This window comes from Pseudomonadales bacterium (assembly GCA_041395665.1).
Taxonomy (GTDB): Bacteria; Pseudomonadota; Gammaproteobacteria; order Pseudomonadales; family UBA7239; genus UBA7239.
Genome location: JAWLAB010000002.1, coordinates 113,259 through 169,266, shown reverse-complemented (window position 1 = coordinate 169,266; position 56,008 = coordinate 113,259). Strand labels below are relative to the sequence as shown.

Annotated in this window: 64 protein-coding genes and 2 pseudogenes (2 of these 66 only partly in view); 18 read left to right on the top strand and 48 right to left on the bottom strand. The window is 50.0% G+C overall.

Annotation, left to right across the window (positions count from 1 at the left end; translation table 11 throughout):
* From parC to R3E63_03295, 7 genes are all read left to right on the top strand, one after another.
* Window positions 1-819: the 3' end of a DNA topoisomerase IV subunit A gene (parC, locus tag R3E63_03325; GenBank protein ID MEZ5538992.1), read on the top strand. The gene continues 1,434 nt to the left of window position 1, outside the view; only the last 819 of its 2,253 coding nucleotides appear in the window; the start codon falls outside the window, past its left edge; its stop codon occupies window positions 817-819.
* Between the two features lie 132 nt (window positions 820-951).
* Entirely contained in the window at window positions 952-1,725 is a 774-nt protein-coding gene (locus R3E63_03320; protein ID MEZ5538991.1) for a DUF3450 domain-containing protein, read from the top strand.
* 12 nt (window positions 1,726-1,737) lie between these two features.
* Window positions 1,738-3,126, top strand: coding sequence for a MotA/TolQ/ExbB proton channel family protein (locus tag R3E63_03315; protein MEZ5538990.1), 1,389 nt, complete (start codon window positions 1,738-1,740; stop codon window positions 3,124-3,126).
* Window positions 3,127-3,135: 9 nt separating this feature from the next.
* Entirely contained in the window at window positions 3,136-3,654 is a 519-nt protein-coding gene (locus tag R3E63_03310) for a MotA/TolQ/ExbB proton channel family protein (protein MEZ5538989.1), read from the top strand.
* Window positions 3,655-3,676: 22 nt separating this feature from the next.
* Window positions 3,677-4,084, top strand: coding sequence for a biopolymer transporter ExbD (locus R3E63_03305; protein ID MEZ5538988.1), 408 nt, complete (start codon window positions 3,677-3,679; stop codon window positions 4,082-4,084).
* A 7-nt stretch (window positions 4,085-4,091) separates the two neighbouring features.
* Entirely contained in the window at window positions 4,092-4,880 is a 789-nt protein-coding gene (locus R3E63_03300; protein MEZ5538987.1) for a TonB family protein, read from the top strand.
* Window positions 4,881-4,891: 11 nt separating this feature from the next.
* Complete coding sequence (locus R3E63_03295; GenBank protein MEZ5538986.1) at window positions 4,892-6,823, top strand: hypothetical protein; 1,932 nt, start codon at window positions 4,892-4,894, stop codon at window positions 6,821-6,823.
* A 6-nt stretch (window positions 6,824-6,829) separates the two neighbouring features.
* Here the strand turns inward: R3E63_03295 and R3E63_03290 are convergent, their stop codons facing one another.
* The 5 genes and pseudogenes from R3E63_03290 to R3E63_03270 form a co-directional block, all read right to left on the bottom strand.
* The gene (locus tag R3E63_03290; protein ID MEZ5538985.1) at window positions 6,830-7,285 is read right to left on the bottom strand and encodes a copper chaperone PCu(A)C; all 456 of its coding nucleotides are present in this window, start codon (window positions 7,283-7,285) and stop codon (window positions 6,830-6,832) included.
* A 7-nt stretch (window positions 7,286-7,292) separates the two neighbouring features.
* On the bottom strand, window positions 7,293-7,997 hold the full coding sequence (locus tag R3E63_03285; protein ID MEZ5538984.1) for an EAL domain-containing protein: 705 nt from the start codon (window positions 7,995-7,997) through the stop codon (window positions 7,293-7,295).
* A 108-nt stretch (window positions 7,998-8,105) separates the two neighbouring features.
* Window positions 8,106-8,531, bottom strand: a pseudogene (locus R3E63_03280) (GGDEF domain-containing protein).
* Window positions 8,532-8,560: 29 nt separating this feature from the next.
* Window positions 8,561-9,223, bottom strand: a complete 663-nt coding sequence (locus R3E63_03275) for a LapD/MoxY N-terminal periplasmic domain-containing protein (GenBank protein ID MEZ5538983.1) — start codon at window positions 9,221-9,223, stop codon at window positions 8,561-8,563.
* Between the two features lie 15 nt (window positions 9,224-9,238).
* The gene (locus R3E63_03270; protein MEZ5538982.1) at window positions 9,239-9,838 is read right to left on the bottom strand and encodes a hypothetical protein; all 600 of its coding nucleotides are present in this window, start codon (window positions 9,836-9,838) and stop codon (window positions 9,239-9,241) included.
* A gap of 211 nt (window positions 9,839-10,049) precedes the next feature.
* On the opposite strand from R3E63_03270, the gene R3E63_03265 reads away from it, so the two are divergent.
* From R3E63_03265 to R3E63_03255, 3 genes are all read left to right on the top strand, one after another.
* A complete protein-coding gene (locus R3E63_03265; protein ID MEZ5538981.1) occupies window positions 10,050-11,825 on the top strand; it encodes a protein-disulfide reductase DsbD in 1,776 nt (591 codons plus the stop codon).
* Between the two features lie 4 nt (window positions 11,826-11,829).
* The gene (locus tag R3E63_03260; protein MEZ5538980.1) at window positions 11,830-12,333 is read left to right on the top strand and encodes a sulfatase-like hydrolase/transferase; all 504 of its coding nucleotides are present in this window, start codon (window positions 11,830-11,832) and stop codon (window positions 12,331-12,333) included.
* Between the two features lie 74 nt (window positions 12,334-12,407).
* Window positions 12,408-13,163: a sulfatase-like hydrolase/transferase gene (locus R3E63_03255; GenBank protein MEZ5538979.1), complete on the top strand. Its 756-nt coding sequence runs from the start codon at window positions 12,408-12,410 to the stop codon at window positions 13,161-13,163.
* A gap of 6 nt (window positions 13,164-13,169) precedes the next feature.
* On the opposite strand, the gene R3E63_03250 is transcribed toward R3E63_03255, so the two are convergent.
* Complete coding sequence (locus tag R3E63_03250; protein ID MEZ5538978.1) at window positions 13,170-14,282, bottom strand: hypothetical protein; 1,113 nt, start codon at window positions 14,280-14,282, stop codon at window positions 13,170-13,172.
* Window positions 14,283-14,355: 73 nt separating this feature from the next.
* Between R3E63_03250 and R3E63_03245 the strand changes: the two genes are divergently transcribed.
* The gene (locus R3E63_03245) at window positions 14,356-16,281 is read left to right on the top strand and encodes an ABC transporter ATP-binding protein/permease (protein MEZ5538977.1); all 1,926 of its coding nucleotides are present in this window, start codon (window positions 14,356-14,358) and stop codon (window positions 16,279-16,281) included.
* Window positions 16,282-16,437: 156 nt separating this feature from the next.
* On the opposite strand, the gene R3E63_03240 is transcribed toward R3E63_03245, so the two are convergent.
* The 9 genes from R3E63_03240 to R3E63_03200 form a co-directional block, all read right to left on the bottom strand.
* Window positions 16,438-17,568: a glycoside hydrolase family 5 protein gene (locus tag R3E63_03240; protein ID MEZ5538976.1), complete on the bottom strand. Its 1,131-nt coding sequence runs from the start codon at window positions 17,566-17,568 to the stop codon at window positions 16,438-16,440.
* 72 nt (window positions 17,569-17,640) lie between these two features.
* A complete protein-coding gene (locus tag R3E63_03235) occupies window positions 17,641-18,078 on the bottom strand; it encodes a nitroreductase family deazaflavin-dependent oxidoreductase (protein ID MEZ5538975.1) in 438 nt (145 codons plus the stop codon).
* A gap of 35 nt (window positions 18,079-18,113) precedes the next feature.
* The gene (locus R3E63_03230) at window positions 18,114-19,787 is read right to left on the bottom strand and encodes an AMP-binding protein (GenBank protein ID MEZ5538974.1); all 1,674 of its coding nucleotides are present in this window, start codon (window positions 19,785-19,787) and stop codon (window positions 18,114-18,116) included.
* Complete coding sequence (locus R3E63_03225; protein MEZ5538973.1) at window positions 19,784-20,359, bottom strand: hypothetical protein; 576 nt, start codon at window positions 20,357-20,359, stop codon at window positions 19,784-19,786. The genes R3E63_03230 and R3E63_03225 overlap by 4 nt, the downstream gene beginning before the upstream one ends.
* 13 nt (window positions 20,360-20,372) lie before the next feature.
* Window positions 20,373-20,621, bottom strand: coding sequence for an acyl carrier protein (locus R3E63_03220; protein MEZ5538972.1), 249 nt, complete (start codon window positions 20,619-20,621; stop codon window positions 20,373-20,375).
* Window positions 20,622-20,650: 29 nt separating this feature from the next.
* The gene (locus tag R3E63_03215; GenBank protein ID MEZ5538971.1) at window positions 20,651-20,908 is read right to left on the bottom strand and encodes a phosphopantetheine-binding protein; all 258 of its coding nucleotides are present in this window, start codon (window positions 20,906-20,908) and stop codon (window positions 20,651-20,653) included.
* Window positions 20,896-21,717 carry a lysophospholipid acyltransferase family protein gene (locus R3E63_03210; GenBank protein MEZ5538970.1) on the bottom strand — a complete coding sequence of 274 codons (822 nt, stop codon included), beginning with the start codon at window positions 21,715-21,717 and terminating at the stop codon, window positions 20,896-20,898. Before R3E63_03210 ends, R3E63_03215 begins: the two co-directional genes overlap by 13 nt.
* The gene (locus tag R3E63_03205) at window positions 21,702-22,433 is read right to left on the bottom strand and encodes a beta-ketoacyl synthase chain length factor (GenBank protein MEZ5538969.1); all 732 of its coding nucleotides are present in this window, start codon (window positions 22,431-22,433) and stop codon (window positions 21,702-21,704) included. Before R3E63_03205 ends, R3E63_03210 begins: the two co-directional genes overlap by 16 nt.
* A complete protein-coding gene (locus R3E63_03200; GenBank protein ID MEZ5538968.1) occupies window positions 22,430-22,882 on the bottom strand; it encodes a hypothetical protein in 453 nt (150 codons plus the stop codon). Before R3E63_03200 ends, R3E63_03205 begins: the two co-directional genes overlap by 4 nt.
* Window positions 22,883-22,965: 83 nt before the next feature.
* On the opposite strand from R3E63_03200, the gene R3E63_03195 reads away from it, so the two are divergent.
* The 5 genes from R3E63_03195 to R3E63_03175 are packed head-to-tail and all read left to right on the top strand — an operon-like array spanning window position 22,966 to window position 26,741.
* The gene (locus R3E63_03195; GenBank protein ID MEZ5538967.1) at window positions 22,966-23,268 is read left to right on the top strand and encodes a hypothetical protein; all 303 of its coding nucleotides are present in this window, start codon (window positions 22,966-22,968) and stop codon (window positions 23,266-23,268) included.
* Complete coding sequence (locus R3E63_03190) at window positions 23,265-24,203, top strand: dialkylresorcinol condensing enzyme (GenBank protein MEZ5538966.1); 939 nt, start codon at window positions 23,265-23,267, stop codon at window positions 24,201-24,203. The genes R3E63_03195 and R3E63_03190 overlap by 4 nt, the downstream gene beginning before the upstream one ends.
* On the top strand, window positions 24,200-25,339 hold the full coding sequence (locus R3E63_03185; GenBank protein ID MEZ5538965.1) for a beta-ketoacyl-ACP synthase III: 1,140 nt from the start codon (window positions 24,200-24,202) through the stop codon (window positions 25,337-25,339). The genes R3E63_03190 and R3E63_03185 overlap by 4 nt, the downstream gene beginning before the upstream one ends.
* A 2-nt stretch (window positions 25,340-25,341) precedes the next feature.
* On the top strand, window positions 25,342-25,746 hold the full coding sequence (locus tag R3E63_03180) for a hypothetical protein (protein ID MEZ5538964.1): 405 nt from the start codon (window positions 25,342-25,344) through the stop codon (window positions 25,744-25,746).
* Entirely contained in the window at window positions 25,743-26,741 is a 999-nt protein-coding gene (locus R3E63_03175; GenBank protein ID MEZ5538963.1) for a BtrH N-terminal domain-containing protein, read from the top strand. The genes R3E63_03180 and R3E63_03175 overlap by 4 nt, the downstream gene beginning before the upstream one ends.
* Here R3E63_03175 and R3E63_03170 read toward each other — a convergent pair.
* The 26 genes and pseudogenes from R3E63_03170 to R3E63_03045 form a co-directional block, all read right to left on the bottom strand.
* Window positions 26,738-29,098, bottom strand: coding sequence for an MMPL family transporter (locus R3E63_03170; GenBank protein ID MEZ5538962.1), 2,361 nt, complete (start codon window positions 29,096-29,098; stop codon window positions 26,738-26,740). The genes R3E63_03175 and R3E63_03170 overlap by 4 nt on opposite strands.
* A complete protein-coding gene (locus R3E63_03165; protein ID MEZ5538961.1) occupies window positions 29,095-29,616 on the bottom strand; it encodes an outer membrane lipoprotein carrier protein LolA in 522 nt (173 codons plus the stop codon). The genes R3E63_03170 and R3E63_03165 overlap by 4 nt, the downstream gene beginning before the upstream one ends.
* Before the next feature lie 64 nt (window positions 29,617-29,680).
* Window positions 29,681-30,154: a thioesterase family protein gene (locus R3E63_03160; GenBank protein ID MEZ5538960.1), complete on the bottom strand. Its 474-nt coding sequence runs from the start codon at window positions 30,152-30,154 to the stop codon at window positions 29,681-29,683.
* A 13-nt stretch (window positions 30,155-30,167) separates the two neighbouring features.
* A complete protein-coding gene (locus tag R3E63_03155; protein ID MEZ5538959.1) occupies window positions 30,168-30,785 on the bottom strand; it encodes a DUF3261 domain-containing protein in 618 nt (205 codons plus the stop codon).
* Window positions 30,782-31,666, bottom strand: a complete 885-nt coding sequence (locus tag R3E63_03150) for a hypothetical protein (protein MEZ5538958.1) — start codon at window positions 31,664-31,666, stop codon at window positions 30,782-30,784. Before R3E63_03150 ends, R3E63_03155 begins: the two co-directional genes overlap by 4 nt.
* Window positions 31,663-32,829, bottom strand: a complete 1,167-nt coding sequence (locus tag R3E63_03145) for a beta-ketoacyl synthase N-terminal-like domain-containing protein (protein MEZ5538957.1) — start codon at window positions 32,827-32,829, stop codon at window positions 31,663-31,665. The genes R3E63_03150 and R3E63_03145 overlap by 4 nt, the downstream gene beginning before the upstream one ends.
* Window positions 32,830-32,842: 13 nt before the next feature.
* Window positions 32,843-33,121, bottom strand: a complete 279-nt coding sequence (locus tag R3E63_03140; GenBank protein MEZ5538956.1) for an acyl carrier protein — start codon at window positions 33,119-33,121, stop codon at window positions 32,843-32,845.
* On the bottom strand, window positions 33,118-34,272 hold the full coding sequence (locus tag R3E63_03135; GenBank protein MEZ5538955.1) for an ABC transporter permease: 1,155 nt from the start codon (window positions 34,270-34,272) through the stop codon (window positions 33,118-33,120). Before R3E63_03135 ends, R3E63_03140 begins: the two co-directional genes overlap by 4 nt.
* 1 nt (window position 34,273) lies before the next feature.
* Complete coding sequence (locus tag R3E63_03130) at window positions 34,274-35,026, bottom strand: ABC transporter ATP-binding protein (protein ID MEZ5538954.1); 753 nt, start codon at window positions 35,024-35,026, stop codon at window positions 34,274-34,276.
* Between the two features lie 5 nt (window positions 35,027-35,031).
* Entirely contained in the window at window positions 35,032-35,892 is an 861-nt protein-coding gene (locus tag R3E63_03125) for a class I SAM-dependent methyltransferase (GenBank protein ID MEZ5538953.1), read from the bottom strand.
* 21 nt (window positions 35,893-35,913) lie between these two features.
* Entirely contained in the window at window positions 35,914-36,660 is a 747-nt protein-coding gene (locus tag R3E63_03120; protein MEZ5538952.1) for a hypothetical protein, read from the bottom strand.
* Between the two features lie 39 nt (window positions 36,661-36,699).
* Window positions 36,700-36,969: a hypothetical protein gene (locus R3E63_03115; protein MEZ5538951.1), complete on the bottom strand. Its 270-nt coding sequence runs from the start codon at window positions 36,967-36,969 to the stop codon at window positions 36,700-36,702.
* Window positions 36,970-36,977: 8 nt separating this feature from the next.
* On the bottom strand, window positions 36,978-38,234 hold the full coding sequence (locus R3E63_03110; protein ID MEZ5538950.1) for a beta-ketoacyl-ACP synthase: 1,257 nt from the start codon (window positions 38,232-38,234) through the stop codon (window positions 36,978-36,980).
* 74 nt (window positions 38,235-38,308) lie between these two features.
* Window positions 38,309-38,857 carry a methyltransferase gene (locus tag R3E63_03105; protein MEZ5538949.1) on the bottom strand — a complete coding sequence of 183 codons (549 nt, stop codon included), beginning with the start codon at window positions 38,855-38,857 and terminating at the stop codon, window positions 38,309-38,311.
* A gap of 3 nt (window positions 38,858-38,860) precedes the next feature.
* Window positions 38,861-39,592, bottom strand: a complete 732-nt coding sequence (locus R3E63_03100; GenBank protein ID MEZ5538948.1) for a 3-ketoacyl-ACP reductase FabG2 — start codon at window positions 39,590-39,592, stop codon at window positions 38,861-38,863.
* Window positions 39,589-40,074, bottom strand: coding sequence for a hotdog family protein (locus R3E63_03095; protein MEZ5538947.1), 486 nt, complete (start codon window positions 40,072-40,074; stop codon window positions 39,589-39,591). The genes R3E63_03100 and R3E63_03095 overlap by 4 nt, the downstream gene beginning before the upstream one ends.
* Window positions 40,071-41,261 carry a beta-ketoacyl-[acyl-carrier-protein] synthase family protein gene (locus tag R3E63_03090; protein ID MEZ5538946.1) on the bottom strand — a complete coding sequence of 397 codons (1,191 nt, stop codon included), beginning with the start codon at window positions 41,259-41,261 and terminating at the stop codon, window positions 40,071-40,073. Before R3E63_03090 ends, R3E63_03095 begins: the two co-directional genes overlap by 4 nt.
* Window positions 41,258-42,493: an NAD(P)/FAD-dependent oxidoreductase gene (locus R3E63_03085; protein MEZ5538945.1), complete on the bottom strand. Its 1,236-nt coding sequence runs from the start codon at window positions 42,491-42,493 to the stop codon at window positions 41,258-41,260. Before R3E63_03085 ends, R3E63_03090 begins: the two co-directional genes overlap by 4 nt.
* Window positions 42,480-44,060 carry an aromatic amino acid ammonia-lyase gene (locus tag R3E63_03080; GenBank protein ID MEZ5538944.1) on the bottom strand — a complete coding sequence of 527 codons (1,581 nt, stop codon included), beginning with the start codon at window positions 44,058-44,060 and terminating at the stop codon, window positions 42,480-42,482. Before R3E63_03080 ends, R3E63_03085 begins: the two co-directional genes overlap by 14 nt.
* Window positions 44,053-45,012, bottom strand: coding sequence for a glycosyl transferase (locus R3E63_03075; protein ID MEZ5538943.1), 960 nt, complete (start codon window positions 45,010-45,012; stop codon window positions 44,053-44,055). The genes R3E63_03080 and R3E63_03075 overlap by 8 nt, the downstream gene beginning before the upstream one ends.
* A gap of 9 nt (window positions 45,013-45,021) precedes the next feature.
* Window positions 45,022-45,708: pseudogene (locus tag R3E63_03070) on the bottom strand (glycosyltransferase family 2 protein).
* A 109-nt stretch (window positions 45,709-45,817) separates the two neighbouring features.
* On the bottom strand, window positions 45,818-46,606 hold the full coding sequence (locus tag R3E63_03065) for a fatty acid desaturase (GenBank protein MEZ5538942.1): 789 nt from the start codon (window positions 46,604-46,606) through the stop codon (window positions 45,818-45,820).
* Window positions 46,607-46,697: 91 nt separating this feature from the next.
* Window positions 46,698-47,036, bottom strand: a complete 339-nt coding sequence (locus R3E63_03060; protein ID MEZ5538941.1) for a nucleotidyltransferase domain-containing protein — start codon at window positions 47,034-47,036, stop codon at window positions 46,698-46,700.
* Window positions 47,033-47,464: a nucleotidyltransferase substrate binding protein gene (locus tag R3E63_03055; protein MEZ5538940.1), complete on the bottom strand. Its 432-nt coding sequence runs from the start codon at window positions 47,462-47,464 to the stop codon at window positions 47,033-47,035. The genes R3E63_03060 and R3E63_03055 overlap by 4 nt, the downstream gene beginning before the upstream one ends.
* Window positions 47,465-47,514: 50 nt before the next feature.
* Window positions 47,515-47,805 carry a type II toxin-antitoxin system RelE/ParE family toxin gene (locus R3E63_03050; protein MEZ5538939.1) on the bottom strand — a complete coding sequence of 97 codons (291 nt, stop codon included), beginning with the start codon at window positions 47,803-47,805 and terminating at the stop codon, window positions 47,515-47,517.
* Window positions 47,795-48,043, bottom strand: coding sequence for a type II toxin-antitoxin system Phd/YefM family antitoxin (locus tag R3E63_03045; protein MEZ5538938.1), 249 nt, complete (start codon window positions 48,041-48,043; stop codon window positions 47,795-47,797). Before R3E63_03045 ends, R3E63_03050 begins: the two co-directional genes overlap by 11 nt.
* Before the next feature lie 274 nt (window positions 48,044-48,317).
* Here R3E63_03045 and R3E63_03040 point away from each other — a divergent pair, with 274 nt between their 5' ends.
* On the top strand, window positions 48,318-48,701 hold the full coding sequence (locus R3E63_03040; protein ID MEZ5538937.1) for a hypothetical protein: 384 nt from the start codon (window positions 48,318-48,320) through the stop codon (window positions 48,699-48,701).
* Between the two features lie 287 nt (window positions 48,702-48,988).
* Here R3E63_03040 and R3E63_03035 read toward each other — a convergent pair whose 3' ends face one another.
* From R3E63_03035 to R3E63_03025, 3 genes are read right to left on the bottom strand one after another with little or no spacing between them, the layout of a single operon-like run.
* Window positions 48,989-50,161, bottom strand: a complete 1,173-nt coding sequence (locus R3E63_03035) for a lipid-transfer protein (protein ID MEZ5538936.1) — start codon at window positions 50,159-50,161, stop codon at window positions 48,989-48,991.
* A 12-nt stretch (window positions 50,162-50,173) separates the two neighbouring features.
* Window positions 50,174-50,593, bottom strand: a complete 420-nt coding sequence (locus tag R3E63_03030; GenBank protein MEZ5538935.1) for an acyl dehydratase — start codon at window positions 50,591-50,593, stop codon at window positions 50,174-50,176.
* A 10-nt stretch (window positions 50,594-50,603) separates the two neighbouring features.
* The gene (locus R3E63_03025) at window positions 50,604-51,581 is read right to left on the bottom strand and encodes a MaoC family dehydratase N-terminal domain-containing protein (GenBank protein ID MEZ5538934.1); all 978 of its coding nucleotides are present in this window, start codon (window positions 51,579-51,581) and stop codon (window positions 50,604-50,606) included.
* A 172-nt stretch (window positions 51,582-51,753) separates the two neighbouring features.
* On the opposite strand from R3E63_03025, the gene R3E63_03020 reads away from it, so the two are divergent.
* Window positions 51,754-53,967 (top strand): thrombospondin type 3 repeat-containing protein, encoded by a 2,214-nt coding sequence (locus tag R3E63_03020; protein ID MEZ5538933.1) that lies wholly within the window; start codon window positions 51,754-51,756, stop codon window positions 53,965-53,967.
* 40 nt (window positions 53,968-54,007) lie between these two features.
* On the opposite strand, the gene R3E63_03015 is transcribed toward R3E63_03020, so the two are convergent.
* The 4 genes from R3E63_03015 to R3E63_03000 form a co-directional block, all read right to left on the bottom strand.
* Window positions 54,008-54,349 (bottom strand): zinc ribbon domain-containing protein YjdM, encoded by a 342-nt coding sequence (locus R3E63_03015; GenBank protein MEZ5538932.1) that lies wholly within the window; start codon window positions 54,347-54,349, stop codon window positions 54,008-54,010.
* Between the two features lie 3 nt (window positions 54,350-54,352).
* Entirely contained in the window at window positions 54,353-54,853 is a 501-nt protein-coding gene (locus R3E63_03010) for an SRPBCC family protein (protein MEZ5538931.1), read from the bottom strand.
* 23 nt (window positions 54,854-54,876) lie between these two features.
* Complete coding sequence (locus R3E63_03005; GenBank protein MEZ5538930.1) at window positions 54,877-55,173, bottom strand: cytochrome P450; 297 nt, start codon at window positions 55,171-55,173, stop codon at window positions 54,877-54,879.
* 124 nt (window positions 55,174-55,297) lie between these two features.
* Window positions 55,298-56,008, bottom strand: the 3' portion of a protein-coding gene (locus R3E63_03000; protein ID MEZ5538929.1) for a hypothetical protein. 117 nt of this gene lie beyond the right edge of the window; 711 of the gene's 828 nt are visible here — the last part of the coding sequence; the start codon falls outside the window, past its right edge — the gene reads right to left on this strand; the stop codon is at window positions 55,298-55,300.

Here is a 56,008-nt window from a genome sequence, read left to right as displayed (position 1 = left end):
GGCGATGCACGCCGTTCACCTTTGGTGGCGCGTACAGAAGCGCAAGCATTTTCTGAAGCGGATTTGTTGAGTGTGGACCCTGTCACCGTGGTGTTGTCAGAAAAAGGTTGGATTCGTGCTGCGAAAGGGCATGAAATTGATCCAGCGAGCTTGAGTTACAAATCGGGAGATAGTTTCTTGCAAGCGGCGCGCGGGAGAAGCAATCAACCTGTGTTGTTGTTGGATTCCACGGGGCGCAGTTATTCGATGGCGGCACATACGCTGCCGTCGGCGCGTGGGCAGGGTGAGCCGTTGACGGGTAAATTATCGCCACCGCTTGGCGCAACTTTCTTGTCAATGCTGATGGGTAATGACGACGAGCGCGTATTGCTTGCCAGTGATGCCGGTTATGGTTTTGTCGCAAAGCTTGCGGATTTACAGAGCAAAAACCGCACAGGCAAAGCGCTGCTCACGGTGCCGGAAAAAGCCAATGTCTTGCCGCCTTGTTTAGTGCGTGATGTGGCGAATGATTTGTTGATTGCGATTAGCAATGAAGGTCGTTTGTTGGTGTTTCCTTTGAACGAATTGCCGGAATTAGCAAAAGGTAAAGGCAATAAAATTATGAATATTCCTTCCGCGCGTTTAGAAGCGCGTGAGGAGTTTTTGCAATTTGTTGCGGTGGTGAGTAAAGGCCAGCAATTGATGGTGTATTCCGGCAAACGGCATACCGTGTTGAAAGGCAATGACTTCGACGAATATCGCGGTGAGCGCGGTCGTCGTGGTAATAAATTGCCGCGTGGTTTCCAGAGTGTTGATCGTATTGAAGTAACGGATCGTTGATTATTTGTGAGACATATCACAAATCATGGCGTAGGATAGGGATAAATAGCTGCTATCCCGCGCCATTTTTTTTCGCTAGAGTTGCTCTACAAAATTAAATTAATACCAATAAAAATCACTAGGGCTAAGATCATGCATGTTTCTCGTCCCCATTTGCTGGGTCAGGGTGTTGCGCGCCTGTTAGCGGCAGCAGCTCTCATCGTCGCTACTTCGGCACACAGCGCAACCCTGCAAGACAATGTCACCGCCATGCAAGACACCAACGCCGAAGCGGGGGCGGCGCAAAAAAATATTGCCAATTTGCAGGCGCAAACGCAGTCGATGGTGGAGGAGTACAAACGCCTCACTGCGACGGTGGATTACCAAGAACAGTATTCGCAAGAAATGCAGGATCGTTTAGCCTCTCAAAATAAAGAGTTGGCGAGCTTGCGCACGCAAATGGCGAGCCGCCAAACCATTCAGGATCGCATCGTGCCTTTGATGCGCAGCATGAGTGATGCACTCGAACAATTCGTGGCACTGGATTTGCCTTTTCATCAAGAAGAGCGTTTAGCGCGCACGAGCAAAGTCAAACAACAGCTTTCCAGTTCTACTTTGTCTTTGCAAGATAAATACCGCGTTTTATTGGAAGCGTTTCAACAAGAATTGGAATTTGGTCGCGGTATTGAAGCGTGGAAAGGAGAGCTGAAATTAGGCGACGAAAATCTCACGGTAGAGTTTTTGCGTTTAGGTCGCACGGAATTTTATTTTCAGTCGATGGACGGCGCGCGCAGTGGTTATTGGGATAGATCGCACAAGCAATGGTTGGAATTGCCGCAGGAATACAACGAAGACATCAAACACGGCTTGCGTATTGCGCGCAACCAACAAGCGCCGCAGTTGTTAGCACTGCCGATGAAGCGCTGAGGAGCTGATGCAATGAAAAAAAGAATAATTAGTATTCTCGCTTTGGTGTCACTGCTTTCGGCGGTATTGGTATCTTCCTCGTTTGCGCAAACAGCCGGTCAGCAGATCACCGATCTCGATCAATTGCTCGCCAAAGTACGCGCCGAACATGAAAAAGAACGCGCCTTGAATCGTCAGCGCGAAGCAGAATTTGTGCAAGCACGCAATGAACAGCAAGCCTTGTTGGAAAAAGCGCGCACCGCGTATTACTTGGCACAAGCAAAAAACAATCCAGCCAAAATGCAGATCGAAGCCAATGATGCAGAGATTGCTAAGTTACGCAAAGAATTGCAGCAAAGCGTGACCGATATGGGCGATGTGTTCAGTATTTATCGTCAATTTGCCGGCGACTATGCGGCGACATTGAATGATTCACAGGTGAGTGCGCAATTTCCAGAGCGCGCAGAAGAATTGAAAAAGTTAACAAACGCAGAAGCATTGCCCACCATCGATGACATGGAGCGTTTGTGGTTTTTAGTGCAACAGGAAATGACGGAGTCAGGCAAAGTTGCCGCTTATAAAGGAAAAATTGTTGCCGCCAATGGTCAAGCGCGCGAAGTGGATGTTGTGCGCGTGGGAACTTTTGCGGCATTCAGTGGCAAAGATTTCTTGCGCTATGTGCCGGAAACTAGCGAGTGGGTGGTGCCTAGCAAACAACCGAGCAGCCGCTTTTTAAACATGGCAGAAGAATTTGCAGGTAGCGCCGGTGAATTGGCTGCGGTGCCGGTTGATCCTACGCGCGGCAGCTTGTTGGGCATGATGGAACGCACGCCCGATATGCGTGAACGCATTGCGCAAGGTGGCGTGGTCGGTTATTTGACGATTGTGGTCGGCATTATTGGTTTGGTGGTTACGGTCTATCGCACACTGTATTTGTTGTGGGTGCGCCGCAGTGTGTTGCAACAAATTGAAAATGGCGATGCGCCATCTGAAAAAAATCCATTGGGTCGCATCATGTTGAGCGTGAGAAATATTCACGCCGATGATGAAGAAACCATGCAGTACAAATTGGATGAAGCCATTTTGAAAGAAGTGCCGCCGATGGAATACGGCCACAATATTATTAAATTGTTTGCGGCGATTGCGCCGATGCTTGGTCTGCTCGGCACAGTGACGGGCATGATTAAAACTTTCGAAGCGATCAGTTTGTTTGGTGGCGGTGATCCAAAATTAATGGCAGCAGGTATTTCAGAAGCCTTGGTGTGTACGGTGCTCGGTTTGTTGGTGGCGGTGCCTTTGTTGTTTGGTCACAACATCGTGACTGTTTTGGCGAAATCATTGATCCAACGCTTGGATGAACAGAGCGCAGGTATTTTGGCGCGCAGCATGGAAAAAACCAGTTTTGCGCGTCAAAAATCATAAGGCAGCAGCATGAGTTTTTACACGCTGACATCGCACCTCTCACGCGTTTTTAATTTGGGCGGCCCCATGATGTGGGCGCTCTTGGCCGTGTGTTTGGTGTTGTGGATGTTGCTGGTGGAGCGATTTATTTTCCTACGCTTTGCTTACCCTGCTTTGCGCAATCAACGCGTACAGGCATGGCAGGCGCGCAGTGATCGCGCTTCGTGGCGCGCAAAAGCCATTCGCCGCGAATCGGTGTGCGAAGTGCAATTGCAGTTGCAGGCGTGGCTATCAACGATACGCACTTTAATTGCTGTATGCCCACTGTTGGGTTTGATGGGAACAGTGATCGGCATGATCGGCGTGTTTGAAATCATTACGCTGACGGGCGGCAACAGTCAGGCGATTGCGGCGGGTGTTTATCGCGCCACGGTGCCTACGATGTCGGGTTTGGTTATCTCTTTAAGTGCGCAATATTTTTCAGCGCGGTTGCGTCATTTGGCGGCGCGCGAGCAAAAAATATTTGCTGATTTGTTGACCCATGACTAACAAGAATTGAGCGGAGTCTTTTATGCGTACACGCCGACACGATGTAGATGAAGCCGAAGTGTATATCGACATGACACCGATGCTCGATTTTGTGCTGAATATGTTGATCTTTTTTATTGTGACCACCACTTTCGTCAAAGCGACGGGCATCGTTGTGAATATTCCCAATGCACAAAGTGCCAGCACTGAGCAGAGCGCCAATATTTTTGTGGCGATCACAGCTAAAGGTGAAATTTGGATCGATAAACGCGAAGTGGATTTGCATTCCGTGCGCCCCATCATGGCGCGTATGCATGCAGAGAATCCAGAAGGTGCTGCGGTAGTGCAATCCGATAGTGCCGCTAACACAGGCACGCTGGTGCAAGTGATGGATCAGATTCGTTTAGCGGGCATAGAAAAAATTGCCGTTGCAGCGAACGCTCCGCAATAAGTTTCTGATGTCGCCGTTAGTGAAAAATATCAATCCCCCAATGCGTTATACGCTTGCTGTATTGGCGAGCATGGTGGCGACGGTATTGATATTTTTATTCATGTTTCGTTTGTTAAATGGTGATGCATTGAAAGTGAACACCAGTAATCTTGCGGTAGTCGTGGATATTTATCAGCCACCGCCAGAAAGCAAACCACCAGAACCACCACCCGAAGAGCAGGCGCCCACGCCGAGCAATCAACCGGTTGTAGAGCCAACCATGGCGCCCTTGGCCGTCAGTGCACCAGTGCCATCGCCAAAAATGAAAGCAGGTGGCCCGCCGATTCCTTCGTTCGCGCCTTCGTTCGATGATGTGGTTTTGGAAAGCGGCAGCGGCGGCGTATTTGGTAGCGGTTTTGGTGATGGCAACGGCGGTTCTACATGGACGGGGCCAAGCAATAACAATCGTGATTTGGCGAAAAAAATTGCAGCAGAAGATAAAAAAGGTGCAGAGGGTTACCGTGAAATTGTGCCGTTTGGAACACGGCAACCCAATATCCCGAAAGCGGCGTGGGACAGTAAAACAGACGGCTGGGTGTTGGTCACTTTTGCGGTGAATATGCAGGGCAAAGTAGAAAATGTACGCATTTTAGATAGCCAGCCGCCCGGCTTGTTTGATGCCAATGTTATCGCAGCGGTTGAAGGATGGATTTATGATCCCAACGATTTGCAAGGCAGGAGAGCAAAAGTGCAACTGACGCAACGCATTCAGTTGTTCTGGAAAGATTACCCCAATAACAACCATCAACTGCAATGAAGTGATTTGCGATGCAAAAGTCTGCACTCAGTTTAGGTTTGTTACTTGTCTGCGTACTGAGCGGTTCACCCCTGCTGGCGCAAGAACAATACCGCAGTCGTATGTATGTCGATTTGGATGTGGCGCCGACAGAAAATGTCAGTATGTCGGTGGGTGAGTTAGAAAAAAATCTCAATACTTTTCAAGATGCTGCCACCAAAGCCAGCGCAGAGAAATTTTTAGCACAGCATTTTGCAGGCTCGAAAGATTACGATAAAGCCACCAAATACATCGAAAAATCGCTGCAAAATCCTGCTATTACCGCTGAAAATAAACGCCAGATGTTAGGGCAGTTGGCGCGTATTTCGCTGTTACAAAAAAATTACGATAAAGCAGCATCGGCAATTCAGGATTATGTGGCCGTAAAAGGTTCATCCGGTGATAAAGCGGATGCTGAGATCTATTTGTTATTGGCACAAGTGCAGTTCAAGCGTAGAAATTATGTGGCGAGTGCGGCGGCGATGGATAAAGCTATGTCGCTGGAAAAAAATCCCACGCCGCAACAATTAAAAAATGCGATGGCTGTTTATTACAGCACCGGTAGCTTTGATCGTGCGGCACAAATTATGCAGCAATTAGTGGCAGCAGATTTGAATAATGCCGAGCTGTGGCAGCAGTGGACTTCGCTGTATCTCAAAGCCAAGAAAAATGCACAAGCTTTAGATGTGATGGCGCTGGCGTGGGAGAAAGGTATTCCGTTTCGCGAGCAGGATGTTTTGTTGCTGACGGATTTATACGCCATCAACAAAATCCCTGGTCGCGGCGCGCGCGTGTTAGAAGAAGCGATTGCCAATGGCCGAATAAAAGCTGATAGCAAAATTAACGATCGTTTATTCCGTTTGTGGATGCAGGCTGGCGAACGCGATAAAGCCCAAGCGGCTTTGACGAAAGCCGCAGGCGATAGCAATGATGTAGAGCTGCAATTGCATTTGGCACAAATGGAAATGGAAAAGCAGCAGTGGCCAGCCATGCAGCAGCAAGTATTAAAAGCTTGCGATGGCAATTTGACCGACAAGTTGGTAGCGCGTGCGAATTTGTTGTTGGGTATCAGTCAATTAAAATTGGGTGATACTGAGTTGGCGCGTCGGTCATTCATTAATGCCACTTTAGTAGGTGGCGCAGCTGATGCGGCGCAGTGGTTGGCATTTATGAAAGCAGCGCCAGCGACCGACGGTGAAAAAGCAGGTATTGCAGGACCCTGTTCTACCAGTGGAACTCATTCTATTTTTGCCGCCAAAATGCCGGAAAGTAAGTTGAGCGGTGCGGCAGCATCCAGTGCCTTTGCAAACAGTGAAGTGGATGCGCCCGCCGAGCAAGATAGTGCAGCTGTCGATGCAATGGCCGCGCCTGCCGTATCAGATCCTGCTGCATCAAATTCTGCCGTATCAAATAATGTTGCGAGTTCTTCTGCAAATGCACTGAGTAATATCCAAGGTAATCCATCGGCTGATTTGTCAATTAAAGTGACAAAACCAGTTCAGCTGTATTTGGGTGATTATTCATTCACGGCAGAAGAAATGGCGGAAAAAATTACGCCGTTGGCAACGCGTTTGGCGATTACAGTGGTGAAAGAAAGAGGAAAAATTGTTGGCCCTATGCACATAATTTTCCCCGAATTGATGACCAATAACGGCGGAAAAATTAAAGTGCGTTTCGGATTTCCAGTGACGGGTAATCCGAAGCCGCAAGGGCGTTATCAATTGGTGCGTGATAGCGGCTTTAAATGCGTATCGCGTAATTACGAAGGCTCACCAGAAGGCGTTGCACAGGCGTTCGCGCAGTTGTATGCAGATGCAGTAGCGAAAGGATTCAAGTTGAGCGGTGAAAGTCGCCAGCTAGCCAGCACCGACAATGTTGTCGGTGGCAAAACAGTCAAACTGGAATTACAAGTCGGCGTGCAATAACACGCATTATTCTGCGCGTATGGACTTGATAGGCAGTTGCACGGTGAGTGCGCTTTGATCGTCAAATACAACAGTGAACGCCGCTGTGTTGCCTGCACGCAGTGGCGTTTTTATATCAAGCAACATGATGTGATAACCACCGGGCTGCATGGTGAGCGTGCTGTTGCCTGCGATAGCCAATGGAGCGCTCACTTTTTGCATACGCATCTTGCCATTAGCTGTGCGTAAGTGTTCGTGTATTTCACAGCGCGCAGCAAGGTCGCTGCACTGAATCGCAATAATATGTTTTGTATTGTTGCTGTTGTTGTGCAAGGAAACAAAGGCAGCTGCATTTTTTATATTGGGCGGCGTTTCGCGCAACCAACCGTTGATTAAGGTGATATTGCTGGTCGGTGTTTCGGCCAGAGCGAAGCTGCCGCTGAGAGCAAAAAACAAAAACAATAAGTGCGTGATGTTTTTCATCGTCTTGTTACAACATGGCTTGTTTGATTTGACTATCCGGCTTGCCCAGCAAATAGCCTTGCCCACCGTTAATACCTAATTGGTGTAAGCATTCCCATTCCTGCAGTGTTTCGACACCTTCGGCAAGAATGGTGATATCGCAACTGTGTGCAATTTGAATCAGCGCACGCACATAGAATTGATTATCTGCATCTTCGTGAATATTGCGAATAAAGCTGCGATCAATTTTGATGAAATCAAGAGGTAGGCTGTTCAGATACGCAAAAGCACTGCCGTGGAGGCCAAAGTGATCTAACGATAATTTTGCGCCGTGACGATGCAGTACATCGCATAAATGGCGGATAGGTGCATCACCTGTGCCCATCAAATATTCTGAGGTTTCTACAATAATTTGGCGCGCAAAAATGGGATGCTCGCCGAGGTAGCTGTCTAACCATTCTACAAATGCTGGAGAAATGACGCTGCGTGGGGAGAGATTGATACAAACGGGTACTTTGCAGTGAGCGGCTTCGCTGCTGTTGCGTATCGCTTCAATAATTAACCGATCGAAAGATTCCGCCATATCAAAGCGTTCAGCCATGGGCATGAATACTCCGGCGTTGATAACACCTTCTCGCACATTGATACGCGCAAAAACCTCTACTGCCATTAACTCACGGTTTTCGTTTGAAAACATGGGTTGAAAGTGGAAGAAGATTTTTCTGTCCTGCAAAACACGATTGAGTGTAGCGAACCATTGTCTTGCTTCATGCGCAGCGGCCTGCGTATCAGAATCTTGCTGATAGAGTTTCCAACCACTGTGGCTGAGTGATTGTGCTTGCCGCAAGGCGGTGTCCGCTTTAGGAAATAATTGCCGCTCGGCGTGTAGGCTGCTGCAGCACACAATGCCAATATGCAATTGATAATGGGACAGGATAGAAAGATTGGCGCTGGTCGCAATGATATGCTCTGCCATAGCGCTTGCTGCTTCGATGCCTACATTGGGTAGATAGCAGGCAAAATCAGCGCCGGTGCGGCGGCTGAGCAATGCGTTAGGAATATCTTTTGTGGCAGCTTGCAATTGTTTGGCGATGGCGCGCAAACACTCATCGCCAGCATCGTGGCCGTGTTGTAGGTTGTAATTCGCAAAATTATTTATTTGTATCAGCATCAAGCATCCGCAGCTATCCATTTCACTTTCAGTGAGCGCCTGCATGCGTGCATTGAAGCTGCGACGATTGGATAGCCCAGTAACAAAATCAAAAAAGGACTGTGTGCGTAAATTGTCTAACTGAGCTAACTGTTCAGAAAAATCGTTTTTAACCGTCGGCTCATACGGTTAATAGCTTCAACGACTTGACGCAGTTCTTGAGTCTTAGGGAGTGGTTGTTGTTCGATAAATTGGCGGTCACAAATGGCAGCGGCTTGTTCTTGTACGCGCTTTAACGGCTGTAGTAAGAAATAAACTGCTAAGTAACCTAATGCGCCTAATACCAAGTAAGCGGTGATGAATAGCATTAGTTGTCTGGATAATAATTTCCAAAGTTCAGAATAAATAGTGTCGATATTGGCGGTAATTTGAACTTGGCCAATAAATGAAGAATGAGAGGTTACATCTGTGGTGATGGTTGGCGCTTTTAATGAAGCAACATGTCGGAACCATCGTGGTGCAGATGCCGTACGCGCAGGTTTGTTGCGCTCAAATAGGATGGTGTTTTGTTTGTCGCGATAAACAATGGCGTCAATGTTGCTTTGTTCAAAAGCGGTATCCAATAGGGTGGTTGATGTTGGAGATTCTGCTAGTGAGCGAGCCAGAACATTGGCAATGTCTTGTGTGTGCTCTTGTGATTCTGTTAGAAGGTGTTGGCGAGTGTGGCATATGTTGATCAATGCACTGGCACACATCAACACAGTGATGGTGATAATTAAACTAATACACCATTGTCGCCGTAAACTCATACTACACTTCTTCCATTATTCTTCGACATCTTCTTCTGAGTCTTCCCATTGCTCTTTCAATAAATCTGAGTTTTTCAATAAGTCAGGATTTTTTAGTCGTGGATCCTCTTTTAATTCCGCTTTGCGTGCTTTTATTTTTTCCTTGAGCGCTTTATCGAGTTCGCGTGGATTTTTACCGGCGGCTGAGTGGCTGAGTTCTTTGCGCAGCTTAATATTTTTAGGGTCTGACGCGCCGGTAACAATTTCTGCTTGCTGCAGATAATAGCGTGTTTCTTTGCCGTTGCCATTGTCGTGCGCGGTGCGCGATAAACTGCGGAAACGATCAGCCACATCATTTAAGCCGCGAAAAGCTTCTTTGTTGGTGGGATCCAGTTTAAGTGCGGTGTAGTAGTACAGCAGGGCGTTATCGTGTCGCGGTGCATTGAGTCGGTCTTTCCTGAAAGCCAAATCACCGCGTTCCAACAACACAAAGATTTTGTGTTTGCGCCGCATCTCTTTGGTGTCAGCTTTGTAATCAGGGCCTTGCCAAGGCCAAAAATACGATTCCTTTTCTTGTGATGTGTTTGTGTTGTTGTCATCCGGCGCCGTTTGGCAGGCTGTAATGAGCAGAAGCATTGCCGCTGCTGTTATGCAGCGCAAAAAATGAATCAACATAAGTGTGTGCGCGAGCTTTAATGTTTTTTCAGCCTAGCAGAAATGATGTGACATAGTCGTTAAGGGAATGCACTGGTAACATAGCCAGATTGTGCGTGTTGCTTTATTTATTGTGCTGGGGAGGAACCCTGTTGCAACGGCGTGGTCTAGGATGCGTTGCTTGGAGAGAGGTATGCAGATTTTGCACCCGTTGAAATGCGTTATTGCTGGTTTGTTATTGCTACTGAGCTTGTCATCGTGGGCGCAGGCAGGCAAAACAGATGCGATCACAGGTATTTTCTCTAGTGCACAGGCAGAGTTTTTGCCGGTGGAGCAGGCCTATCAATTGGTGGCGGCGGTTTCTCAGCAGCGCGTGCAGTTGAGTTGGTCTATCGCGCCTGAATATTATCTCTATCGCGAGCGTATGCATTTTTCTGCTTCTGCAGGGAATAGCGACATCCCGCTGCAAGTGACTTACAGCCAAGGCAAAAATAAATACGATGAACTCTTCGAGCGCGAAACGGAGGTTTATTACGATACAGCGACCGTGAGCATCGAGCTGCCCGCCTCACAAACCGGTCGAGTGGTATTGATGGCGGAGTCACAGGGCTGCGCCGATGCGGGTCTATGCTATCCGCCACAAAAACAATATTTCCAAGTGGATATTTCCGCTGGAACCGTGGTGCCGATGGATCCGCCATCCGGCACATTGGTTGAAACGCCAGTGTCGCTAGCGGCGGAAGAGGCATCGCCACCACCTTTGTTGTCCTACGGTGTGGCTGGCGTTTTGCTGATGGCGCTGCTGGGTGGGCTTATCCTCAATCTAATGCCCTGTGTTTTTCCTGTGCTGTCGCTCAAAGTGTTTGCGATGGCAGCGCAGCGTGAGCGCGATGAGGAAGCGCATTGGCACAGCTGGATTTATACCGCTGGTGTGGTGACAACCTTTGTGCTGGTAGCGGGAATTATGCTGTTGCTGCGCGCAGGTGGTGAAGTGGTTGGATGGGGATTTCAACTGCAAGAACCTATGTTTGTCGGTATGTTGATTTACTTATTTTTTGTGATGGGCTTGTCCTTCTCAGGCGTGCTGCACATCGGCGGTAGTCTGATGGGAATTGGTCAGCGCTTGGTGGCGGGCAACCCTGTACGAGCCACCTTTTTTACCGGCGTTCTGGCGGTTGTTGTCGCCAGCCCTTGCTCTGCGCCATTCATGGGCGTGGCCTTGGGCTATGCCGTTACTCAATCAGCACCAATGGCTTTATTGGTGTTTGCGGTGTTGGGTTTCGGTATGGCGCTGCCTTTTGTGCTGCTGGCGTACTGGCCGCAGATGCTACACCGTTTGCCCGCCCCAGGCCCTTGGATGGATCGCTTGCGGCAGTTCCTAGCGTTCCCGTTGTATGCCACAGCGGTGTGGCTGTTGTGGGTATTGGGGCAGCAGGGCGGTGAGCTGGCAATGGTGTCCATTCTCGGCGGCTTGATCTTGTTGGTGATGGCGGGCTGGCTGTGGCGCGATGCTTCGGTACACATAGGTGGAAAAGTATTAGCGGTATGCGTGTTAGCGGTTGCTTTGATTGCACCGCATTTTTTGGTGGTGGAAATTTTTCAACAGCCGCAGCAAGAAAAATTTGAAACGGGCGATGCCGAGCCGTACAGCACGGAGCGTTTAGCAGCGTTACGCGCAGAAGGGAAACCTGTGTTGATCAATATGACAGCGTCGTGGTGCCTCACTTGTCTTGTCAATGAAAAAATGGTGCTCAACCGCCAAGATATTAAAGAGCATCTTCACAAAAATAATATTGCGTATTTGGTCGGTGATTGGACCAACCGTGACCCAGAAATCACACAGTTTTTGCAACAGTACCGGCGCAGTGGCGTGCCTTTGTATGTGTATTATCCGGCTGGACAGAGCAGTCAAGCCGTGGTGCTGCCGCAAGTATTGACGGAGAACATTGTGCTCGACACGCTGCGTTGAGCGTATGAAGAAAAACAACACACAAAATAAATGGTGGTGGTTAATTTTTCTGTTGTGCAGCACCTCTGTATTTGCGCAAAGTACCAAACCCAATGTTGTGGTTTTTTTATTGGATGATGTCGGGCAAAGCGATATTGGTATTTTTGGTAATACGGTTGTACGCACCCCCAATATCGATCAGCTGGCGCGAGAAGGTACGCGTTTTACACATGCTTTTCTCTCCACCAGTTCTTGTTCACCCAGCCGCGCCAGTTTGTTGACGGGCTTGTATCCCACGGCGACGGGCGCACCTAATTTACATGATCCATTGCCAGCATCCGTTATCAGCTTGCCGCAGTTATTGCGCGGTGCAGGTTATTACACCGCGAGTGTTGGAAAATGGCATTTGGGCGAGCCATTCAAAACGCATTTTGATCGCGTAGTAGAGCCGCGCGAAGAAAGCGGCGCGGCAGATTGGCTGCCAGAATTGCGAAATCGTCCGCGCGATAAGCCCTTCTTTTTTGGTTAGCCAGTAAAGATGCTCATGCACCGTATGAGGAATGGCATACACCGTTGTTGCATCACAACCCCGCATCCATATCAGTGCCAAAAAATAGTGATGACAATGCTTTCGTGCGTAAAGAAATGGCTGGCTATTACGATGAAATAGCGCGCGCTGATCGCAATATCGGCGCAGTGATTAATATTTTGCGTCAACAAAGTGTGTTGGATAACACACTAATTGTTTTCTTGTCAGACAATGGCTCTGCTTTTGGTAATGCAAAAACCACTTTGTATGATGAAGGAATAAAAACACCGCTGGTGATGCGTTTTCCTCCGCGTATTTCTGCGAATGTGGTGAATGAGCAGTTAGTCAGTGCTGTAGATTTAATGCCAACGATTTTGTCACTGGTAGGCGTGCCGCGGATTGCAAACGCTCCTGGTGTTTCACTGTGGCCTACACTACAAAATCCGCAGCGTGCGGTGCGTGACTATATTTATGCAGAAAGTAATAAGCATGGTCACCCGTTATTTGCTCGTGCAATCCGTACAAAGCAATATTTATATAAAAGAAATTATTATGGTCGTAGGTTATGCGACCCTTATTGGGATACCGTTTGGGATGTCAGAAAGCCGCGTAATAGCGAGCATGCACAATTTTATAACTTGATTAACGACCCGCAACAACAAGTGAATGAAATTGATAATGCAAAATATGCAGCGCCTTTGGCGGAAGCCAGAGCAAAGATGAGTGCCATCATGGCAGAGACACATCAATCGCCGCCGCCATTAATTTTGGAGGCGTGTAATCATCGCGCGTGGTTTGATCGTATTGTGTTCTCTTTTCCAGAAGAATAAGCCGTATTACTTTTTGGGTTGTTGATACGGATGTTTCCAAATCACTTGCGGTGCAGGTATTGCATCGCGCGCGGCAACAAAATCGTCGCCATGTTTTTTCCACGCAGCGATAAACGCATCCTCGTACACATAGTCAAACGGATCACCGAGATTTTGTTCTGCTTCACAACCACTGGTGAGAGGGTTATCCCAATAAAATTTTACGGTGCGCTCCAGTGCTTCCTCTACAGAAACAAGATCACGGTAACCGAGCTGTGATTTGATTTTTTCAATGCTGAGTACACAGTGGTTGCGATACAGTAATTGCGGCGGTGTAGCACGAAAGCCTGTCGGCAGCGCAGAAAAAGGTATGTCGATTGTGTCAAAGCGGTGCTGCAAAAGATCACTCAGTAGAGAAACCCATTGTTGGTTAAACAATAGCGCTTCATCGCAAATGTTATAAATTTGGCCAGCAGACACTGCGGGATTTTCAACGGCGAGCATCACTGCGTGTGCAATGTTTTCTGCAAAACCGCGTGAGATTAGCGTCAGCCCACCAGCAGGCAAAATCAATGTGTGGCGTTTGTCGCGCGCGCGGCGAATCAACCCCCATTCCGCAGGGCAAATATTGTTCGTGCCATACACCAGCGGGTAGCGAAAATGTGTGACATTGAAATGCCCCGCTTGATGAAAGCCGAGTACCTCGTTTTCCGTTTTACGCACAGCCAGCGAAAAAACATCGCGGGTTTCTGCGCTGGCGAGAGGGTGATCTTCGCTCAAAAACAGTGGCGTGGGTTGCGTGGTCTCCCAAGGGTTGGGGGCGGTCATCTCGCCCCAGCCTGCATAAATGGGTGCAGCGCCTCCTACTGAAATCAGGCGTTCGGTCACGCCGATCAGTTGCTGTGCCACATAGCGCAGGCGACCGTAAGTGGCGATCACGGCATCAAAGCCTTTGCCGGCGAGCGCAGCCGTTAAGCCATCTTTGGCATAGGGATCGGCTTGGAGGCGAGCAACGCTGTCGGGCAAATCGGCGCGATGTACACCACGGTGCAGAATTGTTACACGGCAGCCGCGTGCCAACAGCTGTTTCACTATCGGTGTTCCCGTTACGCCTGCGCCGCCAATCACCAAAATATCCATCGCGCATCCTCAAATAATTGCGCCGTATTTTAGGCGCGATATTGCGGCGTCGCACCGTTAGTCTTTTGGTGCAGTGCTGTTACCATGGCAAGATGAATTGCCGTTTGTAGATTACGCGCTGATGGATGCCTCTTCAACCTCTGAGAATAAAAACAAGGCTGGTAAAGCAGGCGCGCGCCGCAATTTTTTCCGTCAATTTTTTGCATTGTGTGGGCCGTATTGGAATTCGCTGCACTGCTGGCGTGTGCGTGGCTTTACCGTGCTGTTTGGTTTATTGACATTGGCGCAAGTGGGCTTGGCAATTTGGATCAATTATTGGAACCGTGAATTATTTGATGCTTTAGAGCAGCGGTCTTTGTCGCAATTTGTTTTACAAATTGGTGAGTTTGCCGTTATTTTTGTATTGACGATAGTAGTAACGGGCGCACATTTGTATGTAAAACGCTGGTTGCAGTTGGATTGGCGCGCGTGGCTGTCTATGCGGCTACTCAATCATTGGATGAACAAAGGCAGGCATTATCAGTTGCTCTATGTTGAAGGGGAGCATGACAACCCTGATGGCCGTATAGCCGATGATATTCATGTGGTTACAGAAATGACCATTTCTCTTGGTCACACTTTATTTTATTCACTCTTAATTTTATTTAGCTTTATCGATATTTTGCTCGCTGTTTCAGGTTCAGCCAAAGTGCCGGGGACTGATATTGGTGTGCATGGCTACATGGTGTGGATGGCATTTTTATATGCTGGCATTGGTGCGGCGGTTGGTTTTTTGTTGGGCAGGCCGCTTATTAGCACAACAAACGCATTGCAAACAGCGGAAGCCAATTTTCGTTTCAGTTTAGCGAGTGCGCGCGAGCACACAGAAGCGATTGTTGTGATGCAAGGAGAACGAGCGGAGAGAAAATATTTTGCGCGCTTGTTCCATCGTTTGAGAGGTGCATGGAATCGCCAAACTTTTGCCTACATGGGAATTGTTTCTTATTCCACAGGTTATGGCACTTTGTTGCCAGTTTTTCCTTTATTGATTGCAGCGCCACAATATATTGCAGGCGGTATGACGCTCGGTATATTGATGCAAGCGGCACAAGCATTCCAAAAATTAACTTCCGCATTGTCTTGGCCTGTCGATAGCTTGGGTGATATTGCGCGCTGTCGCGCATCGGCAGATCGTGTTTTATCACTGTATGAAAATCTATTGCAGTTGGAAGAAAAAGAGCGAAATCCTAATGCTTGTCGTATTGAGCGCAATGTGGGTGAAAACTCACATTTAATCTTTAAACACCTCACGGTAGCGGATCATAGTGGCTTGGTGTTGTTGGAAAACTTCAGCACAGAAATTGCTCATGGTGAACGCGTATTGGTGACGGGTGATCAAGTGATTGCCGATGGTTTGTTTAAAGCTATTGCAGGCTTGTGGCGCTGGGGGCAGGGCTTTTTACATTTACCGCAAGCGTCTATCGCCTTTATGTCGCAGCGGCCTTTTTTGCCGTCTATCGCATTGCGTGATGTGTTGGCGTATCCAGCCTCATCAGATACCTATAGCGATGAAGCTATGCAACACGCATTAACAATGGCGGGGATGACTTGGTTGATCCCGCGTTTGAATGACAGTGATATTTGGGATCGTGTATTAACGACACGCGCGCAACAGCGGCTTAGTTTTGCACGCGTTTTTTTGCAAAAACCGGATTGGGTGGTGATTCAAGCGGCAACCGATGATTTTGATGAGAGCGGTGAAGACTCCTTGATGAGTGCTTTACACCGCGAACTACCACAGGCGGGCATCATCACACTCAGCCAACACAAAAATTTAGAAAAGCATCACCAACGCACAATTACTTTGGCGCGCTTGGTCGAGAAAAAGTATCTCTTTGGTGCAGATGATCAGTGTTTATTGCCTGTTGTACATGAAGATGCGCCCAGTGAGGAGGCTTTGCTGGTACCGCCGATGCGGCGGAAGTCGGATCCGAAGGCGTATAAACCGACGAGGGTGTAGCGAAATATTCAACGGTGCTGCTTTTGCAGTGTTGATCGACCCCCTCCGTCACTACGTGACGCCTCCCCTATTACATAGGAGAGGCTAGTATCTCCCCCTGCGCAGTAGGGGGAGTGGCGCGTAGCGCCGAGGGGGTCAGGCTTTTGCCTAACAATATTACTCCCCATCCCTCGTCACTCTTTCTCCATCAAAACGACTGGGCAGCCAGCCGCGTTCGACGCAATCGCGGAAGCACCAAGCCGCTGTGGTTTCGGTTTTGTAATTCCAGAAAAACCAGCCGCGAAATTTTTCAAATGCCATTAATTGTGCGGCGCCGTAACCGCGAAACGCGGTGTTTTCTTGGAAACCATCCATGTGTTCGAGCGCGTGGTTGTACGGACCTTCTGCCCATAGCGACACCACTTTCAAATCCAAGCCCAAACTCCATTCGCCGCAAATAGTTGGCAGTTTCAATTCGTTATTGATGGCATCCGCTTCGTTTTTCCATTCAATCGCCGCTTTTTGAATATGCCCGTAAATATCCATATCAATATCTTCACGCGCAAAACATTGGTAGCGATGAATATCAAAAATTACATTTTGATACTCAGGCATCTGCATAAAACCTAAATACTCGCGGAAGTCGCGAAAGCCATCGTGAAAAACCACGGCCGTCTTTTCGGCGGTGCAGTGTTTGCGAATCGCGTGATACGCCTCGATGTTGTAACGCTTGAGGTAATCGGTAGGCACATCCCAGCGCGGTTCGTTCAAGACTTCAATCGCGATCAAGGCTTTTCTGTCGTGATAGCGCGCGGCTAAACGATCCAACACGCTGATGGAATGATCGAAATATTCGGGCTTGGTGTGCCATTCGCACACACCGTGCATACCGCCGTTATCGAAACCGTTTTGGCAGCCGGCTGCGGCGTGTAAATCCAACATGATGTTGATGTTGTGTTTTTCCGCCCAATCAAATGCGCGGTCTAAAACGAGTATGCCGCCAGTAACAAACGGGTAGCGATGCTCGCCGTATTTTTCGTGATAGGGATAGTCGGGGCCGAAAATCCAATGACCGACAGGAATGCGCACGGTGTTGATGCCGCGCTCAGCGAGCCATGCAAAATCTGCTTCGGTAATCCAACTGTCCCAGTGCGCGCGCAATTTGTTTTCGGCACGCTCGCCGAGCTCTGCGCACCAAGTGGTTTCATCGGTGGCGACGGTGCCTTCAAATAAACTCGGCACCATCCATTTCTCTAACACTAACCAACTGCCGAGATTCACGCCGCGTAATTTGGTGACGGGTTTCATGCGCTGCTCCTTGTTGAGTTTGTTCCTCTGAGCTTACACCCGCCAGCGCGTAGTTACACGCAAAAAACAAAGCTACACGCGATCCAGCACCACCACGGGAATTTTGCGCGTAGTTTTTTGTTGATACTCGATATAAGTGGGGAACACTTTCGTCATCATCTCCCACAATTTTTCGCGCTCTTCACCTTCTGCGACGCGCATTGTTACATCCATTTTTTCGGCTTTGACTTGGATATGACCAGTGCCGCTGGCTGCCAAATTCACAAACCATGCCGGCGGTGTGTCACTGCCGCCCTTGGAAGCGATGATGACATGGCTGTCGCCATATTTTCCGTAGATCACGGCAGCTTGGCGTTTTTCGCCAGATTTTTTCCCCACGGTGGTGAGTACTAAACAGGGGAAGCCATTCATCAGGTGACCATCTTCACCGTCGGTGGCGAGGTAGCGACGAATATGGTCTTGCATAAAACCGAGAATATTTTCTGGGTCGTTGGTGTTGATGTCACTCATAACGCACTCCTGTTTTGTAAAATTGCGGTTTTATTTTAACTCGCAAAGACAATGTAACCGGATGACAGTGCCTGTTCATCCATGCTGTAGTTGAACTGCACTTTTCCCGCGCCTACGTTTTGCAGCGAGAGTGTGACGGTATCGTTCGGCACAATAGGTTCGGAAAATTTGAGTTTGTCGATGCTGCGAAATTGTGTCAGTGCATACCAGTGGCTGCACTGGCGCACGGCGATATCAAATTGCACCACGCCGGGCAGGATGGGCAATTCAGGAAAGTGCCCGGCAAACAGTGTGGAGTTTTTCGGAAAATGAATCTGTAACACGCGTTGGTTTTCACTATCAAGGATGAGTTTAATTTGCATAGCAGATTCATTGAAAAGTTCGCACAAGACTGTGTGAGATATTTTGCCTTGTGGGTCAGTGGGCATGGTTTCAACAAAACGCCATTTTCTCGGCAACAAGATACGTTCAAATTGTTGGTGCAAATGGTCGCGTAAATGTTGCGTCAGTGAATTTTTATTTTGTGAGCTGAGCAGATGTTTCCCTTCAGGAGATAAAGCTGCAACCACACCAAGCCGCCCTGTATTTTGCGGTAAAACTAATACGCTTGCTTCTGTTATCCACGGTGAAGATTGCAAATGTTGTTCCATTGCCGTGAGCGATAGGCGTTTTTCTTCGATTTTAACAATGCGATCACTGCGGCCTAGCAAATGAAAATGTTGTGCGTCGAGTAGAGAGGCGCAATCACCCATCGCCAGAAAATCTTTTGCGCCAGTAAATGGTGATTGCACAAAAAGCTGCTGTTCAGCGTCTATTTGAATCTGTACAGATGGCAGTGTTTGCCACGACTTTTCACGCGTATTTTGTTGTCGCCACGCCACGCCACCGGTTTCCGTGCTGCCCAATACTTCAATGGGGTATTGCCCCCAACGCTGTTGCCAATCCTGTGCCGCTTCTGTAGGTAGTAATCCGCCAGAAGAAAAAACTGCACACAATTTTCCTTGCAGGGATGAGAGATCGACACTGGTTGGAAAGCGTTTCAGTTGCGAAGGGCTGGCAATCAAAATGCTGCGAGGGTGTTGTAGTAGCTCGTTGACTAATTGTTCTGGATAGCTGTGTGCGGCAGCAGCAAAAGCGCGCCCAGTACACAAGGGCCACAACACGCGAAACAATAATCCGTAAATATGTTGATGCGATACTGTAGAAAAAATAGATGCATCAATTAATTGTTCTCCCCATAGCGTTTCTAGTGCGTGAATTTCCGCATCGAAACAGCGCAGTGGTTTGGCGATGGCTTTTGCAGCACCTGTGCTGCCGGAAGTGAGTAGGGTGACGGTGAGTGCATCAAGATTCAGTGTGATGTGTTCAAGCGCGGTGGTGTTTGTATTATCTGCGTTGGACAGCGTTAGTGTTGAAAAATCGGCATCAAAAAAATCTGTCAGCGATGCCAGCGTGCCGCTTTGTGTATTGGGCGGCAGCACGATGTGTTTTCCCGCTGCGAGCAGCGCAAAAAAGCTGACGGCAAACTGATACGAATTATCGTTAACCAACAGCCAGCGCTGCTCATGTCTGGGCAGCAGTGCATTGTATTGCGCGGTGACAGCCTGCAAAAAATCTTGCCGCGTGTAGCGCGTGTTTTGCTCCCACGCAATGTAAGTGTCTGGCGCAGCAGCAGTGGTAAAAATATTGGCGAGGCTGCGAAGGCTCATAGCGATTGGTTTTGCTGTTCGTATTTTTTGACGCGCAGGCGTACGAGATATTCGATAGCAAACAGCGCACCCATCAACAGATAAGCGATCAAACCGTTATACAGCGCCCAAGTTTCCATACTGGAATACAGTGCTGTGTACAGTGCAATGCTGCCATTGATAATAAAAAACACGCACCACACCAGCGTCACTTGCCGTGTGTAGCGAATGGCGGGTTTACTGAGTTGTGGTTCTTGCAAACGCGCAAAGCGTTCAATCATGGAGGGTGGTTTCCACAGCGTTGTGGCGAAACCCATCAAAAATGCAACATTAATGACAGTGGGAATTAGTTTCAACGCGCCTGCTTGATTGAGAAACACAGAAGCCAATGCACAGAGTATTGCCAGTAGTAGGGCGGGAAACAGTGATTGCTTCAGTTGTTCGTCACCCAGTTTTTTGCGTAGCACGAGTACGCGCGCAGCTAAGAATACAGCGAGCGCGATGCCGACCCACTGCACTGAAAAATGCAGCAGGCCGTAGTAGACCAGTAGCGGATAAATCAGTGCCAATATTGCTAATAGCGCCTTAGGCATGGCGTTGGTTCGCTTATGCTGCCAGCAGTTTTTCTACGACATCCAGCACATCATTAACGGTGCGCGCCGCTTTGAATTCTTCAGGGCTGATTTTTTTACCTGCCAATTCCTGCACCTGAATGACTAGATCGACGGCATCAATACTGTCTAGTTCAAGCTCGCTGTAGAGATTGGATTCTGGGGAGATTTTATCTGGATCGATTTCAAAGTTTTCTGACAGAATTTGCTGCATGTTTTGGAATAATTCGTCGCGTGTCATGATGATCTCTAGCAGTTTTTTAAGATGGTATGTTATGTGCGCTGACTTTCAATCAAGGCTTTCAATGCGTTTACAGACGCAAAGTGTTTGCGCGTGTCTTCCGAGTTGGCATCCAACTTAATTTGGTATTTTTTCTGAATGTGTAGGCCGAGTTCCAATGCGTCAATGGAGTCGAGGCCGAGACCATCGACAAACAGCGGTGCGTCGCTGTCGATATCTGCGGGTGTGATGTCTTCTAGATCGAGACAGTCGATGATGAGTTGTTTGATTTCCAGTGCTAGGTCTGACATGCGTGTTGTGCTTCCGTGGGAGTTTTAAGTTTTTGTTGAAAGAAGTTAAGCAAGAAACGATTGAGTTGCCGCGTTGCCAATGCAGGTGGTGCTGAAGGTTCTACGCAATTTTTTGTGATCAGTGTTGGCAAAATAGTCACGCTAAATACGGGGCGCCGAGAGGGTATCTTATACCACGGCTCCCCTTTGAGCAGCGTAGGCGGCTCGCAGGTGATGAGCACCGGCAGAATGTCGGCATCACAGCGAATAGCGATATTGGCGGCACCGCGTTGAAAAGCTAGAGGCGCGTTGGGCGTGCTGCGAGTACCTTCGGGAAAAATGATGAGCGGAAAATTGGCGGCGAGGCTGTGTGCGCAGCGCGTGAGCATTGTGTCGCCATTGCTGTTGTCGGTGTAGCCGGTGGCGCGTATCACGCCGCTGACTAAACTGCGCCGCAAGCTGCCTTTCACGACGCAATCGCAATCGGGTAGCAGTGAGATCAAGATCACTACATCTAACAGTGATGGGTGATTGGCGAGCACCAGTTTCCCGCGCGCTTGGGCAAGGTTTTCACGCCCGTATATTTCCAGTTTCATCAAGCCTAAGGCTTGCATCTGCCATAAATAAAAACGAAAAGTGTGGTGGATGAGGCGGCGAGCGCGCGCGTCTTTTTCTTCGGGTGTGCGGCCGAGTAAGCGCGTGATGGGTAGTGCGCTAATCGCCAACAGAAAGCCGCCGCCAAATAAAAAGGCAAAACAGTGACCGGTGGCGAGTACGCGCCAGAGCCAGTCGACGCGCGATTTGATTTTTTGCATCACGCTCGCGGCCATGCCCAGTGCCAAGAAAAACGCTCGCCTTGCGTTTGCAGCTCTCCGCTTTGTGCGACGAGCCAACGCAAAAATGGCGCCGTGCCGAGCTGGGCAGATGTATTGTCGGCAGCATTGCCTACGCGCAGTTGCAACTGCGGTGCGCCCGCCGTGCTGGCTCTGCCCAAGAGCAACGCCAGCCCTAACGGCATGCAATCAGTGGCGAAGGCTCGGTAGTCATCAGGCAGCGGTTCTTCGGCGTACACCACCATGACTTGTTCGTGCTGCGCGAGTTGACCGATGGCTTCGATAATTGCCATGGGCAGGGTGTCGCAACCGGCGGCTATCGCCGTGGAGGGCGCGGTGTTGCCGGTGGCGATGGAATACAAGCCGGAGGCGGTGTTGTGCACCGAGAGGCTGAAACCCATGGGCGATAAGGGTTCGTGCCGCGCCAATTCTTTGAGCAGTTCGACGGTGCGATGAATCTCGCCGTGGCGCGAAGCAAATACCGTCGGCAAGTGCTGCTCGCCCGCGCAGGCGTTGGCGGCGGACAAGGCAAAGCGCGATAAGCGCGATAAACGGCGGCGTTGCATCGCGGGGATGAAATCAACGGCTGGATTTTGTGTGGCATTGCCAATCGGCAACGCGCCCGCCGCCCACGCCTGCCAATCTTCAGCAGACACCACATCAGGCATCCATCCCGCCCAATGCAACAGCGAGCAAGCAACGCTTTGCGTCATGCCGCCACCGCCGTTTGCAGCGCGATGATTAACTCGCCTTCCAGCAGGCTGCGTTGCTCGCATTGCAGATAAAAGCGGTAGTGCAGACCTTGCGGCAATTCAGCCAAGCGTTCTGCATGGATGAATAAGTCAGCGGGGAGATCATCCAATCGTTCCATTTGCCAGCGCACATCGGTCAGTACAGCGATCATGCCCTGTTGCGGCGTGATGGCTTGCGATGATTTTTGCTGCGCGAGCAGCGCACCGTGTACGGCAACGGCTTGCGCAGCGTACTCAATGCCAGCCTGTACGGAGAGTTGATCAGCGTGGCGCAGTGGGTTGTGCACATCGCGATGGCTGCTGGCGCGACAGGCAATGCACTGTGCGTCGTAGCGTTCAACGCTATCGAGCAAACACATGCTGCCGGCATGAGGAATCAGTGACGCAATGTTGATGTCATGCAGTGACACAAGAATTCCTATTTCGCTTGCGGCGAGTGGGTTAATACAAGGCCTGTATTATAATTCAGCGTTAACTTTTCTGATGATTTCCGATGTTGTTTCGTATTGCTGCTGACCATCCATCACTCGCAGGGCATTTCCCCAGCAATCCCGTTGTGCCGGGTGTGGTGTTGCTGGATCACATTCTTGCAACAGCAAAAACGATATTGCCAACACATCGCGTGTGCGGTATTCGTAAATTGAAATGGCTGCAACCCGTTTTGCCAGAACAGCAATGCGAAGTGCAGTGGGCCGTAGTGCATGAATCACAAATGCGTGAATCGCAAGTGCGTTTTGTGTGTTTGTGTGAAGGCAAACGCGCAGTGGAAGGCAATCTTGTGTTGGATGCCGCATGAAGAAACGCATATTAGTAGTAGCGTATTCACAAACAGGGCAGCTCGCCGATGTGGTGCGATCTGTGATTACACCTTTGCAAGCGGCAGAAAATATTGAAGTAGTGTTTGAATGGTTACAGCCAGCAACGCCGTATAAATTTCCTTGGTCTTTTTTGCAGTTTTTTAATGCGTTTCCGGAAACGGTTTATGAACAGCCTGCGCCTTTATTGCCATTGCAAGTAAATGAAAATACACAGTTTGATTTGGTGATCTTGGCGTATCCCGTTTGGTTTTTATCGCCCGCACAACCGATGATGGCTTTTTTGCAAAGCGAAACAGCGGCGCGTTTATTGCGCGATACGCCGGTGGTTACGCTCATTGCTTGTCGCAATATGTGGCTGATGGCACAAGAAGTGATGAAAGAAAAACTTACCGCTTTGGGTGCACGCTTGATCGACAATATTGCATTAGTGGATCGCGCACATCCTGCTGCCACTTTTATTTCTACGCCGATGTGGATGCTAACGGGCAAACGCGGTCCTTTTCTCGGTGCTTTTGTGCCTGCTGCGGGTATTCCTGCGGAAGACATTGCCGCTGCTGCGCGCTTTGGTACAGCGATAGCGGCACAGTTACCGCAGCGTGCTGTAAACGATCATGCGCCCATGTTGTCTGGTTTAGGCGCAGTAAAAATTAATGAGCGTTTAATCGCCTCAGAAAAAATTGCGCGCCGCAGTTTTTTAATCTGGGGAAAATGGTTGCGCGCTATCGGTGAGCCAGCATCGCCGCTGCGTAAAGTGGTGCTGTGTTTTTATATTGTATTTTTGGTACTGATGATTTTGACCGTGGTACCAGTGTCTGCCGTCATCAAACGCGTATTATCACCTTTTACGCGAGAACGCATTGCGCAGCAAAAACAGTATTTTGCACAACCGTCGGGTGAGGAGTGGCAGCCATGACACACACAGCCTACATCACGGCAACGGCTGCTTTTTTACCAAACGAAGCGGTTGGCAATGACGAGATGGAACGCCTGTTGGGGCAGGTCGGTGCAAAACCTTCACGCGCGCGGCGTACCATTTTGCGCAGTAATGGCATTAGCAGTCGCCACTACGCCATTGATCCAGCGACTTTACAATTTACGCACAGCAATGCGCAATTAGCGGCAGAAGCGGTGCGCGGTTTGCCGCTGCAACAAAACACGATTGATTGTTTGGCTTGCGGAACATCGATTGCCGATCAGTTGATGCCAGGGCACGCCAGCATGGTGCAAGGCGAGTTGCGTTTGCCCGCTTGCGATGTGGCGAGCACTAGCGGCGTTTGCGTGGCGGGCATGACGGCGCTGCGTTATGCGGTGAATACAGTGCGGAGTGGTGACAGTGTGTGCGCCGTGGCAACGGGTTCAGAATTGTCTTCGGCGCGTATGCGCGCAGAAAATTTTTCTGCTGAAATCGACAGTCAAATTGAAGCATTAGAAAAACAGCCAGAGTTGGCGTTTGAAAAAGATTTTTTGCGCTGGATGCTCTCAGACGGTGCGGGAGCCGTGCTGGTGGAGAATCAACCAGCAGCGCAAGGCATTTCGCTGCGCGTGGATTGGCTGGATGTGTTGTCTTACGCGGGGGAGATGGAAACTTGTATGTATGCCGGCGCAGAAAAAAATGTAGACGGTGCGTTGCAAGGTTGGCAGCAGTTTTCGGCACAGCAGCGTGATCAGCAATCGGTGATGGCAGTCAAACAGGATGTGAAGCTGCTCAACGAGCAGGTGATTCACTACACCGTGGAAAAGCCCTTGCAAGCCTTGATCAAAAAACACGGTTTGGCGGCAGAAAATATTGATTATTTTTTGCCGCATTACTCGTCGCAGTTTTTTCGCGACAAAGTGCAGGCTGGCTTGCAGCGCGTGGGTTTGGATATTCCTGTTGCGCGTTGGTTTACCAATCTCACTACTTGCGGCAACACCGGTTCGGCGTCGATCTACATCATGTTGAATGCATTATTTCGCAGTGGTCGTTTACAAAAAGGCGAACGCTTACTGTGTTATGTGCCAGAGAGCGGGCGTTTTTCCACCGCATTTATGCATTTGACGGTGGTGTGAGCGTGGATCACTCGCAAGTGCCGCAAGACAATAGCCACACTTACGGCGGTCATCGCAAATTACTGTACGCCACGAATGAAAACGGTGATTACATCGGCGTAGCATCCACAGGTTGGGAGGCAGAAACACTCGCCACCGATTCTGCTTTGGATTTATTAGCGCAACAACAAGAAGCGGCATGGCAGCGTGCGCAGCGCGGTGACACTTCGCCGTTGGAATACTACATGGTGTATCGCCGTATGGATTTGGCTCTGCTGTCGCAAACCAGTGGCTTATTTCGCTGGCGTATTCGTCGCCATTTTCGCCCCTCAATTTATGCGCGCTTGTCGCAAAAAATAATGAAGCGTTATGCCGAAGCCTTGGGTTTGGATATGCGGGCATTAAAAACTTTGGTGCGTGAACCATGAGTACATTTATGCATCAGCAATCAGCACATTGCGAAAGCGGCGTGATGTCGGCACTGCTCACGCATCACGGCTTGCCGATGAGTGAGCCGATGGCCTTTGGCTTGGCGTCTGCTGCGAGTTTTGCGCTAATTCCCTTGGTGAAAATTTCAGGTCTGCCATTGATTGCCTACCGTATGCCACCGCGCAGCATTATTCGCGGTGTGCAAAAAACAACGGGTGCGCGCTTAGATTTTTCAACCTTTAACAACGCTGAACGCGGTATGGATGCATTGGATGCCGCTTTGGATGCAGGAAAAATTGTCGGTCTGCAAACTTCGGTTTTTTGGTTGCCGTATTTTCCAGAAGGTATGCGTTTTCATTTCAATGCGCACAATATTGTGGTCTACGGCCGTGAAGGTAATGACTATTTAATCAGTGATCCCGTGTTTGAAATGCCAGTGCGCTGCGATCGTGCATCGTTAATGAAAGCGCGTTTCGCTAAAGGTGCATTGGCGGCAAAAGGTTTGCAGTATTGGGTAACGCACACACCAGAGGTGGTGGATTATCAAAAAGCGATTCCTGTGGCGATCAAACGCAATGTGCGCGTGATGACAGGCGCACCGCTGCCTTTTGTGGGTGTGCGCGGTATTCGCTACATGGGCAAACAGTTATTGAAATTGGAACGCGATGCAGCAAAACGAGAACAATACTTGCCGCTGTATCTTGGCCATATCGTGCGTATGCAAGAAGAAATCGGCACCGGCGGTGCAGGTTTTCGTTTTATTTATGCCGCTTTTTTGCGCGAAGCATCGCGTTTATTGGAGAGTGCACCGTTAAAAGAAGCGGCAGCAGCGATGACAGAAGCGGGCGATCACTGGCGTTTGTTTGCACTGCGCGCGAGCAAAATGTGCAAAGGACGCGAGATGATGGATGTGGCGTTGCTCAACGAATTATTGAATGGCTGTGCTGATCGTGAAGCGCAAGCGTGGCATCTTTTGGCGCGATACAGCCGCTAATTGTTTGGCTGAAAATGTTGATGCTGCGCCAATGGTGAAAACAACAGCGAGCACACTAAACCAATACTGATCACGATGCCGAAAGAACTGATGGCAGCGGTTTGGCTGAGTGCCAATAAACCAAAAGACAATAAAGTGGTTGCTGTGGATAACAACACGGCGAGCATCGTGGTGTCGCGATGCGTATCACTTTCGGCAAAGAAAATACTGTAGTCGATGCCGACACCTAATACCAATAACAGCGCCAGCACATGAAATAAGTTGAGCGCGACACCGGCGTAACCGAGCAATCCTAAAGTGAACCACGCCGCCAAAGCAGGTGCCAACATCACGCGCCATGCTTGTGAAAAACGGTAACGCCAGCACAACAAAGCGGCGATCAGCGCGTAGGCAATCAACATCATCCATCCCGTTTGTTCGCGGTAATGTTTGAATAGTTGAGAAATATCACTGACGGGATCCATCCAATGCACTCCGTCGTGTGTGTTTGCGTAATTTTTCAATGCAGTAATGTCGTGGCTGTTGCGTACAAACGCTGTGGCAATCCAGCCTCTCTCGGTTTGATGCAGTTGAAAATGCTCGACTGTGTTAGCGAGCGGTGAATAATTGATGCTGTCAGCGTTTAACCAAGCGGTTGGTGTTTGTTGAAATGCCACTGCTGCTTTATTGATAACATCATCTGATAAGCCCACGGTATTTTGCCACTGTGTTGCAAATTCGGTGAATAGTTTTTTCTGTGCTAAAAAGTTTTCCTGTTGGCGTTGTTGCGAAGGGAGGTAGTGCGTCAATACATCCGCTGTGGCTTTGGGTTGTTCTTTAGCGAGCCAGCTTTCCAGTTGTTCGCTGCGTTGCAAAAGCTGTTCTTGTGTCGCACCTTCAATCAGAAAAAACTGCGTGCTGGGTTGTAATCCGGCCAAAGCTTGTACGCGTTTTTCCATCGTGGCAATGCTGGGCTCTGGAGCTTGTAATAGATGCAAATCGTCATTGGCTTGAATGTTGAGGATGCTAGGAATCATCGCCAGCGCAGCAAGGAATAAAACGCTGCGCCGAAATTTACCATCAAACAAGTGCCGTAAAAAATGATCGGTTTTTTCGCTCCATTGCAAATAACGCGGATGGGAAAATAATGCGGTGGGCATCAAGCTGGGATACAAACTGACAACCGTGAACCATGCCATGAACAAGCCAGCACAGGAAAAAACCGCAATCTGGCGCAGTACGGGAAACGGCGCAAAACCTATCGCGGCGTAGGCAATGGCACTGGTAATCATCGCCATGGTGATGCCGGTAAAAACGCGCTGCATACATTGGCGGCTGCTGAGTTTGTCGCTGTCTTTGTAGTGCTCGGTGAGATAGTGCAGGCTGTAATCCATCGCCACACCGATGACGCTGCTACCAAATACGAGCGTGATGAGGTGAATTTCACGGAAGCACAACAGTGTGGCAACTAGACCTGCAAAGACACCGGCACCGAGTGGCAGTAGCGTAGAAAATAATGCGCGTGCACCGCGAAACACAATCACGATCAATAAAATAATGCCCAGCAAAGAGCCGTTGCCGACAATAGCCACTTCGCGTTTGGCGCTGCTTGCACCCCATACTGCGTGCTGCACTGCGCCCATCAATAATAATTCTGATTGTGGAAATTGCTGTTGCAACGATTGCTGTAATTGTTCGCGCCAAGCGCTGTAACGCGGATGCAGTGACATATCAAACACATCGGGTTTGATATCGACAATAATCACACGGTAGTTTTTATCTGTACCGCGCACTTGCAAGTGACCGTTGACGCTTTGCATGTTGCCTTGCGCAGGCGATAAGCCGCGCATGAAAGCATAGAAAATTAGCAGTGGATCATTGCTGAGTAGAGTGCTATTGATGCCGCTGATTGGGCTGTAAAGTGTTTCGGTTAATTGTTTTTCGATGGCAGAAAAATTGTTGTTCTCAATCCACTGTCGTTGTTGTGTGCTGAGCAAGCCTGCGCGCCACGGATAATAAAACTTGCCTATCGCCTGCGCTTGATCGAGAGCAACGCCCGTCATGGGTGCAGAAAAAAAATCTTGTTGTTGAATGCTGTCGATAACACGCGCTGCAGCGGCGTCGGTTTTTTTGTCGTCGGTATCGCCGACTAAAATTAATAGTTTTTGGCTGAAAGCGCGATTGTTGCGTTGCAGTGCATCGCGCAGTACCGCGTCATCGCGCAAATTGGGCAGCAATTCCATGATGTTGCTACGCACTGGCAGGCCGGGCCAAACATCACTCACCATGCCAAACAGCGCAAAGCAACTCAGCGCAACCAGTGTGGCTAACCAGAGGCGTAGCCACCAAGATTTTTGAGTGTGTTGCTCAACACTCATCGTGTGAGTGTACGCAAATGAATCACAGCGCGATCACCGTTACTTTCTAAAATGGTGACGGTGTTGATGGTTTTTTGTTGGCCATCAACCGTCATGGACTGAATTAAGGTTTGCAGTTCAGCAGAACGCGGTGTGATCTGCAATTGCCATTGTTGTTGATCGCCAGACGCCGTCACTGTCGCCAGTGCATTGTCATCGCGCCACTGCCCGCTGAAAGTTGCTGTCATGGCTTGCGTCAGCGCGGCGGCGAGTGGGTTTTGCCCAGTCTGTAGGTTGCGTTCGCCCTGTGCGTCAATTTCGCGAATGCTGGTCGGTGTCAGCACATAACGCAATGCAAAAGGTTTTTGGATATCCCAAGTGACGGTTTGCTTATCATCCAATAACAATTCGCCTTCGGTAATTAAGGGTTTGTCCAACATCGCCAATTTCTTTTCTTGTACAAAATGGAAGTGACGATTTTTTTGTTGTGCGAGTTGGCTCAAGATGTTGTCGCGCAGTGCTGTGTTATCAGCAAGCACAGTGAAAGGCAGAGCGATTAACGCTAGAACAAGGCAACGCTGCGCAGGATGGGGACAAAGAGTATCATGCGAGCTTTCCTGTGTTAATTGCTTGGTTGATAGCGCGTTTAGTTTGCTGATAAGCCGCCAGTTTTTCCCGCAAAATCGGTGGCGAGACGAAGCACATCTCCTGTGTTTGCATATCAACAGCCACTTGGATGGTGTATGCCTTGCATAGCTTTTCGCCGCTGTTTGCATCAGTGATTAAAAAATCTATTTTCAGGCGATTTTCATATTCTTTAATTTCACTGCGCACGCGAATGCATTGCTTGAAATGCAGAGGTTTTATATATTTGATGCGCATATCAATCACGGGCCACGCATAGCTGGAATCGCGCATACTGGGGTAGTCGTAGCCTATGCTGTCCAGTAAATCGCAGCGCGCAATTTCTAAGTAGCGCGGGTAGTTGCCGTGCCAAACAATTTCCATCGCATCAATATCTTGAAATGGAATGTCGATATCGGTGATGGCGTTAACAGGCAGGAGAGGGTCGTTCATAACACTGCGCTCCTCAAGGTAAGTTTTCAATCAACAAACAATAGTGGCGTTCGCGATGGCAATATTGGGTATCTGTTGAGCGATATTCAATATGTATCACGGTATTGCCATTGTTGCGTTGCAGTTCGCGCGTGCGTAAGCCATTTTTACCTGTAGTTTCGATCAACTGTGCACTGCCAGTCAGTGCCGACTGTAATTCGGTGAGTGGAAAAGTAGTCAATTCAAAATCCGCCAGTGCGTAGCGCGCATCAAAAGAGCTAGTCGCGATTTGTTGCAGTGAAAACAGGGGTGAACGCCAAGTGTCGATTGCTGCCCCATCAAATTGCAGGCTGAACAAGCGCGTGCCGCTGGGTGCGAGCCCTGCTATGACAATGTTTTTGGGCGAAGCTTGCACTTGCATCAATAGCGTGTGTTGCGATTCTTGCGCTGCGTCAGGTTTCTTTTGTGGATCACGATAGCGTGCAGTGATTTTTTGTGTAGCAGTAAAGCTATTTTTTGGCAGTAATAGTTGCAGAGTAATGTTATCGGAAATAGCGATGCGATTTGTATTGCTGTCTTCGTTCTGTTTGGGTGCGTGCTGGCAGGCCGTCAGCAATAGCAAGGTAAATATCACTAAGCACTTTTGTCTCATAAAGACACCTGCAAGACATTGAAGCGGCCATCAGGGTCACAGTCGATATGCAATAACTGCTGTGCCGATTTTTGCTGCAAAAAATAGCCTAGTGTGTTGCCGCAATGGCTGTCATACCACGGTGTGTTGGGTGCGGTGAACAGTTGTTGATGCGATACGCTGTTTTGCAACCACTGAGCAGTCGCGGTATCGATATGTTGTCCTAAAGCGAATGCTGCATTTTCTGTGTTGTGTTGTTGCAGCCAATGCGTGAGCGTATGGCGATCTGCCAAGGCAACGCAGTGATCAATCGTCGCCAGAGTTTTTTCTGTGGTTTTATCTGTGGTGAGCAAAAACCAATGGCTGCCTTCGCCCACTTCTGTGTTTTCTGTTACGCCAAGTCTTTGTCGATGATCGCGCAGTGGTGCAGTGCATAAATCCACTGAACCAACCAATGCCGTGCGCACAGCCGTGATTTGCATATCCAGTGCAGCTAATTGCAGTGCACTTTCTAACGGTGCGTAACAGCGTGTGACAAATTGGCTGCGCCCCTGCAGTGCAAATTGTTTGGCGACATAAAAGCAGGCGGAATTGCTCACGGTGTTGATAAAACTTAAGGGCTTCGGTGGTAAGCCGTGTTCCACCATTTGCGTGAGCACTTCCAGCGTAGTTTCTAAATCGCCGCGACCCGAAGTGAGGTAAACCGCAGTGTCGGCGGGTGGGGTTTGTTGTCGCAAACAACGCCCGGCACCAATTAACGCAAGCTGAATAAAACGCCCGACGCGACGCACGGTTTCGCCGGTAGTTTCTTTCACCAATTCTTTTAACGACGGCAAATCATTGCTGTTGATTGCTGCGCTGTAATGCCCGTGTGCGATAATTTTGATCTGCGATGTATTCATGCACCACACCCCATGATCAGCGCCGTGTTATTGCCGCCAAAACCAAAATAGTTGAGCAGACAAGCGCCAGATGGTGGCTCGATACAAGTTTGATTGAGTGCAATCCCCAATTCATTTGTATCGTTGCCAATATTCGGCGTGGCAGGAAGAAAAGCAGTGGATGCTGTGAGTGATTTCCACATCAAAATTAATTCCGTTAAACCGCAAGCACCGAGTGTGTGACCGAGAAAAGGTTTTAGCGCGCAAACGGGTGGCACTTTTGTAAAAACTTGCAGCAAGCCGGCAGCTTCCGCTTCGTCATTGAGCAAGCTCGCCGTACCGTGCACTTTCAGGCAGCCGATGTCTGTAGGTGTGATACTCGCTTCTGTCATGGCTTGTTGAATTACGCGTGCCACGCTGGAGCCATCGGCGTTGGCGGCCGACATGCTGTGCGTGTCGCAAAGATTCGCGCCACCCAATAAACGGAAATCCGCCGCTTCGCCCGCACCCAAAATCATCGCGCTGACCGCTTCGCCGAGCACCAGCCCGTTGCGTGCGGCATCGAAAGGGCGCATGACGGATGGTGTGAGCAAACCTAAGCCTTGAAAACCCAGCGCGGTGATGTCATTGATCAATTCCACGCCGATGACTAGCGCATGCCGCACTGCGCCGCTCGCCAATAAACGCGAGGCGTACCACAACGCGTTGGCGCTGCTGGTGCAAGCGGTGTTGAAACTAAATTCAGGGCCAAACAATCCGTAGCGTTGGCGCAGCATGTCCGCCAATTTGCCAAACGAAGGCGAGCCGCCGAGCGGAATCGCAGAGCCGCGCACTTGTTGCGCTTGTTGGTACTGATGTTCAGAAATCGAAATATCAAACGATGAAGAACCGACAAACAATGCCATCTCGCGTTGTTCGCGTGTGCTTAATTTTGCAGCATCCAAAGCTTGCTGAATGGTGAGATCGATGCTGCGCAGTAAGCGTGTTTCAATATTTTCTAGCGGTACGCCATGCAATAATTTATACGGCACCGTTTCCTGCGTGTCGCCGAGTGTGCGTTGCAATAATTGCGGCGCTGTCGGTGCGTGTTGTAGTGCGGCTAAATGCGCATCCACACCTGTGCCTAGTGTGCTAGTAATGCCAGCGGCAAGAAAACAAGCGGAATGATTGGCAGCCATCGACATAAAAATACGCGCGTCAGTCGGGTTGATAATTCAAAATAGTATCCGCCAGCGTGTTGATGGATTGCATCGCGCGCCGCGCAGACGGACCATCTTCAATTCGCACGCTGTACTGTGTTTTTATCGCCATCGCGATTTGCAATGCGTCGAGTGAATCTAACTCTAAATCACCACCGATCAAAATCGCATCGTCGGTAATCGTTTCAGGCGCGATGTCCTTATCGCATTCCACCACGATCAATTTTTTTAATTCTATTTTTAATGTTTCGCGATCAATCATGGTGTTTACGATCATAGTGTTTTCGATTTTTGTAGATGCATAGCCAGCGCTATAGTGACACAGCCGAAGAGCAATAGAGAACCCGCTTCTGGCAGCACATCGTGCAGCGAGCCGTTGCGTAAAAAAATATCGAGAAAACCGTCTAAGCCCCATGCCATCGGCGACCAATCGGCAATGCGTTGCATGGTTTCTGGCATCACAAAACGCGGCACCATAATGCCGCCGAGTGCAGCGAGCAGGATATTGCCCACGCCGCCTAGCGTAGTGGCTTGATCGGTGGTGCGCGCCAGCGCGGCAATTAAAATGCCGTAGCCCAATGCAGCGCTACTCAGTGCTATCGACATAACAACTAAGCTCAGCAGTGAATTGCCTAGCGTCAATGATTCCGCGCCAAACCAAGGCATGGCGTAAACACCGACTGCCAACATCAATAACACTTGAATTTGATTGATAAAAAAATACGGCACTAGTTTGCCAATCACGGGCAGCGCGCGAGAAATCGGCAGCGTGCGCAAACGGCGCAGCGTGGCTTGCTGCCGCTCACTGATTAGTGTGTTAGAGAGCGGCAACAACAGAAAAAACATCGCAAACACTAACCATGCAGGCACATTTTGTTGTACCGCAGAAGGGCGTGCATGATTTTGATCTGCTTGATAGTTGTAGCGCATGCTGACGCTGTTTTTTTGCAGTGTGTCTTCGTCAATGGTGAGTGTGGCAGCAGTGTCGCCTTGCAGCGCTTGCTGTATTTTGAGTTTTAGCAGCAGTGTTTCTGTGTGTTGCCGCGCCATCGCTTCTTGTACGCTGGCGGTGAACAATGCTTCGGTTTGCGCGTTGGTATCAGGTTCAACAAGAATGTCTGCTTGCAAGACATCGTTTTGTTGTTTCAGGGTTAAAACAAAAGCAGTGTGTTTATCGTGCGCGCTCTGCCAAGCAAACACGGATTTTTGTTGCAGTAGTGCAATCACGCGCTCAGCTTCTGCATTTTGTGCTTGATTGACTAGCTGTGCAGCAATTTTTTTCACGCTGGTGTTGGAGAATTGTTCTTGCAGCGCCAGCGACATAATCAAAATAAATGCCATTGGCATCGCAAACAGCAAGAGCAAGCCGTGTATATCGCGGCTCAGCAGTAGCAATTCTTTTTTGATGATGGCAAGTAGCGCAGTCATATCAATCACGCAGCGCAGTGTGGGTGAGCGACAAATAAAAATCTTCCAGCCGCTGCGCGTTTTGGCGCGGTGTAACGGGCAGTGTAGCGGCGCGTTCTAAGATGTTAGCCAGCGTGTCCTGCACCAGCAGTTTGCCGTGATCGATAATCGCCAACACATCACAGATAGATTGAATTTCTTCCATGTAATGCGAGGTGTAGACAATCGTCATGCCGCTTTTTTGTAACTGACGAATGGTGTCGAGAATAAAGTGACGCGATTGCGCGTCGATGCCAACAGTGGGTTCGTCGAGAAATAACAAGCGCGGCTTATTTAACAACGCGATGGCTAAATTCAAGCGCCGCCTCACGCCGCCAGAGCACTGCGCAGCGCGCTTATTGAGCGTTTCTGCTAGACCGCAAGTGTGAACGGCAAAGTCGATATGCGCTTGTTTGCCGCTGCCTTTTAAGCCGTATAAACCGGCAAAGCAGGCGAGATTTTCATACACAGTTAAACTGGGATAGAACGCATAATCTTGCGGCGCGAGTGCGAGGTGGTTGCGATTCTCGTCGACAAAACGAATTTCACCCTGTTGCAAAGGCAGAATGCCGGTGAGCAAACTCAGCAGTGTGCTTTTGCCTGCGCCATTGGGGCCGAGCAAGCCAAAACAACTGCCATGCGGTACGGTGATAGAAATATTTTGTAGAGCTGCTTGTTGTTCGCCCGCATAGGTGAAAACAATATGATTGGCTGTGATGGCGGGCGCAGCATTCATCGCGTTCAAATTTTTCGCGCCAGCACATGGCGCATCGGTACATCGATGTCGTGTTGTATCACCTCAAAACCGTGTTGTTTGAGTAGGGCAGGAATGTCTTGTTTGTGCCACGCCATTAAAAACGGTTCGTTGAGTTTTTTGGCCAGCACATAAAAATACAAGCCGCGCCAACCGTATTCACGCAATAGTGCAAGCGGTTTATTCTTTATTTGTAAGGGTGACGGTTCACAAAAAGCCAACCAGCCTCGTGGTTTCAAAATGCGCGACCACTCTTGCAAACTCTGTGTGAGATAGCGCGGTGGAATTTCATGCAATAGAAAACAAGCGGTGATGGCATTAAAGCGCGCGTCTGGAAATTCTGGTTTCTCCGCTACGCCGTGCACAAAACGCACAGCAGGCCAATCCTGCGCAGCGTGTTTTAATAAGTACGGTGATGAATCCAAGCCCCACACTTCTTTGATGCCAGCTTTATGCAACGCGCCTGCTAAACCGCCACCGCCGCAACCGACATCCAACACGCTGCCATCGCGCATTGCAGGGTCTTGCAATAATTGTTCGACAATTTTTTGATGGCTTTTACCAATTTCACCCAGCATCACTTTATTAAAGCCGGTGATGTAACCGCGTGTAAAACGGCGCGAGTAATTACCGTTAGGTAAATTGTGAAACTCTTGCAGAATGTATTTGGGAATATTTTCTGCAAACGGCACATTGTCTGGCAGTTGTATCGGCTTGATACGCAAGCCCAACAAATGCTGTACAAACTGCCACAAATCACGCGGATGGCGAAGATTTAATTGATCGGGCCAAGTGTCCGGCAAATGTAGGTTTTGCCAATCAGGAACGGGGGGATCGGTGGCAATCATGCAGCGCGTATTGAGTAAAAATTAAGGATAGCCAGGCTCGTTGGAATCCGTTTGTACTTCATACACTTGCCATGTGTGATCGTAGTACGAACGATTGGTAAAAATAATGCGGCCTTTTCCTTTGTACAGCGCGTAGAGCCGCGCAGTGTCTGAGCCTTTGAAATTGAATGGAATCCACGCTTTACCCGTGACATGCCCCGTGCTGGATGTCGGCTCACCAACGAGTGCGTAAGCCTGAGCCATGCTCATGCCTTTGGTCACTGCGCTGAGTGGTTGTCCTGAACCTGTTGATGTCGCTGCGCTGCTACGATTGCTGCGTGCAGAGCTTGATGCATTGCCACTTGATTTTTTCATGGCAGAGACAGAGCCGCGCTTATATTGCGGTACGGTGCTATCACTTAATTCATTTAGGGCTTGGCTGGCATATTTGCGCAGCTTTTTATTGTTGCTTTTGCTAACTTCGCTTAGCGTGTCGCGATAGCGCGGATTGCGTGATTTCCCCAAGGCTTTAGCTGCCCATGACAAAGTATCAATGTCGCCCATGGTCGCGTTGGCATAGTTTTGCAATAACACTTCCGCCAAATAATCGAGCACAACTTGGTTGTCTTCGCTGCTGTTGTAAATATCTTGCGCAGCAATTTTTACGCTAGACATGCTGCCACTCGTCAACATGCTTACATAGTTTTGTTCTGTTGCATCCAATGCCAGCGCAGTGCCAGCAAAGCCGAGCAGTGTTGCTACCAAAAACATTTGCAGCATTTTTTTCATGGTCTTGCTCCTTGTCATGAGTGGTTTGGTGCAAAAAAATTAATGAGGGATAAAGTTGCCTGCGCGCAAAATGCCCACGACACCTACCATAATCCAGAAGGTATTCAACAGTGAATAGGCGACATCTTTACGCAGGATGGAACACCACGACAAGATGGCAGCATCCACCGTATTCAGTATCCAAACAAACATAAACGGGCTGGCAGGCCCCATCCAACTCACTAAGCCAAAGCTGAAGATGCGCATGAGTACGCCGAGCATTTCAAAGCCACGGATGTAGCGCAAAATAAAATCGTTAAAAATTTGCATAACTTGTTCTAATTCCAACGCTTAAAAATTAAAGAAGTATTGATGCCGCCAAAGGCAAAATTATTGCTCATGACAAATTCATTGCTGAGCGTGCGACCTGTGCCGGTGATGTAATCCAATTCGCCACAGCGTGCGTCGAGATTGTCGAGATTGGCGGTGGGGGCATACCAATCGCTGTTGAGCATTTCGATGCTGTGCCACGCTTCCAACGCGCCGCAAGCGCCGAGCGTGTGACCGAAATAACTTTTTAGCGAGCTGATTGGCATGCGCGCGCCAAACACCGCGTTTGTGGCACTGGTTTCAGCGATGTCGCCGTGCTCGGTCGCTGTGCCGTGTGCGTTGACATAACCAATCGCGGAGGGCGACAAATTAGCATCGGCTAGCGCCTGTTCCATCACCACTTGCATGGTGGCGGCGGTCGGCTGCGTGATGTGCGCGCCATCCGAGTTGGTGGCGTAGCCGACGATCTCGGCGAGGATCGTGGCGCCGCGCGCTTGGGCGTGCTCTAAGTCTTCCAGTATCAACGAGCCTGCGCCTTCGCCGATCACTAAGCCATCACGGTCGCGGTCAAACGGGCGCGGTGTTTTATCGGGAGTGTCATTTTTTAAGCTGGCGGCAAACAGGGTGTCGAACACGGCGGAGTGCGCCACACACAGTTCTTCCGCACCGCCTGCCACCATCAAATCTTGCATGCCGTAGCGAATGGCTTCGTAGGCGTAGCCAATGCCTTGGCTGCCAGAAGTGCAGGCGCTGGCGGTGGGGATGATGCGCCCCTTAAGGCCAAAAAACAGGCCGATATTGACGGCGCAGGTGTGGCTCATCATCTCGACATAAGTGGTCGCGGTCATGGCTTTGGTGGATTGCTCCGCGAATAAACGCCCGAAGTCGATGGTGGCTTCGGTGCTGCCATTGCAGGAGCCGTAGGCGACGCCCATGCGCCCATCGCGGATGCTGACATCGTCCAGTAAGCCCGCTTGTTGCAGCGCGACTTCGGTGCAGTGCGTCGCCATCAAGGCTACGCGTCCCATGCTGCGCGTCTGCTTGCGCGAGTAGTGCGCGGGGCGGGAGAAGTCGGTAACGGGGCCGGCGAGCTGCGTCATCAGACCGTCAATTTTGGCGTAGCCATCCATGCGGCGAATGCCGGTGTGGCCGGCGCGCAACGCGGCAGAAATCGTCGCCCAATCCTGCCCCAGCGAGGTGATACCACTCATGCCTGTCACTACAACACGGCGCGGCAACTTGGGTTTGTGGAATGGGTTACTCATGCAGGCGTCCGGTGTCGCATCGGGATTGGCAGAAAGAGTGCTTATTGTAACGAGTGAAACCCGTCAGGGCAGTTTTACCACAGCCTGGGAAGGAAGCGTTTGGTCTGCGTCATGTAAACGCGATAAGCCTCACCAAAATAGGCGAGATTTTCCTGCTCCTCGCGCCGCGCTGTGAGAAATAAAAACAGCGTGGCGAGTAGTGCTAGTGCAATGCTGGCCAACGAAAACGGTTGTTTGAACAGTAAGCCCCAATTCAAAAGTAGCAGCGCGCTGTACATGGGGTGGCGGATATAACGATAAAACCCGTACGTGACTAATTGCGTGGTTTTTTCAAAACCGAGCAGAGCAGGATCACCGCGTACCGCATCACTGTTGCCGTGTTGTTTCAGTAATACAGCGCCTCCGATCACTAGAGGGATTGCAGTAAACAACAACAGCCAAGAAATGCATTGATACCAAGCAAAGCGATCAACAAACCAAAACGGATATTGCCGCAGCAATAACAGCAGCATGCACTCCCATGCAAGCAGGCGATAAAAACCGTGCGATTGCACAGCGCACATATTGCGCCGCGAAATAAAAATCAGCAGCGCACTGCCGAGTGCAAATAAAAAATAGTTCATCGTTTAACTCGTCATGCCGCCGTTGACGGAAATCACTTGCCGCGTGATGTAAGCCGCGCCATCGGAAAACAAATAATTGACGAGGCTCGCCACTTCTTCCACGCTGCCCATGCGGCCTGCAGGAATAATTTTTAGCGCGTGTTCCAATACCTGCGCATCGGTTGCCATCTCGGTTTCGATTAAACCTGGGGCGACACAATTGACGGTGATTTTGCGCGAAGCCAATTCAACCGCTAGCGCTTTGCACGCGCCGATCAAGCCCGCTTTGGATGCGCTGTAATTCACTTGTCCGCGATTACCCATCACGCCAGACACTGATGACATCGCCACAATTCTGCCGCCTTTTTTTGTGCGTATCATTGGCATGATGAGTGGATTCAATACGTTGTAAAAACCGTCGAGATTGGTGTGGATCACTGCATCCCAATCTTCACCACTGATCGCAGGAAAGGCGTTGTCGCGTGTGATGCCCGCGTTGCACACCACACCGTAATAAGCGCCGTGTTGTTCAATATCATCGAGCAAAATTTTTTGTGTTTGCTCGCGGTTGGCGATATCAAATTGCAAGCAGCGCACCGTGCGACCCAGAGCGGTGATTTCATCGCGCACGGCGTATAAATCTTCTACGCGTGAACGGCAGTGCAACACAATATCAAAACCACTGTGGGCGAGAGCGAGCGCCACAGCACGACCGATGCCGCGACTAGAGCCAGTAATGAGTACGCTGCGTGTCATGTTGATATTCCTGTTTTATTTTGCGTGGAAAAATGGCGCACAAAATCGCGCGGATTTTCTGGGCGAAAGGCTTTGATTTGTGCAGTGGCTAAAATATCGTCGCAGCGAATTTCGCAATCAAATGCACCAAGTCCGCTGTCGTCGGTATACACGGGTTTGGCAGACAGTTGTAGCGTGCAGTTCTTGGGAAAAACCGCCGCATTGCAACGGTAACTGCGACTACCGAGTAGAAAGCCCGCTTGCACGGGTTTATCGCGCAGCCGCTGTTGATGTCCGGCCCAAATGCCTATCGTTTGTGCCATGTATTCCACGCCCACCCACGCGGGTACGCCGCCAAGTGCCGTATCAAAAAATGGTGACTGCTCTGTGATGTGTACCACCGCTTGCGCGAAATGTTCGTCGTAATCCACCACATGTGTGAGCAAAATCATCGGCGCACGGTGTGGTAGTAATATTTCCAGTTCAAAAGTTTTTTCTATCACACCGACCTCGTCAAAATTACCGAGGCATTGCTGCCGCCAAAGGCAAAAGAATTGCTCTGCATGGCAAGAGTTTTTTTATCGGGCAGTGTTTGTGTTTTGCGCAAAATGGCGATAGGTGCGAGAGTGGTATCTGGTGTTTTTTGATTGCACTGCGCTGGAACACTGCGCGCATGATTGTGATCGGATAATAACAACCAGCACAGTGCCGCTTCTGTCGCGCCCGCTGCGCCGAGGGTGTGTCCGGTGAGCGGTTTGGTGGAACTGCATGCGGTGTTGCTACCAAATACACGAAACACGGCGGCGCTTTCCATCGCATCGTTGAGTGGCGTCGCTGTACCGTGCAAATTGATGTAGGCAATGTCGCAGGCTTGTAAGCCTGCATCGTGCAGTGCAGCGCGCATCGCAGCTTCTGCACCTATGCCTTCAGGGTGTGGTGCGGAAATGTGATGTGCGTCGGCGGATTCACCCATACCGGCAAAAATAATTTCGGGCGATGATTGTTTTGTTGTCGCGCTACTTTTTTGCATCAAAAATAAAGCAGCACCTTCACCAATGCTGATGCCGTCGCGACCTACGGAAAACGGTTCGCAGCGCTGCGGTGATACCGATTCCAACGCAGTAAAACCTTGCAGCGTGAGTTGGCAGAGTGAGTCGCTGCCGCCGCAAATTACGGCGTCGCATAAATTTAATTCCAACAAACGACGCGCACTGCCTAGCGCTTTAGCACTGGAAGAACAGGCAGTGGAAACAACCATCGCTACACCAGACAGATGGAGATAGCGCGCAATAAACTCGGCGGCGGTACCGATTTCTTGTTGGCGATAATCGTAATCCAGCGACCATACGCCATTGCACAGTTTTTCTGCGAGAGCGGCTTCACCTTCAGCAATGCCGGAGGTGCTAGAGCCAATCACCACGGCGATGCGATGTTTGCCAAACTGTGCAATCACAGCATCAATTTCTGGCTGTATCTGCGCCAACGCAGCCAACAACAAACGGTTGTTGCGACAATCAAAGGTAGCAAGTGTGTCAGGGATGGTTGGCAGTGTGACGGTGACTTGTCCCGTCCAAGACGCCCCATTTTTTTGCATACCGGTTGCTGTGCCAGATAAAAAATTATCCAGCACCTTTTGTTTGTTATCGCCTAAGGCATTGAGTATGCCGAGTGCAGATAAAACCGGTTTCATGTGCTGCGACAAATTTCCGCTAATACATTCATGCGGCGTTCGCTGTCTTTGACATAGGGATTGTTTTCATCCCAAGCGTAGCCGGCGAGAATGGAACTGATCATCGCCTTGATGTCGTCGTTGTGTTTATCGTAATACACGATGTCTTGGAAGCGGCAGTCATACCATGCGCTAACAAAAGTGTGGAATGTTTTAACGCCTTTTTTCAGTGGCGCTGCAAAATCGGCTTCCCAATCCACGGCTTCACCGCGTAATTGTCGATCAAGTGCGGCTGCTGCCAAACTAGCGGATTTCATCGCAATAGTCACGCCAGAAGAAAACACAGGATCCAAAAATTCACCGGCATTGCCGAGCAGTGCAAAGCCTTTGCCGTGCAGTGATTTCACATTGCAGGAGTAGCCGGTAATTTGCATGGCATCGCGTGTGATTTCTGAATTCTTCAATAATTCTTTGAGGTAAGCGTCTTCACTAAAAATTTGCATGACGCGCTCATTCAAGTTTTCAGAATAGCCAGTGTAAAACGCTTGGGGTGCGATAACACCCATGGAACATTGACCATTAGAAAATGGAATAGTCCAGTACCACACATCGCGATGCATTGGGTGGGTGGTGATAAGGATTTTGTTGCGATCAAATCGCTCATCGGTGATGTTGTCACGCACGGTGGCGAAACAGGCCTGACGCACAGGAAAGTCAGAAGGATATTCAAGATCGAGCAAGCGAGGCAGTACGCGACCAAAACCGCTGGCATCCAATAAAAACTTCGCTGTTGCTTCACGCACTTCGCCTTCTGCGGTGCGAAAAGTTACGCGCGGTTGTTCGCCATGGATATCCACGGCAGTAATTTCGTGGCGATAGCGTAAATCGACACCAAAACGCGCTGCTTCATCGGCCAAAATTTTGTCAAACTGCGCACGCTGCACTTGAAAAGTAGTGCCGTGACCTGGTGAAAACTTTTTAGTGAAATCAAAATGCGTGTGTTTGCCGTTGTGATAAAACGCAGCACCATTTTTGAATTGGAATCCGCCTGCTTGCACGGCAGGTAACATGCCTGCTTCCTCGATAAAAGCCATGCACTGTGGCAATAGACTCTCACCGATAGAGAAGCGCGGAAATTGTTCACGCTCCAACATTAGAACGGAATATCCTTTTTGTACTAATAAGGCGGAAGATATCGCGCCTGATGGTCCTGCACCAATAACAATGACATCAAAGTTTTCAATAGTGGCCATGAGTTTCTCCTTGAAATGTATTGGTGTGGGTAAATAGTTGCCACTTGCGTTGTTGAATGCAGTCAATCGTGTGGCGCAGGTCTGCTTCTAATGGACGGTCTTCTTCCACAAAAGCAAAATTTGCTGAAATAGTATTTTTCATCTCGCGCAGTGTGGTTGTCAGTTGTTTCTCATTTAATTCGCCTTGTCGTTGGCGCAATTCCAGTGCCTGTGTTGCGGCTAATACACTGGCAGCGGCAACTTGTTCGGTGAGTTGCAGCACGCGCAAACAATCGCGCGCAGCAATCGTGCCCATGCTGACTTTGTCTTGGTTGTGGCATTCGGTGGAGCGTGAAAAAACCGATGCTGGCATCGTCAATTTCAATGCTTCTGCTGTCCACGCCGAACAACCAATTTGCACGGCTTTGAAACCGTGATTGATCATGGAGCGTTCTGCACTGGCACCGGAAACATTCGCCGGCAAGCCGTGATTGAATTTGGGATCCATCAACAGTGCCATCTGTCTGTCGAGCAAATCGGCGATATTGGCGACCGCATTTTTTAATCCATCCATCGCAAATGCGATATGGCCGCCGTAAAAATGTCCGCCGTGTAAAACCTGTTCACCGATGCCATCGATAATGGGATTGTCGTTTGCGCTATTGAGTTCGGTTTCAATAAATTGGCGCAACCACGCTTGGCTATCGACTAATACACCGATGATGTGCGGTGCGCAGCGCAGCGAATAACGATCTTGCAGACGATTGGAATTGCGCGCCATTTCATCGCAATGCAAATCACCGCGTATCCATGCAGCAACTGTGTTTTGCCCTAGATGTGGTTTTACCGAAAATAATTTTTCATCAAAATGATGCGCGTTACCTTGCAGCGCCACCGACATCATCGCAGTGATACGCGCGGCTAATTGCGCTAAATAATCGGCGCGCACATAAGCGAGACACGCGAGCGCTGTCATCACTGCGGTACCGTTCATTAACGCCAAACCTTCTTTGGGTCGCAGCGTTAATGGAGCGAGTGCCAACTCATTCAACACGTGCAGTGCGGGGCGGCGTTCACCGCCAAACCACACATCGCGCTCGCCCATCAAGGTCGCGGCGATGTAAGACAGCGGCGTGAGATCGCCACTGGCGCCGACTGAACCTTCTTGCGGAATGACGGGTACGATGTCGTCATTGATGTACAACACCAAGCGTTCGAGTAATGCTGGTGTTACGCCGGAATAGCCCTGTGCCAGCGAAGCGAGGCGAGCAGCGAGAATGGCGCGCCCTTGTTGTGCATCAAAAATGTCGCCGAGCCCGCAGCCGTGAAAGCGCGCTAAATGCAGCGGCAATTCTTCCACACGATGCGCGGGCACTTGCACGGTACAGGAATCGCCGTAGCCAGTTGTTACGCCGTAAATCACGCCGTCATCGCGCAACAGCGTTTCAAGAAACGCGACGCCTTTGTCGATGCGCTCACGAAAAGCAGCATCGGATGAAAGCGCAACGGATTGTTTACCTTCGGCAATCGCGACAATATTTTCGATGGTGATATGTGCTTCACCAAACAGTAGAGGAGAGTCAGTCATGGCGCTGCCAGAAATTGAAAAAATTAAACCATTGTAAAGGAGCGAGGCGGCAGTAGTGTTCTAAGCGTTCGGCGTAGCGCGTAATCGCCACGGTGAGCAGTGCATCGCGTTGCCGGCGCGGGAAAGTGAGTTGGCCGGCAAAAGGCTCCAAAAAAATTTCGTAGTGGTTTTCTGTGGGTAGCGCAAACAGTAAATACACAGGACATTCCATCAGTGCCGCCAAAATAAAGGGCCCTTGTGGAAAGGCTGCGTCCTCACCGAGAAAAGGCACACGAGAAATACGCTGCGTGCTGGTGGGCGAGGTGCGATCTGCTGCAATTACAACCAACTCACCTTGTTGAATTTTTTCGTGCAACCGTATAGCTGTTTCAGGGCCAATATCGCTGACCTGCATCACTTCAAAACCAGAAGAAGGATTGGCTTCTTGCAACACCTTATTAATGCTGGCGGCGTGTTCAGTGGAAAGTAAAACATTCAGACGAAATTCAGGATGATTGTGTACCAAGGCGCGACACATATCCGCATTGCCAAGATGCGAAGTGAGAATCACAGCGCCGTGCTGCTTGCTCAGTTGTTGTCGCAATAATTCACGGTTGGCAAACACCACATCTTCACGCCGCAAATCACCGGTCCATGCAGAAAATTTATCCACCACCGAACGACCAAATGCCATGAAATGCTGAAAAATATCTTTCTGTGTTGGTGTGTTTGGTAGCACGCGCTGCAAGTAGCGGTATGATTCGCCGCGTGCGCTGCTGGCAAATAAAAAAAACCAACCGATGATGGGATACAACAGCGCGTACAGTGTTTTTTTTCCTAGTGTGCGGTAACACCACAAACAAAAACGCATGCCCCATTCACTGCCGCGTTCGCGGTGTTGTGACCAATGTGTTGAAGCGTTTTGTTGTGGGAAAAACTTGCGCGTCAATTGTTTGGCTAAATCACGCAACATTAAACTGACCAAACGCGTGTGCATCCAACTGATTTCAAGGTTGTCGCGCAGCGGTCGAAAATGCGAAATACCGTTTTCTGGATACGAGACGTGCGTCGGTAAAAAATGCACCGGCGTGCCGGCGCGATACAAACGCACCATGATGTCGGTATCAAATGCCATGCGTTGCTCGATGGCTGTGTTCTGCATCAACGCGTGCGTGGCGGCGATGGGATAAACGCGAAAACCACACATGGAATCGACAATATCGAACGACAATGTTTCGACCCACACCCAAAAATGCGTGATGTAACGGCCGTATAAACGCGCTTTCGGAATGTCGTTGCCGTACTGCGGCGCACCGCTGATTAATGCGTGGGGATTTTTTTCAGCGAGTGCAAGCAGCTCGGGAATGTCGGCGGTGTTGTGTTGGCCATCGGCATCAATTTGTAATGCGTGTGTGTAGCCTTGTTGTTGTGCCTCAGCTATGCCGCGTAGTACAGCAGCGCCTTTGCCTTGGTTCGACGGTAAACGCAGCAGTGTGATGTTGTTTTCAGCAGCAGCGAGTTTTTCTAGCGCAGTTTTTGTTGCAGCGTTACTGCCATCATCAATCAAAAAGCACGGCAAATCGAAATCGCGCAGCCGCTGCCATGTGGCATCAATCAGTGTGCCGTGGTTGTAAACGGGAATAACAAGACAAGGGCGAAAATCTTGCATGAGCGAGTGAGATTCTGTGGTGGCGTGAATATGTTGCGTAATTATGGCGCATAAAAAAAACGCGGAGGCGCTTTTTTACGGAGTGATAAAGCTGTGTTGTTGATGTAGATCAGTTTGGCAGCAACATATCGAACGAAGATTTGCGGTACAAGTGCGTTGGAATCTTGCCTTTGATTTGCTCGTGTAACGCAGGCAATTTTGACCAGTGTACACCCTGTTTGTAGTGGTGCGCGGTGTGGTAGCCGAGATTGCCGGTCAGCAGATTAAACCAGTGCCCCATGATGTTGTGTGAGGCTTCGAATTGATTGTCGGTGTGCAGTCCGCTGTGGTGATCGTAAGTTACCCATGAGGTGAACAGCAGGCTCACGATCATTGGCAGTACGAAAAGGAAAGTCGCTTGCATCGGTTTCAGCCACAGCAGCAACGCGAGCAGGGCAACGGTCAGTGCCGTGAAGATGAGGTAGACCTTCTGCACTTTCGGGTAGCGTTTGCCGACTTGATAGCCGCGCCAGTAAGCCGTGCCAGCGATGTTGAACGAGTATTCCAGCTCCCCCATGGTGCTGCCGTCTTTGCGCGTCCAGCCGCTTTCGTCTTTGGTTTGATCCAAGAAGTTGTGGTGATGCCCCAACACATGGTGCAGCACCCACAGGTTGCTAGTCGCGCCGGTGTGTAGCGCGTAAGCCTGCTCCAGCAGGCGATTCAGCACAGGGTGGCGGAAAGTCATGGTGTGCTGGTGATGATGATTCCATGCGCAGATCACGCCCTTAGGCACCAGCATCAACAGCCAGTAGCCCACCAGCAGCGGCAAGCTCTCAACCGTGAAATACAGGGTGAAGTCGACCACTGTCAGCGCCAGTATCAGGGACACTGGAAGAATGTCTTCTTTATGTTTGAACATCAGATGGGCAGCAGCTCGACCGGTTTTGTAATTTATTGGATTAAACGAAGCGCGGCATTGTAGCGGAGCAGGGGGGCGTTGAAAACAGCGATCAGCTGGATTTTCTTTGGTACAGGAGCTGGCCGTCTTGTTGGATGTTGGCTAGCAAGTCGGCATTATCGACATCGCGCAACACACATAGATCGATCTTCCAAGGCAGCAGCAAGTCATCCAACACTTGCTCTAGCCGTGCTTTGTGTGCCAATGAAAGCGTGTCGCCATCCAGTGCGATGTCGATATCGGAAGTATTTCTTGCCGTACCTCGTGCGCGTGAACCATAGAGCAATGCTCGTTGCACAGTCGCTTCTTTTGCTAGAGCTGTGTAGATTTGCTCCAGCGCCGCTACCGGTAAATTGGCGCGGGCAGCCAGTTGTTCTAGTGCTTCGTTCAAGGAGTGTTTTCCATCTGTGTTGCCAAGTCAGTCATCTTGCCTAAGAACTGCGTGAACAGCGCGAAATAGTGCTGGGTGATACGGCTCGCAACGGCATCAGCCACCGCCTTGTTATAGGTGTGCGATGTTTGGTTGCGGCTGCTGATCATTTCCATCCAGCCTTCGCCATCGCTTACCAGCCCTTGCTGGAATGCCTCCCGCGTGGCATCGCGCGAGCCGGTGATATTGGTGTGACCTTGCCAAACGAAGTAGTCCTTCATCACATGCCACGCCAGCTCGTGGGTGTATTCAAAGGCTTGAATCAGCCCCTGTTGTTCCAGATCACTCAGCGGGCGTTGCCCAGTCAGCGTCACGGCATTGGTTAATTGCTGATAAGCCAGCCGGTAATTCGCTAGCCGCTGTAGCCAGCGTGGGGGCGTTTGATTCATGGGTGGTTCTCCTTCATGTAGCGCACATTCTATCCCTTGCTTCGCTACCGCTAGGGCTGCAACCGAGACAGTGCTATTTCATAAATTTCGTTACGGTCGCGTTTTCCAACAGCAATGACAGTCACTGTTACCGTTTCATTTTCAACAGAGTAAACCAAGCGATAACCGGCTTGGCGCAATTTGATTTTATAAGTGCTTGCTGCGCCAGACAGTGCAGCGCTAGGAACATGCGGATTCTCCAGTCTTTCAGCCAGCTTCTTCTTGAATTGCTCTCTTCCGGTATGCCCCAATTTGCGCCATTCCTTCAGCGCCGAGTCCTTGAATTCAAGTTTATAAATCATTGAGCGACACAGGGATGCTTTTCTCTTGCTGCCTTTCCCGCACGATTTTCAGCAGTTCTACATCGTCGATCATCTCCATCATGGCTTCATAGGCAGCAGCAGGCACACAATAAAATGCAGGTTCGTTCCGGTTCAGCACGGCTATGGGCATCCCGTGTGCGCTAGCCACCACTTTCATGGGGTTGGCTTTTAGCTCTGAAATGCTAGCAGCCGTTTCTGTGAGCATTTGGTAAGTCATGGCTTATGCCTCCGGGCTGTAAACTTGAAACCAAATAATAGGTCTTTGAAATGGTCTTGGCAATGCAGCTCTAAGTGAGCCACAAGAGAATGCCTGCAGGGGGTGGGTCGAGTAAAGACGCCTTGCCGTCACAGCGCAACACCAGTCAGCTTGACTACCCCCCCCCCGTGCAGACTAGGATTCGGCGGTGTGCAGGCAGCCTATCAGCTGCCATCCCAGAAGCTAATAACCACCGAATTGAGAAAATGTAATGGATCGACACAGAAGTTATTTAATGTCTTTAATGGCAAAAGACGGGCCAGAACAGAATGATTACTATGACCTTGATGCGTGGATCATCGAAGTATCCGAACAATCTGCATCAGGGAAGCTAAACAGCCAAGACATTGAAGAACTGGTTGGCTTGCTCGGTGATGCTGCTTCTGCTGGAACCATGCAAGGCTTTGTACTGCACAAACCGCACGGCTATGCCGGCGACTTCGAGATAATAGACAAGTTTTATCAAAATCATGTATCACCTCTGCAGCATTTAGCCAGATGGGATACATTTTGGCAAAGCCATCCGGCAGCTCAGGCTGTTAGAAACAGAGCGCACTATCTGAATGCATTGCTATTAAATCATTGCTCCGCGCGCACTGAAAACCACCGGAAGTACTGAACATTGCCAGTGGCCCAGGCCGCGATTTGCTGCATTTCTTTGACAAAAAACCCCAGCAGAGCCTATATGGAATTGTTTGACTGGAAGCTTCACCACAGAAGCCCGCATACATTGATGTGTTTAGCCCTTGAATCAGGGTTTAGGAAGGAAAATATTGAAGTACGCAAAGAAGAAACTGGTGTAAATCTTTTTCTTCATTTGAAAGCTCAAGTGCCTATCTGAGGCCGCCGAGCGAATCACCACTCCATAAAAACAAAAAGGCACCTCGCGGTGCCTTTTTCGTTGGCCTACTTGCCGATAATCATCCCACCGGTTGGCACGCCGACACCGGAAGTCACCACCACATTGTTGACGGCTTTTTTCGGTTGATTGAGCGACTCACCGCGCACCAAACGCACGCCTTCGACGATGCCGTTCATGCCGTGAATATAAGCCTCAGACAACTGGCCGCCGTGGGTGTTGGTCGGCAGACGGCCATCGGGACGCAGTGCGCCAGAATTGATGAAGTCTGCTGATTTACCCTGCGCGGCAAAGCCCCAGCTTTCGAGCTGCCACATCACGATCGCGGTGAAGGCGTCGTAGATGATGGCGGCGTCGATGTCATCTGGCTTCATGCCTGCTTGCGCATAAGCCTGTTTTGCAGCCAGATCCATCGCAGGAATTTGCGCGATTTCGTCGGCGTAAAAGTTGGTCATCGCTTCGGTGTTTTTATCCGCGTATGCGCCCACGCCTTTCACAAACACTGGCATTTTGTTCAAGTGCTTGGCGCGTTCTGGCGTAGTCAAAATCACCGCGCTGCCGCCGTCAGATTCTTGGCAGCAATCGTAGAGTTTGAACGGCAGAGAAATCGCTTTTGCGTTGTCGTATTCCGCGCGCGTTAACGGACGGTTATGGAAAAACGCATTGGGATTGGTGGTCGCGTATTGGCGCGTGGTGATGGCAATTTCTGCCAATGCGTCTTTAGTATCGCCAAACAAATGTTCGTAGCGTTTGTGATACATGGACACCCACGAAGCCGGCGTGAGCAAGCCGTAAGGAATGTACCAGCCGTAGTGAATCATGTCGCCGGTGACGATATCGCCTGACACACCGCCAGAATAACGGTGACCAGAGCGACCGTTAAGCGCGCGCCAGCACACCACGACTTCTGCCGCGCCGGTGGCAATCGCCATCGCCGCTTGTTGAATGGTGCCGGTGCCTGCGCCGCCGCCGTGCGGCACGCGCGAGTAGTACGACAAATCGTTGCAGCCAATCGCGCGCGCAATTTCGATTTCATCGTTGTTGTCCATGGTGTAAGTCACCATGCCGTCCACATCCGACGGTTTCAAACCGGCATCGTTCAATGCAGCGAGAATCGCTTCACACGCGAGTGACAATTCACTGCGACCAGAGTTTTTAGAAAACTCGGTGTTGCCTGCGCCGACAATCGCGGCTTTGTTTTTTAAATCTGCAATTTTCATTTTCAATTCTCCTTACTGCGGCAACTGCACACGGACGATGCCGTCGAGGTGCATGCCCCAGTTGCCTTTGGCGGTGACTTTTACATCGACGATGCTGTTCGCATCATCTTTCGCTGCCACTTCGCCAGTAAATTTCAATACTTCGCCCGGTTGCACGGGTGCGCCGAGTTTGATGTTGACGCGTTTCAGCGTGCTGTCTGGGCCCGCCCAATCCGTTGCATAACGCCCGACCAAACCGTTGTCAGTGAGAATGTTGGGAAACACATTCGCCAAGCCCGACGCATTCGCCGCGCCTTTGTTGTGATGCACGGGCGTGAAATCGCGTGAAGCGACAGCACCCGCGACGATAAAACTGACATTGATGTCGATATCCATGCCCGGCAATTTATCGCCGACATTCACCGCAGAAAATTTTAATGTTTGTTTGCTCATTGTTATCCCCTCACACCAATCTGAATTGCGGCAACACATTGTCCGCATCCACTTGCATGATTTCGCCTTTCACGCGTTTGCCAATTTGTACATCTTCCGGTTTGCAGTCGATGATATTTGACAGAATGCGCGTGCCTTCATCGAGCGTGATCACCGCGCACATCAGCGGATAGGTGTAGCCGGGGATTTCTGGGTAGTGTAATTCCACAAAACTGAAAATTTCGCCATCCAATTTTGAAGCGACAAAATCCCATTCGCCGCTTTGGCACTGATTACAAAACGGGCGTGGCGGATGACGCAAAGTCGAACACGATTTGCAGCGCTGAATCGCCACCACTTTATTTTTTTCCAGTTGCTCCCACCACCACGCGTTGTCGTGACCGCGCACAGATTTCGCGCGCGTCGGTGCTTTGTTTTCTTCTTGCGCATTTTCTGCCACAGGTTTTGCAGCTTGCGCGGGTTTGAATTTCAACACGCGGAACAACATCGTGCCGACTAATTCTTTATTTTGATCGGTGAATTCCGTGCGCGTCTCAATGAAATAGCCCGTGCCCATGCCGGTGGCTTTTTCTTCGGAGATGGAATGAATTTTGGTGTGTGCGATAACAGTGTCGCCCGGCTTCAAATCGCGAAAATATTCCTGATCGCAATTCGTGCCCAACACGCCGGTAAAACCGTGGTCTTCCATAAAGCGGTGCAGCTTGCGTTGGCCGTCCATCGTGGATGGATCTTGCGAATCAGCAAACGCCATCGGGTAGCCTTCCATACTCCACGCTTGCAGCATCGTGGGCGGTGCAATCATGCTGCCTTTTGCGGTTTGCGCGGCGGCAGCGGTGTAAGCGGGGTTGGTATCACCCATCACTTCACACCAGTGACGAATCATCGCCTCGTTCACGGTATCCAAACCCGCCGTGGGCGGCGCGATTTCCTTGCCTACCCAAGTGTAGAGCTCGGCTTCAAAGGCTTTTTTCTGTTCATCCGGTGTCATGGTGTTCACCTCTCAGGCGGGCTGGCCGTGTAAAAAGAGGCAGAATGATACTGGAAAGGCACTTCAATAGAGAGCTTGCGCGGAGGGCAAAACTACGCTTCTCGCTGCGCGTTGCCAGCATGTGCGGGGGGTATAATCGAGCCATAAACTAAAAATAAAAAAGGAAATACCGATGAATCGCCGACACGGGTTGAATAGCGTTTTTTTATTTGCGGCTATTTTTCTAGCATTTATCAATGTTGCCGCAGCGCAAACATACTGGTGTTCAAAAGATACGGATAACGATAGCGTCTTGACCTATAGCTTGGGTCAACAAGCAAGCCAGAACTGTGGTTTTATGGGGCAATGGGGTGCCAATTGTTGTCCTCAGGGTTATTCCAATCCAACCGGAACACCACCTGCGAATTTGCAAGGTGATAACTGTCCATCTGTTGCCAATGCTGACCAGCTTGATATTGATGGTGACGGCGTAGGTGATGCTTGTGACGCTTTCCCCAACAACGCAGAAGCAACAACCGACACGGACGGTGACGGTAAACCAGACAGCATTGATCAGTTAAAAATACCGGTATTCAATGATTTTGAATCCGGTGCGGGTGTTGGTTGGGTGTTTAACACGATGCTTTCGACGGCGGGAGCGAGTTGGGATGTCTCGACAACCTACAGCGTGAGCCCTTCACATTCGCTGCATTTAAAAACTTATCGAGATGCTTCGCATCAAGCAAATACTGCAACATTAACGGCTTCATTGCAGACCGGTGCCAGTATTTCTTGGTACCAGCGCGGTTCTATTTTGGTGGGTGGTCGATATTTCGTAGAAATCAATGGTGTCCCTGTCTACGCATCCTCCTGCACCCCTGCCGGTGCGTGGTATTTCTGCGAGGTGCAGGTGACTCCTGGAGCCAATACTGTTGCTATGAAAGTAGAAACAGGAGTCATGACGGGTTCTTTTTCAGAAATTTATATTGATGATCTGCGCGTAGGCTCAACGCTGATTGAAGATACCGACGACGATAATGACGGTGTTCTCGATGTGGATGATGTCTTTCCACTCGATGCCACTGAATCTGTTGATACGGACGGCGATGGCATTGGTGACAACGCCGACCCTACGCCGAATGGTGAGCCAGATAGTGATGGCGATAGCGTGGTGGATAGCAGCGACAACTGCCCAGCCGTAGTCAACACGGATCAGCTCGACACCGATGGCGATGGCATGGGTGATGCCTGCGACCTTTTCCCGCAAAACGCGCTATTACTGCTACAGCAGGACGGCGTGGAAAGAAGTGAGCTACTCGGTAGCAGCGTTGCGGTCGCAGACATGAATGGCGACGGTGTGGACGATGTGTTGATTGGCTCGCCGTTTGCCACCGTGGTTGTGCCAGGGGCGAATGGCAGGCCGTTATCGCTGAGAGCTGCCGGTACGATTCAAGTGGTGTCGGGTGCAAATGGCACGGTGCTACGCACCTTGGCTGGCACACAAAGAAATCAGCAACTGGGCACGGCAATCGCTGTTGCGCCCGATCAAAATGGTGACGGCGTGCCGGATGTCATCGTTGGCGAGCCGTTGGCGAAGGTTGTGGTCACGGTGAACAATCGACCTCGCACGCTGACTGCCGCAGGCCGAGTGGCGCTGTATTCCGGTGCAGATGGCACTTTGCTGAATGTGATTGCAGAAGGCAGTTACGCGGGCGATCACTTCGGTGCAGCGGTTGCGGTGGGCAACGCTGACGCAGATGGCAGCCCTGATCTGATCGTTGGCGCGCCGTGGAGCGATGCAAAAGCAAGAAATGGCGGCAGCGTTTATGTCTATAACGGCATCAGCAATAACTTGCTGTATACGCGCAGCGAAACGGGATACTTTGGCTCGGCAGTTGCTATCGATAACCAACGCCGTTTGTATGTTGGTGCGCCGTTTGGCGATGCTTTTGAAGTGGTAAACGGAAGAACGAGAAAATTGATGCGCGCAGGGCGAGCGTCTGTGTATGACAGCAACACAGGCACGAGTGATGCGCTGCTGACGGTTTACGGCACTAAGCGCGGGGATGCATTGGGCTCATCGATCAGTGCAGCAGCAAACGGCGCACGATGGGCAGTCGGCGCTCCGCTAACGGATGTGACCGGCAGAGATGCTGGCAGCGTACAAATATTCTCCGGTTTGAGTAGCACGCCCGTCACCACACTGAACGGCGCGCAAGCAGATGATCACTTTGGTTCTGCGCTGAGCTGGCAAGGTGATTTCAACCACGACGGTGAAAATGATTTGGCGGTTGGCGCTGCTAAATCTGATACCACTACAACCGTGATGGTGAGAAACATTGCTAGAAAAATGGTGCTGAGGAATACAGGATCCGTACGCGTATTCAATGGGGCGCAGTTGCCTTAATGGAACCGCTGCCCCGTTGAACATTTTTTTGCTGTGGTAATTAAGTGGCTTTGCGTACAAATTCTGATTTGAGTTTCATCGCGCCGATGCCATCGATTTTGCAATCGATATCGTGATCACCGTCCACCAAGCGAATGTTTTTCACTTTGGTGCCGACTTTCACGACCAGGGAAGTGCCTTTCACTTTCAGGTCTTTGATGACGGTGATGGTGTCGCCATCCACTAAAACATTGCCGTTGGCATCTTTGATCACACGATCTTCATCTTGTGCGGAGATAGCATTGGCTTGCCATTCGTGCGCGCACTCTGGGCAGATCAATAAACCGCGATCTTCATAAGTGAAACTGGAATTACAGCTGGGGCAGGAGGGAAGTGTGCTCATTATTTACGCCATGTTTTCCAAAATGCGTTTGTAATTTTGCAGCCAGCGCTTGAACAACAGATTCATAAAGAAGCGCGACACGGGAATAAACAACGCGCCGATGCCGGTCACTTGTATGGCAACTGTCCATTTCAAATGCGTGGTTTGGCCGTTGTTGCTTACGGTGATGTCGTAGTTTTCTGCAAAGGCTTCAATGCCGGGGATGGTGCCTTCTTCTACATAAAACGCGACTTGTTGATTCGGTTTCCAGATAAAAAAGTTTTCTTTTACCTGCTGCCCGCCGACGAGAGTGACGGTGCGTTTAGAAAACTGTCCGTGTGGCGCGGCGGTCGTCCATTCCACATTTTTCAGCGGCGGCGCCCACTGCGTCCATACCACATCGCCAGCGAGCGTTTCCATCAAGCGCTCAGGCGGGCAGTTGGCTTCCATGGTGGCGCTGGCAATTAAGTTGGCTGTGCGAAAAAAACTTTCGTCGATAGGTTTAAGTGGCAGAAAAGTGGCCATGTGTTGCTCCTAAACAATAAAAATTAAACGGCAGAATCAAACTTAATATGCATCGATTTGATTGCGGGAATAAAGTTGGAAACCAAATAGTGTGGTTCGCCGACCAAACGCGGATTGCGAATGCGCGGAATCATTTCTTCAAACATCACTAGCAATTCTTTGCGCGCCAAATGTGAACCGATGCAGAAATGCTGCCCCACACCAAATGTTCTGTGTTCGTTGCGTAAATTGGGGAAGCGGCGGCGTGTTACATCGAACACCTCCGCATCTTCGCCAAAAATTTCGGCTTCGTGGTTGGCGGATGGGTAGTACATACGCATCGAGGTCGCCTTTTTTCACATCCATCTCACCAATTTTTACATCTTGTTTAGCGGTGCGTTGCATGAAGTTGAAAGATGGATAGAAGCGCAAAATTTCTTCGATGGCACGGGAATCAGTGTCGGATCATCCACCAGTTTTTGTAACTGATCCGGGTACTTCATCAGCAGTCGCATGCCCTGACTGGTGGCAGTGCGCATCGGGGCTCACGCCGCCGGCAATCAGAATTAAAAAGAACGTACAGAATTGAAATTCATCAAGGCTTTCACCATCTACCGCACCGTTGAGCAGTGCGTCCAATACCGAACCTTTGGTGGGATTCAGCTTGTGTTGCACAGCTAGAGTCATGGCGATTTCAAAGAGTTGTGCAGCAGCGGCTTGTCCCATTTCGGGTGTTTGGCCGATTTCTGGATCGTCCATGCCGATCATGATGTCCACCAAATCTGAAAACTTCTGCCTATCTTCTGACGGCATTTCCATCAAAGCGCAGATAACAAACAACGGCATCTCAGCGGCGACTTCACTGACGAATTCGCATTCACCTTTTTTAGCAATTTTGTCGATGATTTCTTTAGCATTTTTGCGCATCATCGGTTCCAGTGCATCCACGGCTTTGGCTGTGAAAGCGTTGCGCACTACGCGGCGGTATTTGATGTGATCCGGTGGATCCATATTGATGATGAGCTGACGCATGATTTCCATCGCTTCTGGATCATCGCCACCCGGCTGAGGGTGGGCGAGATTTTCGCTGGAAGAAAACAGCTCGGGATTTTTGGAAACAAAATCAAGATCGTCGCGCTTGGTCACTGCCCAAAAATTTGCGTTGCGAATCGTGTC

Coding starts and splice junctions, on each gene's coding strand:
- R3E63_03075 (MEZ5538943.1), bottom strand. CDS start 45,012: ATGTTGCGTGATTTAGCCAAACAATTGACGCGCAAGTTTTTCCCACAA.
- R3E63_03230 (MEZ5538974.1), bottom strand. CDS start 19,787: ATGAGCCTTCGCAGCCTCGCCAATATTTTTACCACTGCTGCTGCGCCA.
- R3E63_03215 (MEZ5538971.1), bottom strand. CDS start 20,908: ATGTCAGACCTAGCACTGGAAATCAAACAACTCATCATCGACTGTCTC.
- R3E63_03055 (MEZ5538940.1), bottom strand. CDS start 47,464: ATGAATCAAACGCCCCCACGCTGGCTACAGCGGCTAGCGAATTACCGG.
- R3E63_03015 (MEZ5538932.1), bottom strand. CDS start 54,349: ATGAGCACACTTCCCTCCTGCCCCAGCTGTAATTCCAGTTTCACTTAT.
- R3E63_03035 (MEZ5538936.1), bottom strand. CDS start 50,161: ATGAAAATTGCAGATTTAAAAAACAAAGCCGCGATTGTCGGCGCAGGC.
- R3E63_03305 (MEZ5538988.1), top strand. CDS start 3,677: ATGCGTACACGCCGACACGATGTAGATGAAGCCGAAGTGTATATCGAC.
- R3E63_03105 (MEZ5538949.1), bottom strand. CDS start 38,857: ATGAACTATTTTTTATTTGCACTCGGCAGTGCGCTGCTGATTTTTATT.
- R3E63_03160 (MEZ5538960.1), bottom strand. CDS start 30,154: ATGAACGACCCTCTCCTGCCTGTTAACGCCATCACCGATATCGACATT.
- R3E63_03045 (MEZ5538938.1), bottom strand. CDS start 48,043: ATGACTTACCAAATGCTCACAGAAACGGCTGCTAGCATTTCAGAGCTA.
- R3E63_03030 (MEZ5538935.1), bottom strand. CDS start 50,593: ATGAGCAAACAAACATTAAAATTTTCTGCGGTGAATGTCGGCGATAAA.
- R3E63_03025 (MEZ5538934.1), bottom strand. CDS start 51,581: ATGACACCGGATGAACAGAAAAAAGCCTTTGAAGCCGAGCTCTACACT.
- R3E63_03270 (MEZ5538982.1), bottom strand. CDS start 9,838: ATGCTTCTGCTCATTACAGCCTGCCAAACGGCGCCGGATGACAACAAC.
- R3E63_03145 (MEZ5538957.1), bottom strand. CDS start 32,829: ATGTCGATGGCTGCCAATCATTCCGCTTGTTTTCTTGCCGCTGGCATT.
- R3E63_03110 (MEZ5538950.1), bottom strand. CDS start 38,234: ATGAGTAACCCATTCCACAAACCCAAGTTGCCGCGCCGTGTTGTAGTG.
- R3E63_03080 (MEZ5538944.1), bottom strand. CDS start 44,060: ATGACTGACTCTCCTCTACTGTTTGGTGAAGCACATATCACCATCGAA.
- R3E63_03265 (MEZ5538981.1), top strand. CDS start 10,050: ATGCAGATTTTGCACCCGTTGAAATGCGTTATTGCTGGTTTGTTATTG.
- R3E63_03140 (MEZ5538956.1), bottom strand. CDS start 33,121: ATGATCGTAAACACCATGATTGATCGCGAAACATTAAAAATAGAATTA.
- R3E63_03175 (MEZ5538963.1), top strand. CDS start 25,743: ATGAGTACATTTATGCATCAGCAATCAGCACATTGCGAAAGCGGCGTG.
- R3E63_03260 (MEZ5538980.1), top strand. CDS start 11,830: ATGAAGAAAAACAACACACAAAATAAATGGTGGTGGTTAATTTTTCTG.
- R3E63_03225 (MEZ5538973.1), bottom strand. CDS start 20,359: ATGCCTAAGGCGCTATTAGCAATATTGGCACTGATTTATCCGCTACTG.
- R3E63_03090 (MEZ5538946.1), bottom strand. CDS start 41,261: ATGAAACCGGTTTTATCTGCACTCGGCATACTCAATGCCTTAGGCGAT.
- R3E63_03135 (MEZ5538955.1), bottom strand. CDS start 34,272: ATGACTGCGCTACTTGCCATCATCAAAAAAGAATTGCTACTGCTGAGC.
- R3E63_03195 (MEZ5538967.1), top strand. CDS start 22,966: ATGTTGTTTCGTATTGCTGCTGACCATCCATCACTCGCAGGGCATTTC.
- R3E63_03040 (MEZ5538937.1), top strand. CDS start 48,318: ATGTCTTTAATGGCAAAAGACGGGCCAGAACAGAATGATTACTATGAC.
- R3E63_03170 (MEZ5538962.1), bottom strand. CDS start 29,098: ATGAGTGTTGAGCAACACACTCAAAAATCTTGGTGGCTACGCCTCTGG.
- R3E63_03150 (MEZ5538958.1), bottom strand. CDS start 31,666: ATGAATACATCGCAGATCAAAATTATCGCACACGGGCATTACAGCGCA.
- R3E63_03310 (MEZ5538989.1), top strand. CDS start 3,136: ATGAGTTTTTACACGCTGACATCGCACCTCTCACGCGTTTTTAATTTG.
- R3E63_03315 (MEZ5538990.1), top strand. CDS start 1,738: ATGAAAAAAAGAATAATTAGTATTCTCGCTTTGGTGTCACTGCTTTCG.
- R3E63_03085 (MEZ5538945.1), bottom strand. CDS start 42,493: ATGGCCACTATTGAAAACTTTGATGTCATTGTTATTGGTGCAGGACCA.
- R3E63_03010 (MEZ5538931.1), bottom strand. CDS start 54,853: ATGGCCACTTTTCTGCCACTTAAACCTATCGACGAAAGTTTTTTTCGC.
- R3E63_03320 (MEZ5538991.1), top strand. CDS start 952: ATGCATGTTTCTCGTCCCCATTTGCTGGGTCAGGGTGTTGCGCGCCTG.
- R3E63_03065 (MEZ5538942.1), bottom strand. CDS start 46,606: ATGTTCAAACATAAAGAAGACATTCTTCCAGTGTCCCTGATACTGGCG.
- R3E63_03185 (MEZ5538965.1), top strand. CDS start 24,200: ATGACACACACAGCCTACATCACGGCAACGGCTGCTTTTTTACCAAAC.
- R3E63_03210 (MEZ5538970.1), bottom strand. CDS start 21,717: ATGGCCGCGAGCGTGATGCAAAAAATCAAATCGCGCGTCGACTGGCTC.
- R3E63_03005 (MEZ5538930.1), bottom strand. CDS start 55,173: ATGCGTATGTACTACCCATCCGCCAACCACGAAGCCGAAATTTTTGGC.
- R3E63_03295 (MEZ5538986.1), top strand. CDS start 4,892: ATGCAAAAGTCTGCACTCAGTTTAGGTTTGTTACTTGTCTGCGTACTG.
- R3E63_03130 (MEZ5538954.1), bottom strand. CDS start 35,026: ATGAATGCTGCGCCCGCCATCACAGCCAATCATATTGTTTTCACCTAT.
- R3E63_03205 (MEZ5538969.1), bottom strand. CDS start 22,433: ATGACGCAAAGCGTTGCTTGCTCGCTGTTGCATTGGGCGGGATGGATG.
- R3E63_03240 (MEZ5538976.1), bottom strand. CDS start 17,568: ATGAAACCCGTCACCAAATTACGCGGCGTGAATCTCGGCAGTTGGTTA.
- R3E63_03300 (MEZ5538987.1), top strand. CDS start 4,092: ATGTCGCCGTTAGTGAAAAATATCAATCCCCCAATGCGTTATACGCTT.
- R3E63_03250 (MEZ5538978.1), bottom strand. CDS start 14,282: ATGGATATTTTGGTGATTGGCGGCGCAGGCGTAACGGGAACACCGATA.
- R3E63_03120 (MEZ5538952.1), bottom strand. CDS start 36,660: ATGAAAAAAATGCTGCAAATGTTTTTGGTAGCAACACTGCTCGGCTTT.
- R3E63_03020 (MEZ5538933.1), top strand. CDS start 51,754: ATGAATCGCCGACACGGGTTGAATAGCGTTTTTTTATTTGCGGCTATT.
- R3E63_03275 (MEZ5538983.1), bottom strand. CDS start 9,223: ATGAGTTTACGGCGACAATGGTGTATTAGTTTAATTATCACCATCACT.
- R3E63_03235 (MEZ5538975.1), bottom strand. CDS start 18,078: ATGAGTGACATCAACACCAACGACCCAGAAAATATTCTCGGTTTTATG.
- R3E63_03115 (MEZ5538951.1), bottom strand. CDS start 36,969: ATGCAAATTTTTAACGATTTTATTTTGCGCTACATCCGTGGCTTTGAA.
- R3E63_03155 (MEZ5538959.1), bottom strand. CDS start 30,785: ATGAGACAAAAGTGCTTAGTGATATTTACCTTGCTATTGCTGACGGCC.
- R3E63_03100 (MEZ5538948.1), bottom strand. CDS start 39,592: ATGACACGCAGCGTACTCATTACTGGCTCTAGTCGCGGCATCGGTCGT.
- R3E63_03125 (MEZ5538953.1), bottom strand. CDS start 35,892: ATGATTGCCACCGATCCCCCCGTTCCTGATTGGCAAAACCTACATTTG.
- R3E63_03050 (MEZ5538939.1), bottom strand. CDS start 47,805: ATGATTTATAAACTTGAATTCAAGGACTCGGCGCTGAAGGAATGGCGC.
- R3E63_03290 (MEZ5538985.1), bottom strand. CDS start 7,285: ATGAAAAACATCACGCACTTATTGTTTTTGTTTTTTGCTCTCAGCGGC.
- R3E63_03190 (MEZ5538966.1), top strand. CDS start 23,265: ATGAAGAAACGCATATTAGTAGTAGCGTATTCACAAACAGGGCAGCTC.